Raw genomic sequence first — 54,192 nt, 5'->3', positions numbered from 1 at the left:
ACAATTGCTGCTTTTTTGGGTAATTTTCCATTCATCTCCAATCCGCCTCCTTCTGAAAAAACTCTTTCTATTTTATACATTCGCTTTATCTATATTACCTTAAAATATATTTTATAGCACTCTTTGGCACCCCCATAGCTAAAGCAAGGGGACTCTTGTTTCTGCCACCATTGCATTTGCTTTCGGCATTACAATGTCTTACACAGTGTCCACAAGCTAGATTACTTAAAAATCACATTCATTCGAATTCAACGAAACTGGTGGCTTTAGAAAATAATAAATAAATCATCCTGTTTTTCGTTTTACATGGTTTTGTGCACTCACTCATCTACAATGACAGAGCCAATTCAAAGATGCTATCACTTTTTTTTATCCTATCTTGTCAATTCTGTTGTAAAAAATATTTCATCGTAATTTCTTTTCTTATATTAAACAAATATAATACAAAACCACCTATTACAACTAAATTTACAATCCAAAATAATGTGTTTCTATACAAAAACTCAATAGGTAAACCATTAAATTGCACCTTTGAAAATAAAAAGTGAAAACTATTTATCATTGGACGTTGTAATCTGATTAGCACTACATAATACAATGTGGGAAACATTAGGAAATACACCAGTCTTCCAAATGCAACATTTCTTGACACGTTATTTTTTTTCCATATTCCTTTGATTTGAAAAAGAATTACCATCATGGTAAAGTAAATGCTACCAACGCACCAATTCATGGCTATTTCTGTATTTTTGTAAATAAAAATGACAACAAAATTTAACATAATGCAAATACCTATTAAAAACTTGTACTTTCTTATTATTTGTGTCAGAAACCAGAATATATTAAAATTCTTTTCACTTTTATCAGTAGTAACAGAAATAATATTCGAAAAGATATAAGTCAGGATAAGTCCTACAACATACAAAATGCACATCCAATTCAATTTATTATTAAAACAATCACTCAAAATTGCTGCAATAATTAAAATTCGTAAGTAAATTTTACTGCTCAGAATTTTTTTTAGGCTCATAATTTTCTCACCTCTCTATTTACTGCTAGTTCTTGCTACTGCCTTAACACGATCAAGACTATTTAATGTAATAGGGTTACATTCATACATATAATGTTCATCCGATTTATATATGCTAAAGTATGGACATCCACCAAAACATAACGGTAGTTTCTTAATTATATTCTTTCTCAAAACAATATGCGCAACGACAATTACATGCATTTGTCGGAAGAAGAGTTAAAGTAAAACAATTATTATTTTACAGGTGCATAATTTCGGAAAAATCAACTCAATACCATCATCCCCTTTTTAGTAATTGTTTTATCATTTTCAATCATATCATCACTTTAATTATTTATCAATATATCATTGAGTAAGTAGGCGACAGTTGCAGGTTATGGAAATATTGTGGAATTCCCCCGAATCTATGACAGCTTCTGCTATTGTACAGAAATCCGAAGATTTACAGATTAATACAGTGCAGGCATCACTTAGAAGCCTGATAAAAAAAGAGTATATCAAAGTAGAGCAGATTGTATATAGCGGCACTGTATTAACTAGAAGTTATACGCCAATTATAAGCTACAACGAGTATCTTGCTATGAGTTGCGAGAAATTGGCTCATTTTTCTTCTCCATTTGCTATCATGGCAAACCTTGTAGATGAAGAAACAGATGAACAAGTATTAAATGAATTAGAAGAACTAATCTTAAAAAGAAAGAAGCAACTGAGGATGGAATAAAGTGTCTGTATCATTGGGCCCTTTTTTAACATCTTTTTTTACAATTATCTTTTTAACAGGATACCTGTGCTATATACTACATTATAACAAAAATATTAAATTACTTCCAATTCACGCTTTCTTTAATTTAAAAATTGGAAATACTAATTTTTCTATTGCCAGTGCCTTCCTTATCATTTGGTTTGTTGGTTTTTATTATAAATTGTTCAAACTAATTTGGCATTATATACAATACCCACGATATTTAAAACATTTGATACATACACCAATAAATTAGAATGGCGGTACAAAATGATAAACGGAAAACTTTACAAACGACTATTTAATCATTCAACTATAAAATGGGAAACTGATTGAATAAAAAAATACGAATCTCTCACAGCAGATCAGGTACTAAAAGCGCTGATTTCTATTAGAGATTCGTATTTTAAGATTTAGAGTCTAAAAATTGGTAGTAACCGGCAGCCCTGTTTTATGATGTCTTATATCAAATACTTAAAACTGCCGATGCTCTTCGCCATTCTTATGCTTCTTTACGGCGTTTCTTCAGTTCTAATACATTTGCATCTACTTTCTTTTTGTTTAACGGATAAATGAATATCAAAGCCAATGCAACCGCTACTAATCCAACGATCGGTACGATACAGGAAATATTAAAGATTCCGTCTACTACATCCGGGTCAAATGCTGTTGCCGTTGTATATCCAACCAGTGAAAGCAGTGCGCCTACCATACCGGAAGACAACGCCTGTCCAATCTTACGTGCAAAGGAATATACGGAATAAATGGTTCCATCTTCACGAATCCCGTTCTTTACTTCCGCATCATCAATGACATCTGTGATCATCGCCCAGATAATCATGTTGAAGAATCCGATTCCAATCATTGCCAGTGTATAGAATACAACATATACATATGGATTTTCCGGTTTCATAACCAGACAGACCATATAGAAAGCTGCGCCTGCCAGGCAGGAAGTGATCGACAGTTCTTTCTTTCCAAATTTCGCAGATAACTTCGTTGCAAGCGGTGCACAGATAACCAGAGTCGCCAGGCTTCCTGCCATCGCTGCCATCGATTGCGCTGCCGGACTTCCATAATAGTTCGGGAATACATAAGCAGACATTCCCTGCATACCGAGCATGGCAAGAAGCAGCAAGATTGCCGCAGCAATAATACCGAGCAGCGCACGGTTTGTCACAAGACTGCGAAGTAACTTTACAACATCCAGTTTTGTATTGTTTGCCGGAACCGGAACACGTTCTCTTACAAGCGTAAAGCAGAGCATATAACAAATAATTGCAAGAACACTGAATACTCCCGCAATGATTGTCATACGGCTTCCGGACAAGACTGTATTACCATTTACTGTTACATATGCAACCATTGGTGTTCCCACACCGATTACAAGTCCTGCCAGTGTTGCTCCAATAGAACGCCACGTAGAAAGAGACGCACGGTCCGTTGCTTCTGCAGAAACTGCAGATGCCATAGATCCATACGGAATATTAATGGATGTGTAGAAGATGCTTCCCCATAACAAATAAGTCACGATCATCCATCCCAGCCTGAATCCATAAGACATATCTGCAAATCCTGACTGATAAATCAAGAAAGAAGCAATTGCGACCGGTCCGCACATTCTCCGGATCCAAGGTTTGAATTTCCCATCTTTCGTCGGCTTGGAACGGTCAACGATCTGTCCCATTGTCACATCCGTAACCGCATCCACAAAACGCGCAGCCATCATCAGCATACCCACAACGGCAGCCGACAGTCCCATCACGTCTGTATAGAACTTTAACATAAAACTGGAAGACAAAATAAATGTAAAATCGTTACCGAAATCTCCGAACATATAGCCGATTTTGTCCCGCATTCCAAATGCTGGGATCTTTTTCTGATTATCCATATCCTCATTCCTTTCTTCTTACTGATTCTTCTGTTTTAAGCTTTCAATTTTTCTTGATCTTGATCAGCTTCGCATTCAGGCTTTCAATAAATCCTTCCGGCATCAAGCTTCCTGCCATGTCTTTCATCTTCTCCATGCTCATGCCCTTCATCATATCCCACATGCCTTCGCCCGGAACCACATTCATGTTCATTGCCAGTTTCACGGCCTCCTGAATAATCTGTAATGCCTCTTCATTGGCTGCAATCTCTTCGATGGTATCCTTAATGCTGTACATTCCCTCTGGGAATTCCATCGGCGCCTTCAGATCCATATCTCCCACTGTCTTGAACCAGTTTGCCACGCCTTCTGCACGTTCATTCACTTCTGGAAGTACATAAATCTCAGGCTCTTTCTCCACTTTCTCAAGTGTAATACTGTCTTTTACATCTCCTGCTGCTGCCAGCACAGTGTTCTGTCCGTCTTTCAGCTCTACATTGAAGACAAATACCTTATCTGCACTTAACTCACCTGCTTTCTCTCCATTCAGATACAAAGTAACTGTCGGCTGATTGGAATAAACACGGATTTCTGTTGTCTCACCTGCACGCTGCGCATAACGCCTGCCGCATACATGTACCATTGGCTCTTTGTTCCAATATGCCTTGTAAATATAATAGCTGTCTTTCTTCGTCTTGCGATCCATTGTTACAAGACCCTTATTATTTCGGCCGGACACACCGCCCTCGTCACGGGCTGCACAGCCAAAGTCAAACATATTCCATACATGTGTAGACCAGATCCACGGACGCTCGTCAAACACCTTTGCCAAATGCTCATGATACAAAGCCTGATACTCCTCACTGTAATCCTTGCATGCCGGATTCGGTCCGTGATAGGTCACGATACCTTCACATCCGTACTCAGACATTCCCACACAAAGATCAGGATGCTTGTTATGGAACATATCCAGCCACGGTCCATTGTCTTCCATCTTGCCTCCATACCATCCAAAGTAATGGTTGTAACTGATCACATCCGTAATATGATGCATCGGACTCTCTACCGGCGTCATGCTTACATGAGCGATTGTGGTCAGTCTGGTCGGATCCAGTTCTTTTGCAAGAGCATTTAACTCTTTATGATTTTCCACCAGCTGTTCGGAAATTCCGCCGATCAGGATTTCGTTGGAAATTCCCCAGAAGCAGATAGAAGGATGATTGTAATTCTGAATGATCAGTTCTTTCAACTGGCTGATGCAGTTCTGATGGGCTGCCGGATCATTGTTCATCACACTGATAAACGGAATCTCTGCCCACACTACAAATCCCAGCTCATCGCATGCATCATAAAAGTCCTGACTGTGCTGATAATGCGCCAAACGGATGGTATTTGCGCCAAGCTCTTTGATGATTCTCGCATCTTCAAAGTGGTCCTTTCTTGTCAATGCATTTCCTTTGTATAGCTGATCCTGATGACGGCTCACACCACGCAGCGGTGTTTCCACACCATTGATGATGAATCCCTTATTTGGATCGCAGGAGAAACTTCTCACACCTGCCTGAACAGATATCTCGTCAAATACTTCATTGCGTCTCTGGAGTTCTGCCGTTACTGTATACAGATATGGAGAATCAATTTCCCATTTCTTCGCATCCGGCACATGGATCCTCACCCTTGTATCGTCTGCCGGACGGCAGGCAGATGCCACTTCATTTCCGTCTGCATCTTTGACAGAGTACAATACAGTAAAGTTCTCATCTGCATTTTTTACATAGGATACGATATCAAATTCTGCTCCGCCGCAGTCAAAAGGTACCGGTGTTACCTGCATCCCCGGACCGCCGTAATATTCCAGATCAAAATGTGTTTCCGGTACACTAATGATATTCACACCGCGGTACAGTCCTCCATAAAACGTAAAATCTGCCGCCTGCGGATAAACGCCGTCTTTATGCTCGTTGCTGCAAGCTACCACAAGAAGATTTTCCTCCCCATCCTTACACAGATCTGTAATATCTGCACGGAAGATGGAATACCCTCCCTCATGATATGTCACCTCTGTTCCATTTACATATACGGTTGCCTGCTGTCCTGCTGCCAAAACCTCCACGAACACTCTGCTGCCCCCGAATGCCTGCTTCGGCGTTGCAAATGTCTTTGCATACCAGTAGTTTCCTCTGTCATAACCTCCATTACCGTCATGTCCGTCAACAGCATTCCATGTGTGAGGCAGGTTTATACGCTCCCAATCTGTCGGAAGCGACGCAGGAAGTCCTGCATCCTTTTGAATAAACCGCCAGTTTTCATTCAAGTTCATTACTTTACGCATACTGTTTGTTCCTCCTTTTTGAGTTCATTCTATGTATCTGCCTGTAACTTATTGCTGTCATTATATTAATCACTTTTTTATATTTCAGTTAGGAGATTTTCTATCTATTTTCGTATTATTTTTATACCCTCTTGTTTTTTACCAAAAATTGTACGATAATAGAATATAATTTTACGATTCAAAAATAGATACATAAAATGATTTCTATTCTCACAAACTATATTTTATTCATAGAAAGGATTCTTATGCATTACGAAGCAGAATTGACATTTTTATGCCGGTTGTTCAAAAACCTTCACACTAAGACAATCTTACTTGACGCGAACAGCAATGACTTCCCAGTATTGGATCTGGGGCTGCGTGAAATGATTTATGGCAAAACAGACTACAAGAAATTATTTTTTTCGATTCCGAATATTCACAAGCCAAACACAATTTTTCTGATGCAGGACGCATTTTTATGCCGCTATGCCTGTTTTCCGCTGCCAGATACGGAAAACTCCCCGTCCTATTTACTAATCGGACCTTATACTAACCATTATATAACCAAATCGATTCTGCTGAACATTGCAGAGCGCCATGCGCTCTCTCCCCAGCAGTATAACCAGTTGAACAAATATTATTCTAATCTTCCCGTCATCCCAGAAGAAGACAGCCTGCGTATCCTGTTCTCGACATTGGGTGAAACACTATGGGATAGTATGGAAAACTTTTCCATTGAATATATGGATAATCTGATGCCCGAAAACATTGAGCCTGTAGCATCCAGACCGGATTTCCGGGAACCGGAAGAAGCATTCCTAACCATGCAGGTTCTGGAAAAACGATATGCCTCGGAAAATCTTTTGATACATGCCGTTTCTCAGGGTCTGACACACAAAGCAGAAGCCGCTATCGCACGAAACAGCTTTCGTCTGATGGAACAACGGCTTGCTGATCCGGTACGGGATATTAAGAATTATTGCATCATCCTGAATACCATCTTACGGAAAGGCGCAGAATATGGAGACGTCCATCCCCTGCATATCGACAGCCTTTCTTCCCGTTTTGCCCGCAAGATCGAACAGATTGTGTCTCCGGAATCGGGACTGACGCTGCAAAAAGAGATGGTACACAAATACTGTCTGCTTGTCAAAAACCACTCCACAAAAGGCTACTCGCTTCCTATACAAAAAGTACTTGCAAGAATTGATTCTGACTTAACGGCAGACTTAAGTCTCAAAACACAGGCGCAGCTCTTAAATGTAAACGCCAGTTATCTTTCTACCTTATTTAAAAAGGAGACCGGTGTAACACTGACAGATTATGTCAACAAGAAACGGGTAGAAAACGCAGTTTTTTTGCTTAATTCCACCAATATGCAGATTCAGGGCATCGCACAGTTCTGTGGCATACAAGATGTCAATTATTTTACGAAAATATTTAAAAAGTATATTGGGAAAACCCCCAAGGAATATCGGGGAGAGATATCATAAAGAGAGGGGGCAAATTACCTTTTGCCCCCAGCATCATGGCATTATGCAAAGAAGGATATTATAAGCGCTACAGCAAATCCTGTTACACCAACCAGTGTCTCCATAACTGTCCATGTCTTCAATGTTGTCTTTTCATCCATTCCAACCAATGATTTGACTAACCAGAAACCAGAATCATTAAAGTGGGAACATACTGTCGATCCGCCTGCAATTGCTGCTGTTACACAGGCAAGATACAATGGTGAAAGCTCTGCGATTCCCGGCATTGCCGCGATAATACCGGCAGCCATTGTCATGGCTACAGTTGCAGAACCTACGGAAATACGAACCAGCGCCGCTACGATAAAGGCTACGATCACCATCGGAAGTGCCGCCGAAGAAACTGCATTTCCGATCACTTCACCAAGTCCCGAATACTGCAGCATATAGCGGAGAACACCGCCGCTTGCCGTTACCAGCAGAATCATACCTGTCGGTTCTAAGGATTTTGTCATGATCTGTTCTAGCTCTTTCTTATTATAACCATAACGATATCCGAGAATGCACATTGCTACAATCGTTGCTATCAAAAGCGCTACAAATGGTTCTCCTAAGAAACCGAGTATCGGACGTGCCGATTCAAGCGCAGGCACCACGCCTGCCACAGAATCCATAATGATCAGTACAAGCGGAATCATTATAATTCCTACAATCACACTAAATTTCGGCAGTTTAGATTCATCGAAGTCTTCCTGATTTGCTACATGCTCTGGAATCGCCACATTATATTTCTTTCCGCAAATAGCTCCCCATATCGGCCCCGCTACGATCATCGCGGCAGTTCCACAGAAAATGCCTACCAGAATTACCCATCCGAGTTCAACCTCCAGCATAGTTGCCACAAGTACCGGCCCCGGTGTGGGCGGGATAAATGCATGCCCGACCGCCAGACCTGCCAGCAGCGGAATCACATAAAATAGCGAAGACTTCTTTGTTCTTTTTGCAAGTGAAAACGCCAGAGGAATCAAGATAATCAGTCCTGCGTCAAAAAATACCGGCATTGCAATAACTAGCCCTGTAATTCCAAGCGCCCATGCCGCTTTTTGGTCACCGAATTTCTTGACCATGGTAACAGCAATCGTCTGCGCACCACCCGACGCTTCAAGTATGGCGCCGAACATAGACCCCAGGCCCACCAGCAGGGCAATTCCTTTTAATGTGTTTCCAATACCGTCATTGACTGCAAGTACTATATCTTCTACCGGCATGCCCGCCATCAGGCCAATTGCCAGTGCTCCGATTAAAATGGCGATCATTGCCTGAATGTTAAATTTAATGATCAATACTAATAATATAACTAATCCTACCAATGCCGCTATTACAAGCCGGGTTGGATTCAAAGATGTTACAGCATCCATTTCCTATACCTCCTGAAAATAATCTCAATCCTTTTACGTTTTCTACTTACTCCATATATCCGCCCTTCATCGGGGAAACAGCATGTTCAGAATAGATTTTCAAAACACCCTTTGTATACTTCTGCGGCTTCGGCTTCCATGCCTTTTTACGTTCTTCCAAAATCTTGTCTACTTCTTTTTTCGGCAGCTCCTGTCCTTTGATCCCAATAATTTCCAGAATCCGGTTCGGAATATCAATATGAATCAGATCATCATCTTCTACCAGCGCGATCGGACCGCCGTCTGCCGCCTCTGGTGATACATGACCGATTGCGGGTCCTTTAGATGCCCCTGAGAATCTTCCGTCTGTAATCAAAGCAATAGATTTTCCCAGTTCAGGGTCAGAGGAAATTGCTTCTGTTGTGTAGAACATCTCCGGCATACCAGAGCCCTTCGGTCCCTCGTAGCGGATAAACACCGCATCTCCCGGCTGGATTTTATGCGTAAGCACTGCCTCAATGGCATCTTCCTCACAGTCAAACGGTTTTGCTTTCAGCACCGCCTTGAACATTTCCTTTGGAACTGCGGAATGTTTAACAACAGAACCTTCCGGTGCAAGATTGCCTCTCAGGATACCGACTGTCCCGTCATTTCCAATGGGATTCCCAAAGGGACGGATAACATCTGTTCTCTTAATCCCCCACGGTTCCAGATATTTCTCACATTTTTGGTAGAAACCATTCTGCTTCAATTCTTCCAGATTCTCTCCCAACGTCTTACCTGTCACAGTCATCACATCCAGATGAAGCCGGGATTTAATTTCTTCCATAACTGCCGGAACGCCTCCTGCATAATAAAAGAACTGTGCCGGCCACTTACCTGCCGGACGGATATCCAGAAGATAATGTGCGCCTCTGTGCATTTTGTCAAATGTATCCGCATCCAGCTCCAATCCCAGTTCGTGAGCCATTGCCGGAATGTGAAGCAGTGAGTTTGTAGAACCGGAAATTGCAGCGTGTACCATGATCGCATTTTCAAATGCCTTCATTGTTACAATATCGCTGGCTTTGATTCCTTTCTTCGCCAGTTCTGTAACCTGTTTTCCCGCCTGATAAGCTATTTCTTTCAAATCTTCACAGGTTGCCGGCATCAATGCAGACCCCGGAAGCATCAACCCCAGCGCTTCTGCCATAATCTGCATGGTAGATGCAGTACCCATAAAGGAACATGCGCCACAGGACGGGCAGGCATGCTGCTTGTAATAGTTCAGCTTCTCGTCTGTGATTTCTCCTCTTTTACACATTGCAGAGTACATTCCAATCTGTTCAAGTGTAAGCAGATCCGGTCCTGCGTCCATCACGCCTCCGGTGATCACGATGGACGGCATATCCAGCCTTGCCAGTCCCATCAGACATGCCGGAACGGATTTATCACAGCTTGCAATGAAAACACCTCCGTCAAATCCTGTGGAATTTCCATGAATCTCAATCATGTTGGCAATCATATCACGATGTACAAGAGAATAGTTAATCCCGTCATGTCCCTGTGCGATTCCATCACAAATATCTGTTGTAAAATAACGTGCTCCCTTGGCTCCTGCATCGGTAATACCTCTGATTGCTTCATCCACAAACTGATTCAAATGCGCGCTTCCCGGATGGCTGTCACCAAATGTACTCTCCACAAGGATCTGTGGTTTGTCCAAATCTTCCACACTCCAGCCCATACCAATCTTCAGCGGATCATTTTCCGGCGCCAGTCCTCTTACTCTTTGACTGTTCAGTTCCATAGATTATTCCTCCTTTTCTTTCCTTTATTATCCAACTTTCCGATTCGTCATATGAATTTATCCCGGTTAAATTAGAATGTTCTTTTTTCTTTATATACATATGACGTCTTACATGTTTTATATTACCATTCTCTATATATCGATTCAAGTCATCTCACTATCTTTCTACTTTTTGCCAAATAATTTGTACTGGTTTTGTATATTTTACACAAAGAAAGTGTGTTTTTTAGGATTTAGTTTTTTAATATTAAGCTTTTACCTAATTTTATGCAAAAATACATCTGATGTCTTAGCCATTCCCAACCCAAGATCATCTGACGTTTCAAGAAAATAGTAAGAAAACTCCTAACAGCCGCACGGTTTATTGTATCGCATACATTGTAACAAAAAAGACAGTTTTCACTGCCGCTCTCCTTCAATCTCTCAATCTTCAGGCAAAGCAGTTATGCAAACTGTCATTCTTACGGAGTTTGCAGCAAGTGCAAAACTCCTATGCTGAACTGTTACTCTTATTTCTTCTGCTGCGACTCTTTTTGCAGCTTTCGTATCATATTACGATTATAAGTCATATGCATCATCATCGCAGTCTTAGCTCCAATTGGGTCATGCTCTGCAATTGCGTCCGTCACCGCCCGATGAGTATCAATACTCTCTTCCCGCAGCATCTTATGCGTTACATTTACAAACATCAGAACTGCCGTATCAATTACAGGTATCAATTGCTCTACAACCTTATTCTTTGAGCATTCTGCAACACATGTATGAAATGCGATATCATCTCTGATATAATCCTCGCCTTCCCTGATTTTACGTTCCACTGTATCACACAACCCCGTCAGTTTCTCAATATCTTCTTCTGTTGCATTGAGAGCTGCCATCTCTGCCATTCCCGGCTCAAGCAGAAGACGCACTTCCACCAGGTCAAGCGCCAGTGTCATCTTATCTGCCAGTCCCTGAAGTCCCAGCGGATCCAGATCCGCCGGCATGGTATTGACAACGTATGTTCCAGAACCACGGCGCACCTCCAGAACCCCTTTGGAAATCAGCTGTTTCACCGCCTCGCGTATGGTACTCCGTCCAACGCCAAAACGTTCTCCCAGTTCAAATTCGTTGGGCAGTTTATCTCCAACTCCAAACGGCGTATCTATAATATACTGAAAAATTTCTTCTTCAATCTGCTCCGCAAGTAATTTGCTTTTAATATTTGACAAAGACTTCATATATTATTCTCCATCACGCATTCTTACAGACTTTGCAGCAAGTGCAAAGTCCTATGCTAAAATCCAAAATAGCGCACGGCATTATTATAAGATATTCCCTTTATTATTTTCTCTAGCGTATTATAATCTGCCGGATACTCTCCGTTTTCCACCCAGCCGCCGATCAGTTCACAGAGAATTCTTCTGAAATACTCATGTCTGGTATATGACAGAAAACTTCTGGAATCGGTCAGCATTCCGATAAAATTGCCCAACAGCCCCAGATTTGCCAATGAAATCATTTGTTCTGTCATTCCCGTCTTATGGTCATTGAACCACCATGCACTTCCCTGCTGGATCTTGCCCGCCGTTTCTGGTCCCTGAAAGCAGCCGATAATCGTCCCGATTGCTGCATTGTCTATTGGATTTAAAGAATAAATGATAGTCTTCGGCAATTCATCTGTAACAGCTAATGTATTCAAATAATCTGCCATCTCAGAAGATGGTGTAAAATTGTTGATACAATCAACCCCTGTGTCCGGTCCCAGATTTCGGAAAATCATTTGATTGTTGTCACGTTTACATCCATAATGAAGCTGCATCACCCAGTTTTTCTTATGATACTCTTTTCCAAGAGCTGTCATATATGCAGTCTTAAACTGTAATTCTTCCTGACGGCTCACAGTTTCTCCCTGTAATCTCTTTGCAAAGATTGCCTCAATTTCTTTTTCGTCAGCTGGTTTATACATTACATACTCCAGACCATGATCAGAGATACTACAACCATTCTCTGCAAAGAAATCCATGCGGACCTTCAAAGCCTCGATCAAAGTGTGGAAACTGTCTATCTTTACTCCGCTCACTTCGCTCAGCTTTGCAAGATAATCCAGATAATCTGGTTTCTCCAGATTCATCGCCTTGTCCGGTCTCCATGCCGGAAGTACCTGCACATCAAAACTGTCATCCTCTTTCAGCTTTTTGTGCCATTCCAGAGAATCTGCCGGATCATCTGTTGTACAGACCAGTGTGACGCCTGACTTTCTGATCAGATTTCGCGCGCTCATATCGGCTTCTGCCAGCCTGGCATTGCACAAATTCCACACTTCTTCCGCTGTTTCACCGTTTAAATATCCCTCGTATCCGAAATATCTTTTCAGTTCCAGATGGCTCCAGTGATACAACGGATTACCGATTGCCATCTCCAATGTTTCCGCCCATTTCTGGAACTTTTCCCGGTCGGAAGCATCACCTGTAATATACTTCTCTTCTACTCCGTTAGAACGCATCTGGCGCCATTTATAATGGTCGCCTCCTAACCACACCTGCGTAATGTTATCAAACCTTCTGTCTTCATAAATCTCTTGCGGATTCAAATGACAGTGGTAGTCCAGTATCGGCATTACCTCTGCATACTCATGATATAACTTCTGTGCGGTTTCTGTTGACAGAAGAAAATTCTCATCCATAAATTGTTTCATTACCTGACATCCTCCTAACTTTTTATGCGCATTTACGTCCCAATACAGTAACCATTTATAGAAATATAGCTGCCACTCTCGTGACAGCTGTATTTCAGCATAGCAAATAGGGATTATTTATTATCTCTGGACACGTCCGGAAGCATCGCCGCCGGCAAGTTTTGCAACCTCGTCCATAGAGACCATATTGAAGTCACCCTCGATGGAGTGTTTCAGACAAGATGCTGCAACTGCAAATTCAATTGTTGCCTGTGCATCAAATCCGTTCAATGTTGCCGCAATCAGTCCGCCTCCGAAGCTGTCTCCGCCTCCGACACGGTCTACGATATGCATCTTATATTTCTTACTAAAGTAATAGTCTGTTCCATCATACAACATTGCAGACCAGAGATTGTCATTTGCAGAAAGAGACTCGCGCAGTGTAATCGCTACTTTCTCAAATCCGAAACGGTCAGCAAGCTGTTTTGCCACGTCTTTATATCCTTCATGGTTTACTTCACCTGCATACACATCTGTATTGGCAGCCTTGATTCCAAATACATCGGAAGCATCCTCTTCATTTGCGATACATACATCGACATATTTGCAAAGCTCACCCATAACCTGCCCTGCTTTTTCCTTGCTCCACAGTTTGTTTCTGTAGTTCAAATCACAGGAAACCTTAACGCCTGCTTCTTTTGCAGCCTTACATGCCTCAAGGCAGATTGCAGCTACACCATCATTCAGCGCCGGCGTAATTCCTGTAAAATGGAACCACTCTGCACCGTCAAAGATTGCTTTCCAGTCAAAATCTTCCGGCACTGCTGTATAAATAGATGAACCTGCCCTGTCATAGATTACTTTAGACGGTCTCTGAGACGCGCCCTTTTCCAAAAAGTAAATACCAACTCTGTCGCCGCCGCGTGCGATAAAGGATGTGTCTACACCGTATTTTCTAAGGGAATTCACTGCTGCCTGTCCAATCTCATGCTTCGGAAGCTTGGTAACAAACTTTGCATCGAATCCGTAGTTTGCAAGTGAAACCGCCACATTAGCTTCTCCGCCTCCGTATGTTGCGCCAAGTGTCTCAGCCTGTACAAAACGGTAATATCCCTCCGGCGCCAGTCTTAACATAATCTCTCCAAATGTAATTACTTTCTTGCTCATAATCTTCCTCTTTCTTTTTCATACGCTTTTTATATTTTACATATCAGTCTTCAAGATTGCTATGTCAGATGTTCTTATTTATTTCTAATCTCGGCTACAAGCTCTACAGCCTCTTTTACTAGATCTTTAATTTCGTCAAATTTACCTTCTGCCACAAGGCTTCCTTTTACCATCCAGCTTCCGCCGCATGCCACGATCTTGTCACATGACAGATAGCTTTCCAGATTCTTTGCGCTTACCCCGCCTGTCGGCATAAACTTCACACCTACATATGGAGCTGCAAGAGCCTTGATCGTTGCAACACCGCCAAACTGCTCTGCCGGGAAGAACTTCACTACCTTAAGTCCTCTCTTGACAGCCTGTGCAACCTCTGATGGTGTAATACATCCCGGATATACCGGAATTTCTTTACTCAGACAGTAGTCAACGATCTCCGGATCAAATCCCGGACTTACAATGAACTTCGCGCCTGCTGCAACTGCACGGTCAACCTGATCAATTGTCAGAACAGTACCTGCTCCTACGAACATCTCTGGGTATTCTGTTGTCATAATACGGATAGATTCTTCTGCCGCTTCTGTACGGAATGTTACCTCTGCACACGGAAGACCTCCTTCACATAATGCTTTCGCCAATGGAGCCGCATCCTTTGCGTCATTCAAAACAACAACCGGTACTACACCCATTTTCTGAATTGTCTCTGATACATTACACATTTTTCATTCTCCTTATCTGCTTACGCATGATCACACATCAATATGAACCTATTCATATATTTCTTGTATTCTTCACATTTTCTAGTTTCATATTGTGAAATCATATTTCATATAGTGAACTTCTTGATTTTATTATACTCCATATTATAACCTTGTCAACACATTTCAAACCTTTTTCTTGTTTTTATCAATAATATACAAAGTACATGATTCTTCCCATAAATGTATCTACTTTCTTCTGGGGATTTTGCACAAAAACAGAGGTTATTGTTCATTCCGCTCACAGTAACAAGCAATATCCTGAGTCAAACTATAAAGCGCATTCTGACTTTATTTCTGCACAAGATGCACGGCGAAACCGCCCAGCTCTTCTTTCATATAAATAGCAATCATTTTTTCATTTTTGTACTTTGCAGTTTCCAGATCAAACTCTGCGCCAATAGACTCCAGATACTTCACAGCGCCCTCAATATCCGTTGTTCCGATCGCAATATGTCCATTTTTTCCAAGATATGGCGTTTTCATCACTTCTACACCTGTTCCGGCAAATACAGAACTGTTGCCTGCCTTCTTCGGAAATCCGAAAAGAGTCTCAAATCTCTCAGCCACCTTAACTGCCTCTTCCTCATTCTCGCAATTGATTCCAACATGGCGCAGTTCAAAACCAAATTTTGTTTTCATTTCTTCACTCATGTCCATTCTCCTTCTATTTTTATTCGTAGTTTTATAATATGAAATTCCATTTCATATTATGGATTATATTTTTATTATACACTGTTCTGTTTATATGTCAATTGTTTGTAACAGTTCACACGGCACCTTGTAACAGTTCAGCCTTCGGCTTCCTGTTACAGGCATCAAGCCATGCAAAACCACTTCGTGGTGGCTTGATGCATCTCTACCTGTACGTTATTTCACAGACTTTGCAGCCAGTGCAAAGTCCTGGGCTGAACTGTTACGGCACCTTGCACTACGCTGCAAGGTGTCCGACTAATAAAGTGATGACAGTAACATAGTTACAATTGTTTACTGCGCTTATCAAAACATACAATTGCGATTTTTCTTAAAGCATGCTACAATGCTTTTAGTATTTCATATCATGAAACTTGGTTTTATAATTCGATACATCCTAAAAGATGATGCTCTTACAGGCAGGACTTGATGAATGGAGGATTTCCACATGGAAAATGAACAGAATGAAGTACAGAAAAACCCGATACAAGTATCGGAACGCATTTTCAGCACAATTGAATGTCTGGCGCAGAACGGCGCCATGGGTCTTCAAGAATTAAGTACAACGTTAGGACTAAATAAAAGCACAGTTCATAGAATTTTAAACTCTCTGATCTGTATGGATTATGTACGTCAGGACACAGAATCTTCCAAATATAGTCTCAGCTTTAAGATCTGTAGTCTTTCCAATCAGATTTTGGAGAAAAACAGCATGATCGACATTGCCCGTCCCTATATCAAGGCTCTTTCCGCTCATTCCGGTGAGACAGTTCATCTGGTACAGATAGACGGCACCAACGCTACTTATATTGATAAGGTAGAGGCATCCCTGAATTCCGTCCGTATGATCTCCATGGTCGGAAAAAGTATTCCGCTGTATTGCTCCGGCGTGGGCAAAGCAATGCTTGCAGATATGCCGGATGAGAAAATTGAATCTATCTGGAAACGAAGTTCCATTCGCCAACTTACGGAATACACGGTCACCAGATATGTAGATTTTATGATTCTCATTAACGAAGTACGCCAAAATGGTTATGCTATGGACAATGAGGAAAATGAACTGGGAGTCCGATGTATTGCAGTTTCTTTGAAAGGTTACAACGGCAAGTCCACTTATGCCATCAGCATCTCTGCTCCCAAGGACCGCATGAGTGATGAACGGATTTTAGTGTTAAAAGAGATGATCTTAAAAACCAAACAACAGATTGAACGTGAAATTGGCATTTAATTAATATTTATAAGAAGGTTTCACCACTGAATAGATTGACACCTCTTTCATACTGTGCTAAGATAAAGCAGGATTCGTTGAAACCTCTTGAATCTTATATATGAGAGACTGGAGGCGGAGAATACTCTGGAAAAACTCATGTATGAGTACCGAAGGTGTAAGGTCTGTCAGGACTGAATCTCTCAGGTAAAGGAGACAGAGTGACAATTTCCCCGCTTTGGGGGTTGTTTTATCGTCTTTTCTCATGATTTATATGCGTTTTTTCAGAGCAGCTGCTTCAATGGCTGCTCTTTTTGATATTACAGAATGATAAAAATACAAAGTATATAACAAACTGCAGTAATATCAAGATTACATATTGTTTTTAAAGGAGAGAGAAAAATGTCTGAAACTTTATTACCGATTGTTCAAACAATCAACAGTTACCTGTCTGACTACATTCTGTTTATCATGCTGATCGCTGTCGGACTATTTTATTCCATTAAAACCCGTTTTGTACAGATTCGTTGTTTCAAAGAAGGTATGTCCCGTGTCTTCGGATCACTGACATTAAATGGTAAAAAGCACGATGCCGGCATGAGTTCCTTTCAGGCTCTGGCAACCGCAATTGCCGCACAGGTCGGAACCGGAAACATTGTCGGCGCATCCGGAGCAATCCTGACAGGAGGGCCGGGAGCTATTTTCTGGATGTGGATCATTGCTTTCTTCGGAATGGCCACCATCTATGCAGAAGCAACACTTGCACAGGAAACACGCATCGTGCAGAAAGACGGCATCATCAAAGGCGGTCCGGTATATTACATCACCACTGCCTTCAAGGGTTCTTTTGGTAAATTCCTTGCCGGATTCTTTGCAATTGCCATCACACTGGCTCTGGGATTCTTCGGATGTATGGTGCAGTCCAATTCCATCGGCTCTACCTGTGAAACTGCTTTTGGAATCCCCTCATGGGTAATTGGAATTATTCTGGTTATCATCTGTGGCTTTATTTTCCTGGGCGGTATTAAGAGACTTGCTTCCGTAACTGAAAAAATCGTCCCAATCATGGCTGCTGTTTTCCTGCTCGGCGGACTGGTTGTACTGATCGCACGTATTCAATATCTTCCAGCAACCATAGGCATGATATTCACATACGCATTTCAGCCTCAGGCGATCATAGGTGGTTCTTTGGGTGCGGCGATCAAAACAGCTATGACACAGGGCGCAAAACGTGGACTTTTCTCTAATGAGGCAGGTATGGGTTCCACTCCGCACGCCCACGCACTGGCACAAGTAAAAAACCCGCATGAACAAGGCTGTGTTGCCATGGTAGGTGTATTTATTGATACATTTGTCGTTCTGACACTGAACGCACTGGTTGTCATTTCTACTTTATATACAAAGGACGGAATCCTTGCTAACGGATATACCGGCGAAGCCCTGGAAATGGTTGGAAAGGCAAATCTTGCACAGACTGCTTTTGGTACTGTTTTTGGTGAACAGTTCGGCGCACAGTTTGTTGCAATTGCACTGTTCTTCTTTGCATTTTCTACGATTTTGGGATGGAATCTGTTCGGAAAGATCAATGTTGCATACTTATTCGGTGAGAAATCAACCAAGATTTATACAGTGATCGCACTTGTATTTATCTTCCTTGGAACGCTGGCTTCTAATGATTTAGTATGGGAATTATCTGATATGTTTAACAATCTGATGGTTATCCCGAATGCGCTGGCATTGTTTGCATTAGGAGGTATGGTCGTATCTGCAATGAAGCGGGCAAATAAACTGTAAGAAATACACAATCTTTTTTCTAAAGCATTAAAACGGCAGGAGTATTGTACCCACACTCCTGCCGCTTTTTTCTTTCTATTAAAATTATTGTGGCTGCTTACCGATGTAAGCCAGAATTCCGCCGTCTACATACAGAACATGTCCGTTAACAAAATCAGATGCCTCAGAAGCCAGGAATACTGCCGGACCCGCAAGATCAGAAGCCTCTCCCCATCTTGCTGCCGGTGTCTTAGCGATAATAAACTGGTCAAACGGATGTCTGCTTCCGTCTTCCTGTCTCTCACGTAGCGGAGCTGTCTGTGGTGTTGCAATATATCCAGGTCCGATACCGTTACACTGAATATTAAATTCACCGTACTCTGACGCAATGTTCTTTGTCAGCATCTTAAGTCCACCCTTAGCTGCTGCATAAGCAGAAACAGTTTCACGTCCAAGTTCACTCATCATAGAACAGATGTTGATAATCTTTCCGTGACCCTTTTTAATCATGGCCGGAATAACTGCCTTAGATACGATGAACGGAGCGTTCAGATCTACATCGATCACCTGTCTGAATTCTGCTGCACTCATCTCGCACATTGGGATTCTCTTGATAATACCCGCATTGTTTACAAGAATGTCGATCACTCCGACTTCCTTTTCAATCTGTGCAACCATAGTATTTACCTGCTCTTCATTTGTTACGTCACATACATATCCATGAGCATCGATGCCTAATTCTTTGTATGAAGCGATTCCCTTCTCTACTAATTCTTCTTTGATATCATTAAATACAATTGTTGCGCCTGCTTCTGCATATGCAGTTGCAATTGCAAATCCAATTCCGTAAGAAGCACCTGTTACCAGAGCCACTTTACCTTCCAATGAAAATTTCTTTGTAAAATCCATTGCATTTTCTCCTCTCTTATCTTGAAATGGTTATTTATTTGCATTAACGGGTTCCCCCGTAAATACCACAATTCAAATGTGAAGCAAAGCTTCAGCAAGCGCCAGGATAGTCAATGACTGTCCATACGCCATCGGCGCAATAAGAATGTTCTTATAATGCTCTGCATTCATTCCCATTCCTGTACCGCCTGATACATTTAATACAGTACCATTTTTATCAATATTTTTCAGGATACCATCGAGTCCTTTTTTTGCACATGGCAGATATGAATCATCCAGAATTCCCAATCGGATCCCTTTCAAAATACCACAAGTAATAGCTGCTGATCCAGATACTTCCTCATAACTGTCTGTATCGGTCAATACAGTATGCCAGAGGCCGCTCGGCGCCTGTAATTCTTTCAATGCCTTCACCTGCGCCTTATATATATCGATAATAAATGTCTTTACAGCCTGATTCAAAGTCCCCTTAAACATCTCAATATAATCCAGGATCCCCAATGTAAACCAACTGTTTCCGCGGCACCAGAAGATCCCGCCAAAATTATTGTTCGCATTGAACGACCAGCCATGATAAAACAATCCCGTCTGTTTGTCATACAAATATTTGATATGCATCAGCACCTGATGAATCCCTTCATTGATCCATTCTTCGTTCTGATATTTCTGTCCCATCTTATTTAAAAATAAAACAGTCATAAACAATGTGTCGATCCACATTTCACTTTCGTTTAAACGCACACCCTGACGGTCTCCGTTGGCGCTTGTTACATGCTGGAATCCTCCCTCTTTTGTTCTTGGGATACAGTTCATCAGCCATTTCGCCCAATCTACACACAATTCTTCAAACTGAGGATCATGATAATACTCATTCAACTCAGCCAAAGTCAGAAGGGGGGTGGTTGTATTGATATTTCTGGATGGAAGCCCCTGTGCAATGTTCTCTTTAAACCAGTCGTAAAGAAATTTTTTATATTCCTCATTCGCATCATACTGCATCATCTTCAGCAATCCATATAGTCCGACCCCCTGCGGCCAGTCCCACTCACGGATCCCAAAATCTCTTGCAAAAAAACCGATTGCTTCTCCGCCGGATTCCTCTAATTCCTTCACATTGTCCGGTCCGCCTAAGCTAAGCAGTTTATCGATCACTAAATTCAGTTTTTTTCTCAATTCTGTCTCATACACTTTCGTATTGTCCTCCTATCGATATTTTCCGTTACTGCTCACAGCTTGCTGCTGTGCACATTAACGGAATGAATCCATACAAAATATTTCACAAAATATTTCCACTCTATCCCCTATAGCATTTTTCTGTTTTTTATTATATACTCCTAATAAAGAAATAACTGAAAGCAGGTGAACAGTTGGAAAAGGTAACTTATTATGCATCAATTGACGGCATCTCCCTTGAACATATGGTACGGTACGGAAAGTTTGATATGCGTGTCAAACATTTTCACAATGAATATGAAATTTTCTATATCTTGGAAGGGGAACGCCTGTTTTTCTTTAATAACCGTAATTTCATCGCCCAAAAGGGGGATTTGATCCTTGTGGATACCAACCTGATCCACATGACCAAATCTGTGTCTGAAAACGATACCGGACACAATCGGATCATTTTGTATGTGACTGGTCAAAAAATGCAGGATATAGATGCAAAATATCCGACTTTACAACTGGTCCGCTTTTTTCACGAACACTACGGTATCTACCATCTGACACCTGACCAGCAGGAACAGTTTATGAATTTATATTATCTGTTCAAGCAGGAACACAAAGAGAAAAAGAGAAATTACAAACAGGCAATCGAGCTTGCCGTCACCTCTTATTTTCTCCATCTCGGCCGGGAGCTTGATTTTCAATCCCAACAGATCGCCTTCCTGAACAATGACGGTAAATACAGCCATGTTTATGAAATTGCCGATTATCTTTCCCAAAACAACTCTCAGAATGTTACGCTGGATACCTTGTCTTCTCAATTTTTTCTGAGCAAATATTATATCTGCCGGGTGTTTAAAGAAGTCACAGGATATACCGTCAGTGAGTATATCAACATCCACCGCATTCAGCGGGCAAAGCGTTATCTGGAAGAAACCGACTATTCTGTCAGCGCTATTGCAGAGCTGGTGGGATACGGAAGTCTTACACATTTTGAAAAAACATTTAAAACATATATGACTATTTCTCCGTTAAAATACCGTAAAACACTTAATATCGTCACACACACCAATATTCCCACCAATCCTTGATACCGCCTTATCCTATAACAGTTCAGCAATATTGCTGAACTGTTATTTGTGATACAGAGAACTCCGCTCCCTGTATCATATCTTACATCAATCCCAGTGCAGTTGGAAGCCATGTACTGAATGCTGGAACAAATGTAACAAACAGAAGTCCGATCACAATTGCCGCAAAGTATGGAATTAACCGCTTAACTACATCTTCTACTCTCAGTTTCGCAACACTACATCCGACAAACAGAACACTTCCTACCGGCGGAGTTACAGTACCTATGGAAAGGTTCATAACCATCATAACACCAAACTGAATCGGATCCATTCCAATATTTCTGATAACAGGAAGGAAAATCGGCGTAAAAATCAGCAGTGCAGGAGCCATGTCCATAAAAGTTCCGACAATCAGCAGGATCACATTGATCAACAGAAGAATAACAACCTTATTACTGGAGATTCCGAGCATCAGATTACTGATTGCCTGCGGCAGTCCTGTAAAGGACAATACAAAGGACAATACGGAAGATGCTCCGATGATCAGCATTACAATCGTAGTCATCACACCTGCTTCTACTAATATCTGCTTCATCTCAGATAATTTAATACTCTTGTAAACAAACAACGACAAAATAAATGCATAAATAACTGCCACGCCTGACGCCTCTGTCGGTGTAAATTTACCGGACAGGATTCCGCCGATAATGATCACGATCAATAGAAGGCTCGGGATCGCATCCCAGATAGTTTTCATTACAATTTTAAATGTCATTTTGTCACTTTTAACAACATATCCTTGTTTTCTGGCATAAATAAATGCCACGATCATACAAAGCCCTGCCCAAAGCAACCCCGGAATCCAGCCTGCCATAAACAACGTTGCTACTGAAGCGCCGCCGCTTGCCGCAGAATATACGATAAACGCATTCGTTGGTGGAATCAACTGACCCACCGGCGCTGTCGCAATATTTGTTGCCGCAGAGAAGCCTTCGTCATAACCCATTTCTTTTTCAAGAGGATTCATAACTCCCCCAATTGCGGTTGCCGCAGCAATACCAGAACCGGACACAGAGAACCAAACATTGCATTTCCCGCAATATTAGTCAGTGCGAGAGAACCCGGTACTTTCCCCAAGAACAGCATTGCCAGATTAATCAGACGTTTCGCTATACCGCCGCTGCTCATCAACTGTCCGGCAAGAATGAAGAACGGAACAGCAAGCAGTGTAAAACTATCAATACCGCTTACAAGCTTTTGTGCAGAGATAAACATTCCAAACTGCGGAGTCAGGAACATAATAATCGTAATCATTGCAGATGCAATGATACTAAATGATACAGGAACGCTCATTGCAAGCAGGAAAAAGAATAAAATAACGAGAACAATAGCCGCTTGTAATTCCATTTATTTCTCCTCCTTTTTCAGTTCTTTGTATTCTTTGATAAATCCGACCAGCCGCGGAATGCAATATACTACCATCAAAATACCGCAGATCGGAACTCCTATATAATAAAACTGCATCGGAATATGAAGTGCCGGCGAGGTCTGGCCCGCTGCATTCACAGACACCATGATACCGCCCGCGATCATAACGAATGTGCTCAGGAACAACACAAGAATTTCAATAAAAATCTTATCCTTTACAGTTCCTCTTTTTGTAAATGTGTTGGTTATAAAACCAATGGAAATATGCTGTTCTTTTCCATACGCATACGGAACTCCGAGCATTGTCAGCCAGATCAGCGCATAACGAAGAAATTCTTCTGTCCACTGACTTGGATTATTTAACACAAATCTGGTAAAAATCTGCCAGAAACACCCTGCCACCATGACAGCCATAAGCAGGGCAAGTATATATTCCAAAATCTGATTCAATCGTTTCATATCATTCCCCCCTATTTTGCGTACTTCTGAATATCTTCGTAAAGAGCCTTGTAATCCTCTCCCTTTGCACAGAAGTCGTCATGAATCGGAGATACCGCTTCGATAAATACCGACTTATCAATATCTCTATATACAGTAACGCCTTTGGATTCCGCCTCTTTAATTGCATCCTCCATCATGCCATTATACAGACTCTTAAAGTTCTCATTTGTCTTTTCCAGACATTCTGTCAGATATACCTTCTGCTCGTCTGTAAGGCTGTTCCACTTCTTTGTACTGATAATGTAGATATCCGGTGAATACTGATGCTCTGTATATGTATAAGACTTCACCAGATCCTGATGTCCGTCAACAGTTAATGCAAGCTCTGTATTCTCTGCACCGTCTACAATTCCCTGCTGAAGAGATGTATACGTTTCACTTGCTGCCATCGGTACCGGAGAACCTCCCATACGGGAAATCATATCCATAGAAGTAGAACTCGGCATGGAACGAATCTTCTTTCCTTTCAGTACAGATGGATCTGAACACTCTACATCTTCCTTCAGATAGAAGTTTCTGGAACCATTGGCATAATATCCGACTGCTATATAGCCGTCATCGGCGGTCGATTGGAATAATTTCTGAACTTCCTCACTTTGTTCCATTGCTTCATAATAATGTTCCTGACCTACAAACAGATATGGAACTGCAAAAATAGCATATTTATCCTCAAACTGTCCGAGTGTGTTTGAGCTTACTTTTGCCATATCCAGAATCCCTGCCTGAATCATCTCAATCTCTTCTTTTTCACTTCCAAGTACTCCGCTGGCATAAATATCAACCTGTAGGTTCTTGGATTCATCTTCTGCTGCAAATTCGGAAAACTTTGCAATAGAATCTGCAATCTCCGATCCTGCCGACTGGTTGTGTGCCAGTCTGATCTCCACCTTGTCTGTACTGTTCGCATTTACTACGGAAACAAATGTAACTACAACAGTCGCCAGTCCTACAACAGAAGCCGCAACACCGATTTTCTTTTTTAAACTGCTCATTTCTCTCCTTCTTTCGACTTTATTTACATCTGCGCTGATGTTCTTTACATTGATTATCATAGCATATGAAACATGTAATTTTTTTTGCAATATTGCTATAATTCCTGTTTTTTCAAACTATATTGCACTCTTTTGATATAAAAAAGACAAAAATATCTCCTGTATACGAATATTTCTACCCATATACAGGAGATATTTTGTTACAGTTCACGGCCTAACCGGCCGCGAACTGTAACGATATTTTCTTCTGATTATAAATTCCGCAAAAAAGTAATGTCCGCCTGTGCAGTTTCCGGATTCATCTCCTCGCGCAGAAGATACATATCCGGTCTGTTTACATGAAGCCATTCAGAAATCGCACGATAATCAATTGCACCCTTTCCAAGAGGTGTCGGACAATACTTCCGATCTTGATCAAAATAAAAATCTTTGATATGCATTGCTTCGATATATTTACCGGCTGCCGAAAGCCACTCCGTCCAATATTCCCTCTGATCTGTTGTATCTGGATATTCTAACAGATTAGAAGCATCAAAAATCATCCGAAGATGTGCTTCATCCTTCACCTGTCCCATCACATCCAGCACCGCCTCCACACTCTCGAGCGGGTGCCAGAATACCGGTTCGACCGCCAGCTTTACATCTAAGCGGACAGCTTCGTCTACCACACGCTTAATGCTGTCCACCATATATGGATACCACTGTTTCTTTTCTTCCTTCGTCAGGTGTGGGTATGCAGTTTCTGTTCCCAGAACCTTTGCCCCCACCTCTTTGCTGTATGCCAGACACCTTTTCATGGTATCAACTGCATACCTTCTCACATCCTCATCCGGATTGCCAAGATCCATATAGCAGCCAAACACCGGAATTTCAATGCTATGTTTTTCAAATGCTGCCCGGATCCTCTCCAGATGCCCCGGCGTGATATCCGCATAGCTTTCAATTCCCGTAAATGCTTTTGGAAGCGCCAGTTGTGCAGCTTCGTATCCGACATCATGCAGCGTCTCAGCTAACTGCTCAATTTCCATCTTCCCGTAATCATGGGCACGCACACCTATTTTCATATTATTCTCCTACTATGCCAGAATCTCTTTTACAACTGCCGCAATTTCTTCGTCCTGACAGTTTGCAAAGAAATACTCTTGGAAATGCTCTCCACTCAGCGCGCCCTTTACAAGTTCACGATCCAGCCCCTTCAGGATATCTGTCAGCTTGCGGTATGTCACTGTCTTCACATCATCCAGAATACGCTTGTTTCTCTGCTCCGGAACTGCACGTTCTCTCGGATATCCCTGTCCGCTCTCTTCCACATACAATTTTTCAAAGATATACTCCAGATTTAAGTCTCCGCCCCATCCGAAGCCTTTTGCAAACGGAATCGCAATTGCATTTCCATCGTTGATCTGTGCAAATGTATACGCATCCAGAGCATCTTCAACATGTCCGCAGATAACTCCCGGGAAAGAGTTACACGCCAGCATTGCTCCCTCTCCTGTGCCACAGCCTGTGATCACATAATCTACTGCCTTGGAATTCAAAAGAACTGCTGCAAGAATACCAACCTGTACATATGTAAGCTGACACTCATCCTCCGCAGTATACATACCATAATTAAACACCTCGTGTCCCATTGGCTCTACTACCTTTTTCAGGGAATTACAGATTATTGCGTTCTTTGCTCCCTGGCTGTTTTCATTGATTAATGCGATTTTCATAATATCTCCTCCATACTCTACCAATCTATCGTTGTCTTACGCTTTCTAATTACATCAGATCCTGCATTGCGATCCCGTCCATATCGTCAAAATCCTGATTCTCTCCAACCATTCCCCAGATAAAGGTATAATTTCTGGATCCGCTTCCTGAGTGTATAGACCAGCTCGGTGAAATAACTGCCTGTTCATTTCTCATTACGATATGTCTTGTCTCTGTCGGCTCACCCATATAATGCATTACAAATGCATCTTCCGGCAGCTCAAAGTACATATATACTTCCATTCTTCTGTCATGGGTGTGACTCGGCATTGTATTCCATACACTTCCCGGTTCAAGACTTGTCATACCCATCTCCAACTGGCAGCTCTCTACCTGTCCCGGCAAAATGTATTTGCAGATTGTACGGTGGTTAGAATCCTCCAGACATCCAAGCTCAACCTTGTTCTCATCCTTGATGATAACAACACCGTCCTTTGGTGTTCCATCTCTTTTGATCAGAACGGTCGGATATGTCATATGTGCCGGCGCACTGTTCAGATAAAACTTCGCCGGAGCCGCTGCGTCTGCACTTGCAAAGGAAATATCCTTAGAGCCCATTCCAATATACATTCCCTGTTTATGCTCCACAGTATATTCCTTGCCGTCCACTGTGATCACTCCTGTTCCCCCGATATTGATCACGCCAAGCTCTCTTCTCTCAAGGAAATACTCTGCACGAAGTTCGTCACCCGCTGTCAGTACCAGCGTCTCCTTCACCGGCATAGCGCCTCCGGTGATAATTCTATCAATATGACTGTATACCAGCTTAATATCATCCTCAAAAAAAAGCTTCGGAATCAAAAATTCCTCTCTCAGCCTTTCTGTTGTATAGTGTTTCACATCTCTTGGTGATGCTGCCGTTCTCAGTTCCATCATTTCTTCCGCCTTTCTTTTTACATTCTCCGTTCCATACGGACAATATTTATAAACAAAGTACATACTGTCTTCATTCAAACCTATTATACCAAATTATTAATTTATTTCAATTGAAATTATCAGCGTACAAACCCCATTTTTTTTGATTAATTGTAAAAATTCAATATTTCTGTTCCGATAAAATGCACAGACGGCAGAAGTAGAAACATTTCTGCTGCTCCTTCTGCCGCCTGATATTGCAAAAATAATCTTGTCACTTATTTACCTTTATACATACTTCTTCAATGTCTCACGTACTGCACCGACCCCTGCCGTCAGTTCTTTGAAGTACTCACAGACTTTCTCTGCCATACCGATTTCGTACAGATTGACACCAAAAATCTTTGTATTTTCAAGAACCGGTTTCAATACTGTCTCAATCTCGGCAACATCTCCCACTTCACCCAGCTTGAAGCCTGCAACATACGGACAGACTGTATCCAGCAGCGGATCCGGACTCAGTTCAAATGCGCTGCCCGCATCATCTACTGCCATCAGATAACGCAGCCATCCTGCAAACACAAGCGGGATCAGCTTTAAAGAAGCCACATCCAGTTCATCAGACTCCGCATAAGCCTTAATCGTCTCGCCAAAACGAATTGCCAGCTTCTGAGAAGTGTCCGTTGCGATTCTCTGCGGGGTATCCGGCATAAACGGATTCGGTACACGCACATTCAGCACTGTATCGATAAACTCCTTCGGATCCAGAATGCCTGGATTCACAACTACCGGAAGACCTTCTACATAGCCCACTGTCTCAACCAGTTTTTTCAGCTCTGTATCCTTCATTTCATCAGAAATCTTCTGATATCCGAGAATGCATCCATAGATTGCCAGACAGGTATGAAGCGGATTCAGACAAGTACATACTTTCATCTTCTCTACCTTGTCTACTGTCTCTCTGTCTGTGAACATCAGCCCTCCCTTTGTCAGATCCGGGCGTCCGTTCGGAAAATCATCCTCAATGACCAGGTACTCGGTCTCCTCTGCATTGACAAATGGAGCCACATAAGTATTTTTAGAAGTAATCACAGGCTCCAGCTCTTCCACACCATCTTCCAGAAGGATCGCTTCTACGGAAGCGTCCGGTCTTGGCGTAATCTTATCGATCATGCTCCATGTAAAAGATACTTTATCAGAATCAATATATTCCACAAATCCTTGCTCTGCCTTGTCATTCTCTGCCCAAGCTTTTGCAAACGCTGCCACTGCCGCATACAACTTATCTCCATTGTGAGAACAGTTATCTGTACTTACCATAGCGATCGGGAACTCTCCAGCTTTATATCTTGCATACAATAAAGATGTCACTTTTCCCATGTAGCTTGCCGGTTTCTCCGGGCCTGCCGCAAAATCTGCCGTTACATCCGGAAGCTGTTCTCCGCGTCCGTTCACCAGACTGTATCCCTTCTCTGTAATGGTAAATGTTGCTATCTGCAAAGACTCTTTTGCAAAAATTTCTTTCAGTCTTCCGTAAGCTGCTTCATTTTCCGAATCCAGCGGGAGTGATTCTGCAACGCTTCCTACTACCGTTTTCTCGATCGTGCCGTCAGCTTTTAACGTTGCGGCAATTCCCAGATTATCGTGAGGCGCGTACATTTTTTCTACGATTTCGTAATCAAAGCCTTCTGCAACGATCAGACCTCTGTCCAGATCGCCGTTGTTCAGCATATTCTGCACCACATTGGCATGAAATGCACGGAACAAGTTGCCCGCCCCAAAGTGAATCCAAAACGGATTTTCCTTTGTTGCCGCAATCATCTTGTCCATATCAAACCGGGGCAGCTTGTAGCCTTTTGCTTCCCACTGTGCTTTGTCCGCAATTCCCTGTAAATTCAATTTCATGTTATTGACATTCCTTTCTAATCTTTCTGGTTTGCTTAGATTCCACGTGTTGTTGCTTTGTCGATTGCTTCCCAGAGTCCGTTTAGATACGTTGCTCCCAGCGCTCTGTCATACAGACCATATCCCGGCATTGCTACTTCATCCCAGATCATTCGTCCGTGGTCCGGGCGGATCGGTCCGTCAAATCCGATATCATACAGTGCCTTCATAATCTCATACATATCGAATGTTCCATCGCTTGACAGATGTGCGGCTTCCTCGAAATTGGTCGGTGTGATGAATTTCAGGTTACGCACATGTGCAAAATGTATTCTGCCCTTCAGGGAACGGATCATATCCGGCAGATCATTTGCAAGGTTGGTTCCATAAGAACCAGAGCAGAAGGTCACGCCATTATGCGGGTTGTCCACCATTTCCATCATACGGTGAATGTTTTCTTTGTTGATGATGATTCTCGGAAGTCCGAAAACGCTCCATGCCGGATCGTCCGGATGGATTGCCATATTGATGTCATATTTATCGCAAACCGGCATAATTTTCTCAAGGAAATATTTCAGATTTTCAAATAATTTATCATCATCGATGTCCTTATACATCTCAAAAAGTTCTTTTACCTTTGCCATACGCTCCGGCTCCCAGCCCGGCATGATCGTACCGTTCATGTCTCCTGCGATAGACTCAAACATTCTCTCTGGATCAATTGCATCTACGGCTTCCTGTGTATAAGCAAGAACGGTAGAACCATCTGGTCTTACCCGCGCAAGCTCTGTACGAGTCCAGTCAAATACCGGCATGAAGTTGTAGCATACAAGATGAATATCTTCTTTTCCGAGATTTTCAAGTGTCTCAATGTAATTTTCAATATACTGCTCTCTCTCCGGCGCTCCTGTTTTTATTGCGTCGTGAATATTCACACTCTCGATACCGGAAAGGTTCAATCCTGCCGCCTCTACCTCTTCTTTCATAGCACGGATACGCTCACGGCTCCATACCTCCCCCGGCTCTGTATCATACAGTGTTGTGATAACGCCTGTCACTCCCGGAATCTGGCGGATTTGTTTCAGTGTTACCGTATCAAACTTAGCTCCATACCATCTCAATGTCATTTCCATAATGATTTGTCCTCTCTTTCTCAAGACTTAATTGATTTGTTATGCTCATTATAATTTATGAGAAAAATTTTTCCAATTGATGAAGTTGTTGTATATATTGTAAAATTTGCGGTTTCTGTGTATCATAGTACATATAATGTGATAAAAGGAGCTACAGCGCTATGAAGAAAAGTCTTCAATCCACTTTCAGTACACGGCAGAATATGCTGTCCAAAGATTTTGAAATCTACTATTACAATGACACTTATCAGAACAGTCATTATTATAATGTGGACAGTCACACCCATAATTATTACGAATTTTACTTTTTTCTTGAGGGAAATGTTTTAATGAATATTGAAGGAGATGTTCATCTGCTGAAACCGGGCGATGTCATTGTTATTCCGCCGAATGTATACCACTATGCCATACTGCAGGGCACTGCTGCCCCGTACAGACGATTTGTTTTCTGGATCAGCCGGGATTACTGCAATGATCTACTGCAGATTTCACCGGACTATGTCTATCTGATGCAGCATGCCCTGATCCAGAAGCGTTATCTGTTCCATTATGATATGATTGCCTTTAATTCACTTCAATCCAAAGTATTCCGGCTGATTGAAGAAATGCACTCCAACCGTTTCGGCCGGGATGCCAAAGTTTCTCTTTGTGTCAATGATCTGATCCTGCATCTGAACCGCTCGGTATATGAAGCCGAGCATCCGGCATCTCCCCGGGAAGAAGCACATTTATATCAAAATCTGATGCACTATATCGAGGATCATCTGGATGAGGAGCTTTCTCTGGAACATCTGGCACAACAGTTTTTTGTAAGTAAATATCATATTGCTCATGTATTCAAAGACAATATGGGATTGTCTGTCCATCAGTTCATTACAAAAAAACGCCTTTCTCTGTGCCGTGACGCAATTCTTACACAAGGAAATATCAGCGATGTATATTTGATGTACGGATTCAAAGATTACTCCAGCTTCTTCCGCGCGTTTAAAAAAGAATTTGGGATGTCCCCGAAAGAGTACCGGGAATTATTTTCACAGCAGGCGGCGGGCAAGTATACTGTTTACCAGCCTTGAAAAAAGAATATCAATGCCCCCACGCCACGCCCCACTGCCATACTAATGACAAATGCGGAAATATATCGTACAATCTTCACTCTTCGGATAAAAATCGGGAACACATTCAAAATCTCTGCCAGAGCCATCGACCAGCAGCCCACGAAAATTCCCGCCAGAAGTCCGAAAATCGGCACGATCCAATTTCCAAATGGAAGCTGGATGTGAAACAGCATCATGAGCGTTCCCGCAATTCCGCCAAGCGCCGCACTATCCTCATAAAGCAAAATATGGTCTGCCGTATGGGTCCGGTCCGCAAAATCCGCGATCACTCCGAGCTCCACAATAAATGCAAACAGTCCTCCTGCAACTGCCACGCCTGCACTAAGACCGATAAGTGCCAATAGTATTTGATTTACCCACATCCAATTCCTCCTTTCTTCTGGAGGCGTCCTCTACCAGAGTGGTCTGAATATCATTTTCATAAAGACGCATCTGTACTTCCAACGGTGTTGGATCCACAGTAAACCGTTTCTTTCCGAAATGATTAAAAAACATAAGAATTCCAACTGCGATGCCGACAGAATAGCTGATCTCCAAAATTGTGAATCCACTGCTCTTTGCTCCGGTCATAGCCTCATATATCTGTGAAAACAACTTTGTCACAGATATATCGTTGTTAAATGCCATAATCGAAAATGCAGCCCCGCAAAAAGTCAAAACTACCACAAAAGCAGTCTTTAAGATGTGGAACAGCTTTCCCGGCGTTTTCTGATTCTCATATGTGATAATGATATCTGTCTCCCCAAGATTCTGAATATCCAGATTTGGATACTGTTCATGGATACAGGCAATGATTTTCAAAATAGAAATCACAAACCGCTGCTCCTTTTTTCCATTGTCTGGTATTTTCAGGATTTTCATTGTCTTGACCTTTGGAATCACTGTTTTGTTACTGCATTCAAAAGTCAAAATATCTCCAAGAGTCACATCCGTTTTCGTTATCTCAACATCTCGTTCACCTTTGATGTAGAGCGTATCCTGACTAGACGGCATAATGCATTTCCTCCTGCCGGATTAATGTGCCCTCACTGTCTGGAAAGTGCTCGTCACTGCTATACCAATAATACGCACTTCCGATAACTACCGCCGCCAGTACAAGTGTCACCAGACAAATGCGGACTTTTCTTCTTCCTTCATCCATATCCTCACCTAACCCTTTCAAAAATGTGTAACAGTTCAACCTACCGGCTGCACTGTTACAAAAATGTAATCACCTAGGAATTATCCTTTGACGGAACAAATCCTATTTGTGTTAGTATCTGGATTTCCAGACAGATTATACTTATATTTTCTTTATTTACATCCCCAGTTTCCTTAGATTTTCTATGATCCGTTTCTCCAGTCTGGATACCTGCACCTGTGAAATCCCAAGTATTTTTCCAACTGCCGACTGGGTCTGATTCTGAAAGTATCTCAGATATATCAATTGGCGTTCATCTTTATCCAACGTTTCCAGGAGCTGTTTTAACATCATATGGTTCAGGATTTTCTCCTCTTGATGTTCTTCTTCCTCCAGCTTGTCCATCAGACGGATTTCCTGCCCCTCGCTCTGATGAATGGGCTTGTAAATGGATTCTACCTCACTGCCTGCTTCCATCGCCTGCACGATTTCTTCCTTTTCCACCTGTAATTTTTCAGAAAGCTCTTCTAACGTAGGTTCTCTGCCATGTTGATTGATCAACTCTTCTCTCGCAAGAAATGCTTTATAAGACAGTTCTTTTAGAGAGCGGCTTACTTTGATCATACCGTCATCTCTCAGAAAGCGTTTAATCTCTCCACTAATCATAGGGACTGCATAAGTGGAAAATTTCACATCATATGTCAGGTCGAACTTATCAATTGCTTTCAGTAGTCCGATACTTCCTATCTGGAATAAATCTTCCGTATCCGTTCCCCGCCCGGCAAATCTTTTCACTACACACCAGATCAGTCCTACATTTTCCTCTACTAACCGTTCTCTCGCCTCTTTATCTCCATCGTGTGCCTGTCTGATCAAAGCGATTGTGTGGTCCATAAATTCCTTCCTTTTCCAATTGTTTTCTGCATTTTTACTGTTGTTCCTATCCCCGGCGAAGATTCTACCTCTACCTTATCCATGAAAGCTTCCATAAATGCAAATCCCATTCCTGAGCGGTCCATTTCCGGTTTTGTTGTGTACATGGGCTGCATTGCCTGCTCTACATCTTCAATGCCCCGCCCGGTATCCTTGATATGTACTGTAAGCAGATTATCCTCAATCCTGCAAAATACAGCCACTTTATGCAGCTCATTTTCATACCCATGGATGATCGCATTGGTCACAGCTTCCGAAACCGCTGTTTTTACATCCGCCACCTCTTCAATTGTCGGATTTAGCTGTGTCATAAAAGCTGCCACTGCCACTCGTGCAAACCGCTCATTTTCCGAACGGCTGTCAAAAATCACTTCCATTTCATTGGCGTTTTTCATTCCTGTTCCTCCTCATATATCTGCATTATTTTTGTCACACCCGACAGTGTCAGGACTTTCTTGATCCGGGGGTTTGTATGAACTGCCCAGACTTCTCCTCCAATGAGCCGTATAATCCGGTAGCGCCCCATGATCGCCCCGATTCCTGAGCTGTCCATAAACTCTGTCTTATCAAAATCAAAAATCACATACTTAATATGATTTCGTTCTATCACCATATCTGCATTCTTTCGGATTTCCTCTGCATGGTGATGGTCCACCTCTTTGGGCAGAAAAATTGTGAGACAATTCTCCTGTACCTGATATTTCATGATACTCCTCCTCGTTATTTATATTTTCAAATTTCGGCACACAGGCACGACAGTTATATACATGGTTTATCACATGCATCGCAACAAAAAAAGAGAAAGACTAGCCCTTTATCGGATCCATCTTTCTCTTTCGTAACCATAGCCGTTAACTTTTGACTGTCATTGCAGCAACGTGCAATATGTATAAAATATTCTTTTATATTTCACTGCGCCGCATTTTCACCTTCTGCTACATTTGCCTGTGCAATCTCATCCAAACTGGCTTTCGCCTGATTTGCAAAATCTGTATTCGGAAACAGCTCATTACATCTTGTCAAATACGTTGTTGCTGACTGATCATCTCCGCTTCTCAAATAAGAAAGCCCCAGATTCAAAAGCGCTTCTCCCGAATTATAAGATTCTTCCATACGGACTAACTGTAGTAGATTGTTGATCGCATATTCGTAATTTGCCACATTAAATGATTCCATTCCTGCGTCATACCGAATCTGGCATGCCGTTGGATATACTGCTGCAGTCATTTCATCAAAGCGTGCCTGCCCGGTATCCCCCAGAGAATTACGGTTGATATTCAGCAGGATGTCCGCCAGCAGTTCTTCTGAATAGTCTCCCAGCCTATATTGATCATACGCAGAAATCAGATTCTCATAGCTGTCTGCTGTACTCGCTGCATTTTGTACTGCCGTCTCCGTATCTGAATTAGCAGCCCGATACTGATCCAGTGTTCTTGTCTGCGCGCTGATCTGCGCCTCCAAAGCATTGATTCGTTCACTGGATTCTATAATCTGTTTGTTTATCTTACCATTCCGTGTTTCTTCCACTGCGGGAGCTATTAAAAACCAAACTACAGATGCTCCGATCAGCACACCAATTACAATATTTAATATGGTGATTTTACCGGTCAAAAATTTCAGTGCATTCTGTGCCGGCTGAATAATCGTCTCGTTTCCACGCTTATACTCGACTGCGTTTTTCCCCCGCTTCCTGCTTCTTTGTGTCCTGCTCCCCCGGCGGACCTTTTTCCCCCGCCCCGTTATCAGCTCATGTACATATCGAAGTGTTATTTCATTGGTCGTATCCAGATTCCGCGCAATCTTTAATATCTGCCGTGCTTTTGCGTACTGTTCCGTCTGCAAATATAATAATGCCAGAAGCTGATATGCCTTTAGAAATGACGGGTGCATCTCAATTACCTTTTTCAACTGGATGATTGCCATATCTTCCCCATTATGTCCGCAATATGAAAGGCACTGATTATACCGTTTCACTGCCTGATTGAGCACTTCCAGTTCTCCAGACGAATCCTGTACTTTCTTAATATACTCACTTGCTGCATTCTTATGAGGCTGCAGATTTTTACTAATGATCCATTCCACCAGAGCCTCTGCAATTTCTCCCTGCCCATAATATACAAGTCCGAGAAGATTCCTTGCCGCAATATTGCCTCTATTATATTGCAAACTCCGGCGAAGTGAAGCAATAGCCCCTGACATATCCCGGATTTTTGCTTTCCGCAAGCCATCATTATACCAGAAATTAGACTGGCTGATGATTTTTTTCATATAATCCATCTATTTTCACCGCATGCCTTTGCTACTTATTGCTTTGCTCCATCACCTGTTTCAGCAAATCTGTCATATCAGACAAATCTTCCTGATAAACAGCATCTTCTATATTTTCTACTTCCAGACTCGGCTTGAACTTTTTTAATTCTTCTTCATAATCCAGCATCTCAAATCCTCCTTCTGCCGCTGTTCCACAATATTATCATCGTTTCCCTATCAGTTCCTTGATCATTCCTGCCAGATACAAAGACCCCAGACAGTACACACTTCTGCCATTCTGATTTTCAAGTAAATATTTCCATGCATCGCCAGGTACCGCCTTCTCAACGACTGGTTTATCTGTATATCTCCGGAAAATATCCGCCAGCTTTGTAATATCCTCTGCACGCTTGTCCATAATCTGCGTGACTACATATAGCTCTGCATTCACATGTTGACACAAAAATTCAATCATATGATGATAATCCTTATCCTGTACCGCCGAAAACAAAATAACTTTTCCCCGTTGATTTTTTTTATCTATGACAGACACACTCTCTGCAAAGCGCTTTACAGCACTTAAGTTATGTGCGCCGTCTATGTAAATCTCTGGAAGTACCTCTTCCATCCGCCCTTGCCATACTACCCGTTCAAGCGCTGCCTTCCAATCAGACAGATTTCCATGTTCTCCAAACAGATATCTCATCACTTCCAATGCCAGGCAGGCATTCTCCGGTTGATAAATTCCTGTGTTGTGAAGCTTCCAGATAATATCTTCATAATACGCATTTATACAGGAAAATGCAATATGTTTATTTTGAATTCCGAAAATTTTGTACGCATTTTTCCCGATTTTTTTACACGGAATTCCAAGTTTCTCCACAGTGTTTTCAATGACACGGTTGCTTTCTTCTTCACCTTCCACGTAAAAAACAGGGGTACCAGTTTTTAAGATTCCCGCCTTTTCCCCAGCTATTTTTTCAAGGGTATCCCCCAGAAGTTCCATGTGGTCAAATCCAATGGATGTAATCACAGAGCATATAGGATGCTCCACAGAATTTGTCGCATCCAGCCGCCCTCCAAGCCCCGTTTCCAGCACCGCATACTCAACGCCTGCCCGGGCAAATGCAGTAACCGCCATACAAAACAAGAACTCAAAAAAGGTAGGATGGGGAAGGTGATTCTCCTCCATCCTTTTTACTGCTCCCCTGACTATCCCAAAAACTTCCAGGAAAGTCTTATCCGAAATCATATCTCCATTGATAACAATCCGCTCATTCATTTTTACTAGGTGAGGGGATGTGAAAAGTCCCACGCTCTTCCCCTGTGCCCGAAGCATAGCGTCCATGTAAGCACAGACAGAGCCCTTCCCATTTGTTCCCGCCACATGAATCACTTTCAGCTTTTTCTCGGGATTACCAAGATATCGGAGAAATTCTTTTGTATGCCCAGGGTTATTTTTTGTTGTAAACTTTGGAATGCTTAAAATATAAGCTGCTGCCTCTTGATATGTCACTTACTATTCTTCTTCCTTTTCTGCTTTAATAACAGTTCAGCCATCCGGCTGTACCATTACACGTTTTTTTTCGGACTTTGCAGTAAATGCAAAGTCCTATGCCGCACCGTCATCTTTAATAAATGCATTTCGTCCGATTTCTGCCTCATCGGCTTCTTCCTCCAGAGGTGTAAGTTTTCCGTCTTTAAATTCATATTTCACAGAAGTACGAAAAATCGTATTGCTGGAACCTACCTGAGCCGCAATTATAATATCTCCGTCTTTTAATCCAGACTTTTTAAGATCCACCCTTGTATTATTCAAAAATGTAGTCGTCTGCTTCTCTTCATTAATATAAATCTTTGTCTGCTTCGTAAAGTTCTCACCGTAAATACTATAGGTTCCGTCTACCTGCTCAATCAGATTTGTAATGGAAGTATCTTTTACCCCCATCTGCATATGCCCTTCTGTAATCGGCGCGCCGTTATCTTCGTACACATACTGTTTTCCATAAAGAATATCATATTGCAAAAGCTCCAGATCCGCCAGATAATCCTTTGTCTGGTGACGCTGCTGATGATAATTAAACACAGTTCCTGTATGGATGTCCAGCCGTTCCAGCACCTCAGACATAATCTGATAAGCGGCATAGTTTCCGTCCTTCTTCTCCAGACCAATATTGTCCCAGATCACATAATTTGTATTATAAAGATATTTACTCTTCATATCCTTTGCCTGCAGATCCATAGTCGGCAAATGATCTCCATAGAATACAACAACTGTCGGCTCCCCGCGCTTTTCCATTGCCGCAACCAGGTCTCCTGCAAATTTATCCATCTCATACACCTGATTAACATAGTATTCCCATGCATTGCGTGTTCCTTCATCCTCCACACCACTGATGGTAATTGCCGGATTTTCTATAATCTGCTCCGTTGGATACTCTCCATGTCCCTGTACGCTTATGGTAAATACAAAGTCCTGTTCCTCCGTTGTATCCATTGATTCCAGAATATTCGGAATGAGGATATCATCAGTTGCCCAGCCGTTCGGCGTGGTCCGAAGAATATTCATAAATTCTTTGCTTGTAAAATGGTCAAATCCCATGTTGTTAAACACTTGTGCACGGCTATAGAAATTGCCGCCATTGTTATGCAGTGCCTCCGCTCCGTAGCCAAGCTGCCGCAGCGCAGATGCCGCACTTTCTATCACTTTTGTCTTTCCGTACGTTTTGTACGGATATTCCCCCGGTCCAAAAAAACGCATACTCATACCAGTCAGTACCTCGAACTCTGTATTAGCAGTTCCCGCGCCGACAGACGGAACCTTGAAATATCCGGAAGAATATTCCTGATACATTTTTCTCAAATTCGGGATCGGATCTTCGGAAAACTGCAGCCATTCCACCTCTGTAGGGTCAAAATAGGACTCTAGCTGTACAACAATAATATTCGGCAGCTCTTCCTCACTTCTTCCTGTCATGCTTACATTCAGACTTCCGTCCTTATCAATCTCCTCCATGGTTCCTTTGCTGTAGCCTGAAGGTTCGGAAATTCCGGTATTGAACAGACTGGCAGTGAAGCAATAAGGAAATCCATAATCTTCATAAGCAAAAGCAATGTTTCCAAAATAATTAGACACTACACGCTTGTCAATAGCAACATCGGTCAGCACAACATAAGCGCCTGCCCATAAGAAAACACCGATAAATGCCAGAATGCGATGGACTTTCCCTGTATACTGACCGCCTCGTCTCCACATAGAAATGATCCAAATCACTACAGCTGCAATTCCAACGATTAACAGAGCCAGCTCCAGCGGACTAAAATAATTCCCCGTCAGGGAAAGTGCATCTGACAGTACTTTCAAGTCTTGTGCATTAAAAGGCGTAACACGCTTCAATAGCAGATAACCATTACAGGTTCCCAAAAACAGCCATAATACACTCAGCAGAATTCTCGTAAATACCCGCCGCCGTACCATATACACAATTGAAAATGTAACCGTGATCAAAAACGAATTGAACAAAAATACTAATGGTGTTCCAATCATATACTCCCAGGCTTCAAACAAGGAATGACGGGACACAATTTCTATTCCAAAGTTAAGCACACAGGCAAGCAAGAAGTGAAGCAGCGGGGAAATCAGGTTCATCACCTTATACACCGGCTGCATCTTCTTCGCAAACCGGCTGTTCCTGCGCTCTTCCAGAATCCTCTCACGTCTGGCTTTCCGCATTGCCCAATAAGCTTTCACATCCTCTTTTTTCAAATGTTTGATTTTCTCAAAAAACCCTTTCATGTCCGGTTTTTTTATAGAAAAATGTTTCATGCAAAACCTCGTTTCTTTATTTTTTCAAACCACCGATCCGCTCTTTAACCTGAATAAGCATCTGTGTATACTTCTCCAGTTTATCCTTTTCTTCCTGCACCTTTGCAGCCGGAGCCTTGCTTGTAAACCGCTCATTGGAAAGCATTCCCTTTGCCCTGGCAATTTCCTTTGTCAGTTTCTCTTCTTCTTTTTTCAGACGCTCCAGTTCCTGCTCAAAATCTACAAGATCCTCCAGCGGAAGATAAACCGCTGCCTCCGGAACTACTATAGATACTGCATCCTCAGCGACATCTTTCTTCTCAGTATTCACAATAATTTCATTTGCCAGCATCAGCGGCATCGCAGAATTCTTAAGCAATTCTATACCATCCAGCAGTTCCTTGCTTTCACTGATAACAAATACCTTTGTACGGCGATTGTTAGGCACGTTCATCTCGGCACGCATATTACGGATACCTCTTGTAATCGCCTTTACATGCTCAAGCAGTGCCTCGTCTGCCGCAAAGCTCCACTCTTCTTTGTATACCGGCCAGGAAGACATCATCAGAGATTCTTCTTCCGGTACCAGTGCGCCGTAAATCTCTTCTGTGATAAACGGCATGAACGGGTGAAGCAGTTTCAATGCATTTCCGAGAACTGTTTTCAATATCCAAAGTGCACAGTCTGCCTCTTCCGGCTTCTCCTCTGCATGATAAATACGATATTTTGCCAACTCTACATACCAGTCACAGAACTCATCCCATACAAAATCGTAAACCTTCTGTACGGCGATTCCGAGTTCAAATTTATCCATATTCTCTGTTACATCTTTAGCCAGTGTATTTATCTTAGATAGAATCCACTTGTCTGCCGAGGTAAATAACTTGTGATCCGGCTCTGCGATGACATTTTCTTCCATGTTCATCATAATGAAGCGTGATGCATTCCATACTTTATTTGCAAAGTTGCGGCTTGCTTCTACACGCTCATTATAAAAACGCATATCGTTACCCGGGGCATTTCCGGTTACCAGTGTCAGACGAAGCGCGTCTGCGCCATACTGGTCGATAATTTCCAGGGGATCAATACCATTTCCAAGAGACTTACTCATCTTACGCCCCTGTGAGTCACGTACCAGACCGTGAATCAGCACAGTATGGAACGGTGATTTTCCTGTGTGCTCCAGACCTGAGAATACCATACGGATTACCCAGAAGAAGATGATATCGTATCCGGTTACAAGTACATCTGTCGGATAGAAATAATCCAGATCTTCTGTCGTATCCGGCCATCCAAGTGTAGAAAACGGCCACAAAGCGGAACTAAACCACGTATCCAGTGTATCCTCATCCTGTGTAAAACGCGTACATCCGCAATGCGGGCACTTCTTTGGCATTTCTCTCGCTACAACAAATTCACCGCACTCCTCACAGTAATAAGCCGGAATCCGGTGTCCCCACCAAATCTGCCGCGAGATACACCAGTCTTTGATGTTCTCCAGCCAGTGCAGGTAAATTTTGTCAAAACGCTCCGGCACAAATTTCAATTCTCCTGTTTTTAATGCTTCGATTGCCGGCTTTGCCAATTCCTCCATCTTAACAAACCATTGCTGCTTAATCAATGGCTCAACAGTTGTACCGCAACGGTCATGAGTCCCTACATTATGGGAGTGAGGTTCAATTTTTACGAGGAATCCCTGCTCTTCCAAATCTTTTACGATAGCCTTTCTTGCTTCGTATCGATCCATACCTGCATATTTGCCGCCCTTTTCATTGATAGCGGCATTGTCACTCATAATGTTGATTTCCGGCAAGTTATGACGTTTTCCAACTTCAAAGTCGTTCGGATCATGCGCCGGTGTAATCTTTACTGCCCCGGTTCCGAACTCCTTATCTACATAATAATCTGCGACAACTGGGATTTCTTTATTCACCAGTGGAAGCAGAACATTTTTTCCAACAATATCTTTATATCTCTCATCATCCGGGTGTACGGCAATTGCTGTATCTCCTAGCATCGTCTCCGGACGTGTAGTTGCAATTTCAAGGAAACGGTCTGTACCTATGATCGGATACTTAATGTGCCAGAAATGCCCCCCCTGTTCCTCGTGTTCAACCTCTGCGTCAGACAGAGAAGTCTTACATACCGGACACCAGTTGATGATTCTGGATCCTTTGTAAATATATCCTTTTTCATATAATTTGATAAATACTTCTTCAACAGCTTTTGAACATCCCTCGTCCATTGTAAAACGCTCTCTGTCCCAGTCACAGGAAACACCCAGCTTTTTCAGCTGTCCCTCAATAGTTCCCGCATATTCCTCTTTCCACTGCCATGTACGTTCCAGAAATCCTTCCCTTCCCAGCTCTTTTTTATCAATTCCTTCTTCTTTTAGCTGATTGGTTACTTTGACCTCTGTGGAAATTGCAGCATGATCGGTTCCCGGAATCCAGAGGGCATTGTAACCTTCCATTCTTTTATAACGAATCAAAATATCCTGTAATGTATTATCCAGTGCGTGACCCATGTGCAGCTTTCCTGTAATATTCGGAGGCGGCATTACCGTTGTAAACGGCTTTTTGCTTCTGTCCGCCTCTGCATGGAAATATTTTTTCTCACACCACTTGTCATATAATTTTTCCTCAATTTCCTTCGGATTGTAAGTCTTTGCCAATTCCTTGCCCATAGTTTCCTCCTTGTTTCCTGTTCTCTTTACTCTCTTCCTTTGCATAGTAAGTCTTACGACTGCGTTTCACGAATTATTCACATTTAAAGCATCAAAAAAGCCCTTTACAAAAATGTAAAGGGCGAAATCAATCCGCGGTACCACCTTTTTTCTGTAACCGAGCCACATACAAATCCTAACATTCTACAGTCTCTGTCAATCTTAACTGCTTTACAATGCGGCTTATAAGTCTGCTGCTCAGCCTACAGCTCTTGGTTCTGTAACGTAAACCACTACGGGATACCCTCATATACATGTCTACTGCATATAATGTATCTTCTTCGGATATCCGGTTCAGAAGCTACCTTCCATAACTCTTACTCTGAAGCAGCCTTCCAGCCAATGAACTGCTCTCTCTGACAGAAGTCATTATGTACTCCTCTTCCTCGTCACCTGTTTTTTTTAATTAAATGTTAACTATATATTAACTATTGACTATCATATCTTTCTGGCGGCGATTTGTCAAGGAGTTTAGGGAAAGTTAAGAAATATAACGTAACAGTTCAGCCTTTCGGCTGCACTGTTACTGAATCCGCCCTATTTTAAGTTCACCTGCGGTGAAAGGGCGGATTCTATTTTCCCATCACGCATTTTTACGGAGTTTGCAGCAAGTGCAAACTCCTATACTGAACTGTTACAATATAACAACTCAGTCTTCATCCGGACCATATCCCGGCTTCCGATACAGCACTTCCGGCTGCGCCATAAACTTTGCATATACCTTCTCATCCCACTCTGCTTTCGGAATGTCTTGAATACTCACAGATACGTGTTCAGGTGACACGTCCAGAGTTTGTATCACAATCTGAGCAACACGAACTGCCAATTCCTGTTTTTTGTTTTCTGTCCGTCCTTCAAACATTTGAATTGTAATATGAGGCATCGCATTCTCTCCTCGTCTGCTATAATTTTAATTCCACTCCGCATCCATTTTCCAATGCTTTTTGGTATGCCCTCCATGCACAGGCTACGTCATACGTCCCAGATCCCATATGAGTACAGATAATAATCTCATCATCTGATTCTCTTCCCGGAATCATGCCCGCCATGACCTCTGCCACCTCTCCTTTAATATCGGCAGAATCCAATTCTACATTATGAGACATCTCGTGACTCTCAACAATCTCAGCGATATCAGTAATTCTATTTCCAACATACCATTTGTCAGCCTTATGCGCCAGTGCAGGATCCACATCCACAAATCCATCAATTGCAATGATGGTTGTTCCTTTTTCTACATCATCATACCAGAGCAGAATATCCGGACTGTTGGTAGCAGCTAAAATGATATCTGCGCCTTCCCCTATCTTTCGTCCGGCCTCTACATAAACAAATTCCGCCCTGCCATCGAAACGTTTTTTAATTTCCTCAAACCGCTTCTTCTTGCGGCAGTTTATCTGTACTCTCTGAATCTCGGGAAATTCCGTCAAAAATCCTTCAATTCCACACACTGCCTGCGTTCCACTGCCGATAACCGCCAATGTACGCACTTGTTTTTTTGCAAGAACTCTGGCAGCTACTACCCCATGCCCTCCTGCCGTCCGCATGGGCGTAATATCATCTGCACTGACGATTGCTTTCAGGCTTCCTGTCTCAATATCATTGACAATTACAATATTTCCATGGCTAAAAGGAAATCCCGGTGCAGGATTCCGATATATTCCGATCCATTTAAATCCAAGAATCCCTTTTACCGGCAGACATGCCGGAATATGCAGAAAAGAATTTTCCGAATCTGCAGATATGGGAAGAAAACTATGCTCTCCCTCTCTGACGCTTCCGTCCTTCCAATGTGTCCATAATTCTTTTATTACTGCAATCACATCTTCAGGTTTTAAATACTGTTTTACAGTCTCTCTGTCCAGATAGAGAAATGTTTCTTCCATACTGCCTTCCTCCCTGTTTCTGTGTAATCTCTGTTCAAATATTCCCCATCATTTTTTTCAGAGAATTTTTGATTTTCTTTTCTTTCAATTCTTGATCATCAATAAAAGTTAAAGCTCCTGTCGGACAGTTTCTCACACATGCCGGTTCCATTCCCTGCTTCACTCTTTCCACGCAGCCATCGCATTTGATCATCTTACCATCTGTACCATAGGACGGCGCCCCGAACGGGCACGCCATTGCGCAGCTATGACAGCCGATACAATTTGTACTGTCATATACCGTAAATCCTGTTTCTTTGTCTTTGCTCAGGCAGCTGCATGGACATGCTTTGATGCATGGCGCGTCATCACAGTGAAAACAGGCAACCGAATAATATTCATATCCGCCATCTTCATCTTCTAAATCACAGACCAGCCGAAACGGTGATACACCTTCTGACACATTCAGATCATTCTGATCCATGCATGTTACTGCACAAGCTCCGCAGGCAGAGCATTTTTGAATATCAAGGTCAATTACTTTCCCCATTGTCAGTTCTCCTTTTCTTTCATCAAAAGATTAATCAATTTCTCCGGAATCCCCTCTGCTTTCAGTCTCACACGTGCAACCGGACTCAGACTATCCCGGCTTCCAGTCATTTTCTTAAGCATATAAGATTTGAGAACGCCGCTTGCTCCGTAAGAATCCAGAAAATTCATGCACACCGGAACACCATCTTTTACACGGACAGCAAAGTACTGTCCCTTTTCTTTATTTTCATATTCAAACTCTTCGCCTTCGCTTCTTACATCTCCGTATCCGATAAAATCCATCCCCATAAAATGTGTAATATTGTGAAGCATATTTCCGTGATAAACAGTTTCCGCACCCGCCATATTAGCGCCGGCTGCAGCCCCCTGACGTGCGGCGTTGTCCCAAATACCGATAATCTGTGTATGCCCGCTTTGCAGATTCATTCCTTCACTGCAGTCTCCGGCACAATAAATATCCGGCATATTGGTCCTCATAAAATTGTCTGCGACAATCCCCTTGTTTATATAAATCTTTTCGTCCGCCACCTGTGTATTTGCACGTGTTCCGATACACATCATCACCATATCGCAGGAGATCGTCTGTCCATCTGCAAACACCACTTTTTTCTTGCCATTTTCATCTTCCACTGCCTGCATCGCTTTAGAAAATGCCAGTTCTACTCCCATATTTTTCAAACGTCTTTCTATTTCACAGGCAATCTGTGGTACTGCTGCAACCGGAAAAATGTAAGGAGCCATATCAACTAATGTGCAGTGAATCCCTCTGGCATGAAAAAGTTCTACCAGTTTAATACCTACCATAGATGCTCCTACGACAACCGCACTCCTAATTTCTTCTGTCTCCAACACCTGCTTCACCATTTCCGCGTCATCCATTGTACGCATAGAAAAGACATTTTTCCCATGCGTTCCCGGAATCGGCGGTATAAATGCACTGGCTCCTGTGGAAATCAGAATCTGGTCATAGTTTTGAAGTGTACCGTCTTTCAAACGAACTCTTTTTTCTTCTGAAAGAACCTTATCCACCGCTTTAGAAATCACCCGGAAATCAAACTGTTTTTGAATCTCTTCCATTGTCCCAAAAGGACAAGTTCCCGCTTTGCTGATCTTTCCATGTATATAATATGTAGTCAGCATCGGATTCCCCGGAGACCATGCAGTATCTGTATATACATCAATCTCACCTTGATAACCGTGTTCCCGCATCGCCTTTACCGCATGATATCCAGCGCATCCAAAGCCCACGACTGCTGTTTTACATTTCATATTCCGCCCCCTGCTTCTTTACCGGTGTCAGTCTGCACCTGCTGGACTTGAAACCTGGATACCCACTATAAGGATCTGTGTGCGTACTTCCAATCAAATCGTTTGCATTTGCTTCTCCGTAACCATGGTACATCTGCACATCACCTTTTCTGATTTTTACAGATGGATTTACCTTCACCCGAATCTCACCTGTAATCGTTGCAATTTCCACCCAGTCTCCCTTTTCAACCCCTAGTTCCTTTGCGTCCTCTATATTAATGTCAACCATTGGCTCCGGTCTTAAGCTTCTCGTCCATGGCACATTATGCAGTCTGGAATGAATGGCATTAGGTATACGAGATCCAGTGACTAAAATATAGGGATATTCCCGTTCATCCATGCCCTCATCATCCAGCGTCGGACAATAGGTCGGAATCGGATTTAAACCACGGTCTTTAAACTCTGCAATATAATTAGAATAAAATTCAAATTTTCCGCTTGCAGTATTCATTCCGTTCTTTGTGAACTCTCCTGGCACGACATCTCTTGCCTCCGGCACTTTAATCGGCAGATCGCTTGCCTTCATATCTTCTATCGTAATGCTTAAGTCACGAATCATATAATTAATTTCAGCTTCGTAGCCTTCTCGCAGCAGCTTATCATCCAGATCCATCACATCAGCCAGCTCTTTCAGAATCTGTACATCACTCTTAGACTCATAGAGAGGTTCAATGACCGGCTTTGTAAATGTTGCATACCCGCCAATATATGCTTTGAATTCCCCTCGTTCGTAGGAGGTACATGCCGGAAGTACGATATTCGCATATTTGGCAGTGTCCGTCATAAACAAATCTACATCTACGAAGAAATCCAAACTCTTCAATGCTTCATACATTTTCTGCGTATCCGGGAACATCTTTGCATTCATACCTGCACCATATAAAGCTTTAATTGGATATGGAGTTCCCTCCAGAATCTGGCGTGACATATCCATTGCCTGGAATTCATCCATAAACTTGCTCCACAATGGATACTTGGTACATCCGATTGCTTTTGACTTTCTATCCGGCTGAACGTCCAGATAGTACTCATGCTCATACATATTGTATCCTGCCGGCATGTCATAGAACGTTGACTTTTCTGGAATCTGACCGCCGGGTCTGTCAAAGTTTCCAGTCAGACCATTCAGACAGATCATTGCACGATAATTCTGAAAACCATTAATATGGTGTGTCAGAGAACAGGAAGTCTCTGTAATAGACGCCGGTCCGTTTGTCGCATACATTTTGGCTGCTTCATAGATATCCTCTTTTCTTAAGCCCGTGATTTCCGCAGTACGCTCTAATGTAAATTGCCTGACATATTCTGCATATTCTTCAAACCCATATGTATACTTCTCAATATATTCTTTGTCATGCCAGTCATTCTCTATGATAAGATTCGCCATCCCCAGTGCAAGAGCTCCGTCTGTTCCCGGCTTGATCTGCAGGTGAATATCCGCAAGTTTTTGTGTTGCCGGAGTTTTCCTTGGGTCTATAATAATAAATTTCTTCCCCTGCTCTTTTAGACGAAGTAATCTGGGCGCTACAAGATACCTTGAATGAAATCCATTCAATGCAAACCCCAGAATTACATTTGAATTTTCCATATCCGGATCCGAATTCAACCCAACTGTTGCTTCCCATGCCATCTCACTGGCTTTAAAGCAAGTGCTGCATTCGGTTCCGTAATTGATGCTTCCAAAAGAATATGCAAACCTGTGCAGATACTGACGATACCATTTTGTATATCCTGAGAAAAAAGCCACACTGTCTGCTCCGTACTCTTTCTTTACCTTCAAAAGCTCATCGGCTACGATCCGGTATGCTTCATCCCATGTAATCGGTTCAAACTTTCCTTCCCCCCGCTCACCGACACGGCGAAGCGGGGTTTTAATTCTGTCTTCTCTGTATACATACTGGCGGCCGGCTGCTCCTTTTGTACAGAGCAGACCATGACTTCTCGGATGTTCCTTCGTACCTTCCAGTTTAATAATCTTGCCGTCCTTTACATATGCGTCAACTCCACAATGCATTCCCGGGCAGCAGATATCACATAATGTTCGTTTTATCTCTATCCCATTTCCCTCACACGGGATTTTTGCCTTTGTCAACTTATTTATATCTGGCATATCTATCCTCCAACACTAAATTGTAAACAATTTGCCAAGATACGGAATCTTATCTCCTACTCTTGCTTTTCTCAAGGCGCCCCACAACGTTACCTGATTGCTTGTAAGTACCGGAAGTCCGAAATCTGTTTCGATCGTAGAAATAATATCCAGTGCATTCATTCCCGTGCAACTAATAAAAATACTCTCCGCTCCTGTCAAATCCAATGTTTTTACATGCTGATAAATATCATAAGGTCTGTCACTTAATTCATCCAGTGTGCAGCGTTCTGAAGTCATTCCCCGAATTACCGTTACATGAATTCCATTATCCTCCAGAAACTTTTTCTCCAGCACATTTGTTTCATCTGGATATGGTGTCACAACAGCAGTACTGGATACCCCCAGAGCCCGGAATGCATCTAAAAGAGAAGTACTTGTTGTCAATCCCGGATAACCGCATGTCTGCTCAATTCTTTCAATACATTTCTGGTCAAATCCTGTTCCGCCGACAAGACTTCCCGAAGTACATCCGAAAGTGATAACATCAAACGGAAGATTATCAGCAAAAATACGTGCCGAATCTTCCAGACAATCTACCATATCCATTAGTTCCTCTGGTGTGGGATTGCCGGAAAATGGGATTCTGTTTGTTACTACAGCCACTCCTTCCGGTACAAATCTGTGAAAATCCGTCTCTATTGCCACACCTGTTGTCGGCGCGATCACACCGATCATTGCTCTCCAATTATATAACATTCCAATCCCTCCTAACTAATCTTAGAAACAATCTCTTCCATAGAAAGTTCTGATGCAAATCCAGAGTTCTTTAAAGTACGTCCTTCTGCATAATAATCTCTTTTATTTACTGCTGACGCCAGTGTAATTACAGATCTTAATACCGGCATCTCAATTCCCAAACGCTCTGCGCAGGACAGTGCCATAGAAGCACATGCCACTGCATCCTCCTCTATATAACGGTGCTGAAGACTGTCCGGTCCCTTCAATGTTCTGAATACGGAATATTCCGGATGATTTTTCCAATCTCTAAGTTCTTCAAAAAACTCTGTTGCAGAATCCCTCTCTTCCAGACCAAATGCTGTCAACAAACGAATTCTCTCCTGTCTGATCGCTTCAGTACAATGTACTGCATAATCTGTCAAACCATGCTGAAACAAAATAAAGTCCTCACCCATAGAATCTACCGTGCTGGATGCAAGAAGTGTGGTTCCAATGTGCAGCACATAGTTATCAGACAAAAGTGCACCCTCTAATACATGTTTATTTGCAACAAAATCCAGAACACCTTTATTTCTCTCCATGAATTCTGTTGTTTTACTTCCCGGAAGTGCAGCAATTTTCTTTGCGCGGATAGGAAGTCCTATTGTCACTTCTGCCGGCGCTGTCAGTCTGCACGGACACAAATTCCCTTCCATTTCCGCTATGATCACACTTTCTGGTACATGATTTTTCTGAAATACATCTCTGAAAATAAAGGAAGCAAGATTCCCCGGCAGGATCAGAACACTCTGCTCTTCTCTCATATAAGGCGCAATTCGTTCTGCAATTTCCTGATGTCTGGCTGCCGGTACACAAATGAATAATAATTCAGCGCTCTCTACCGCTTCCTTAAAATCATGTGTCACACAAGCAACAGGAAAAATTCCTCTTCCTGCGCGGCCCCGTAACATTACTCCGCCTTCCTCCTTCACTGCATCCAGTTCTTCTTTAAAATTTTCATTATCGCACAATGTAACAGAAAAACCTTTGCCTGTCAGATGTGCGGCAGCGGCATGCCCTGTAGAGCCGCCGCCAATTACTGTAATATTCTTAACCATAGTTCCCACCTCTGAATTATAATGTGATATATTTGCTTATTTCTGTCATATCCTTTACATCTTCCAGTTTATTCAAAATGAAATCACACAGAGCGTCCTGTTTTTCTTCGCTCATTAATCCCTTTGTTGCAAGTTTAAAACAATCAATGCATTCTTCTCTTGTGTATGGATTCTGCGGATGTCCTTTCGGGAATTGAACAGCCTCATCATATACAGTTCCATCTTCCATTGTCACCTTCATGGTATAAGACGGATAGGAACCCTGCTGGAATATATCAAAGTTATGGCTGATAAGGGATGTCTCACCCACACCTTTTACCTTTGCAGCCATTTTCAGAATTTCTGGATCTCTTAAATATTTCTCATCCAGCCATTCTGTTCCTACTTCCGGTCCCTTTAAGTACATTGCCATGCAAAATGGAATACTGAACTGTGCCGCAACCAATGAGTCATATCCATCTGCCGGGCTGTCCTCACTTCGTTCTGGAATATACGGAGATACCTCAATCAGCTGAATCTTATCTACATCAATATTGTTCTTTGTCATAATGGAATGAATCATATCCATCGGTGTCTGAATCCACATATTTACCGGCCAGTTCTTAAGCATAAGTTCCATGATCATGTATCTCTTGCCAAGATCCTTATCATACCAGTCCCAATCGCATTGATCAGATACTCCGAAATAGTAGCCTGTATCTTCTTCCAACACTCCCATCAGAGTAGAAATACCCTTTTCAGTAATCATTGCACACTCTACTGCGGATTGTGCAGTCAGACCATGTGTATAGTGATAAAAATCACTGAAACTGGAATGGATCAGATTGATCGCAACTGGTGTCATATGCCCTGCGGCGCCAAGAAGCTGGTTCATTTTATCACCCTTGATGCCTAACAGCTTGCCTGTTACAGAAGCCGGAGCAAAAATCTGCCAGCAGTGAAGTCCCCATCCCTCTTCAAAACGCTGTGGAGACGGCTGCACCGCCATTGCGATTCTCTGATATACATCGTATCCTCCAACCAATGCTGTCAAATAATCTTTACCGCTTTTATGATAAGCCTCTGCCACTGCCAGACCTGTCGGAACTGCACCCGCCGACGGATGTCCTGTCCAACTGCAGTCCTCCCAGTCAAGAAGGTCTGCCAGTGTTCCGCTTGCCAGAACTGCATTTCCAACGCTTACCTTGCTTCCATCCCCGATAATAGTCGCTTCCTTGCCGCCTTCTCCAAGTGTTTTGGCAACGTCAATGATATTTTTTCCCGCTTCCGTCTTAACCGCAGATATAGCCGCCCCGACAGTATGTAAAGTCACCAGTTTTGCTCGTTCAATGACTTCCGCCGGAATATCTTCATACTTGAGGTTTGATAAATAGTCTGCTATAATTTTTGTATATTGTTTCATTTTTCTTCTCCTTTTCATTACTTATTATTTTACTTTTTAATAACCCAACTAATTATGAGGTACTGCTATGCGTATAGAACATTTAAATTATCTGGTTGAAGTTGCAAAACATAAATCTATTTCCACTGCTGCCAAAAAGCTGTATATCAGTCAGACCGGACTTAGCGCAATCATTAATTCCATTGAAGCAGAACTTAATATCAAGCTATTTTACCGTACCAACAAAGGGGTTTCTCTGACTGTCGAAGGTGAGCAGGCAATCCTGATCATGAAAGATATCCTCACCAAAAATGATGAACTTCATTTCCTCAGTTCTGATGAAGGACAGCAGCGCCGGATAATCAACCTTGGTGTCTTTCCTGCCGCTACAAATGCACTTTCCCGCTATCTCACCGGCATCTGGTCCAAACAACACAGTCAGACACATCTCCATGTCTATGAAGTGGGCTATGAAGATTTACAGAACTGTATTGCCTCCCACCTTGCCAGCATCATTATCGCCGCAGAATCTTCCAGCAATCTCAGCGCTGCTGCTCTGCAGAATGGTAAGGTATATGCAGAACCTCTTTGCAACGATCACTTTTGTGTTCTTGTCTCTTCACAGTCAGAACTTGCCGCAAAAAATGCCGTGGATATCAGCGAAATCATGAATATGCATCTTCTTCTGACCCATAACTACCCCAGTCCGCAGGATAAACCCATCGGACATATTCTTCACAGTTTTAGTACTTTTACAGTGCTCAACAATCTGGAAGTAACCAAACAAATTCTTGCCGACAGCCCCGACAAGGTAATCATCACCCCCACCCTTACTTTAGAACAGGACCCTCTGATACGAAACGGAAAACTGAAAATGCTCGACGTTACCGGATTTGATAATACGCTGACAATCTTTATGATGTGTGACGTCACTTCCAGACTGAGTATTCAGGAAACCTTGCTTATGCAGGAAATCCGCAACTTCTTTTCTTCTCTTAAACAATAAAGCTGGCAATCAGATACACAGGAAACGCACTGAGGAAGAACAGCAGGCAGTAGACCAGACCGTATTTATAAATCTCCTTTACTTCTATCCACTTGTTGCTGTACAAATACGGAGCCATTCCTGATGAACCCGGAAGAATAAATCCCATTGTTGCAACAAAGATAATAATCATTCCAACCAGGGAAGGCGAGAAATAATAATTTCCCACAAAAGGAATGATAACTGTCATCAGTACAATTCCTGTTGCCATGTTACTTCCCACATTAGTCAAGAACATTTGTAAAATTAAAATTGCAGCAAGAAATACAACGGGGTGCATTCCCGAAAACAGCGGCGACAAAATATTACTCAACAGCTCTGTTACCCCTGTGCCTTCCGATGTAAGAGCACGGGCAGCCGGAATGATTGCCGCACACATCATCAAAATGCTCCAGCTCAATCCAGTTGAAGCAGCTTTTGTAAAGTCCAGCACTGGTTTATCCTCATGTCTTACAACCATTGCCAGTACAAGTACAAGCGCAAACCATCCTGCCTGCGTGATTCTATTCAGCAACGCAACTAACGGCCACTCCGGTGGAAGTACGATTGTCACAAGTACATATGCCACGATCAGTCCAAAACACAAGAATAACATTTTGTGCCGGAAATTTAATCTCAGATCGCCTTCACCTTCCAGCTTTTCAACATCGATTCCATTCAATTTATCAAAATCGCATTTGAATACAAATTTCATTGCCAGAAGCCACAGAAGATTCACGAGACTCTCAATAATAAATCCAAGAATAAAATATGTCACATAATTGATGCCATATCCAGTCATATCTTCAAAAGTCTGTGCAAGCACCAGCCACCAGCTCTGGAATGCAAATAATCCTTCATAAATAATACAAGACAGGAAACATCCTATGATCATCATGGTGCTATAGCGTTCTCCCTTCTTATAACCTGCCATGTCAGCAATGTTATAAAAGATAGCCCATGCAAGAATGACTGAAGCATTGGAGGAAATCAGCAGGGAGCATACTCCGAATACCACCATATATACGAAAGTGAATAACATCGGGCGATTCCGCAATACCTTTCTCGTTATAAACCACCGTGCCAGAATCTCACCTAGTCCGCTCTGACTGATTCCTTCTGCAAGTATCAGTATAATCAGCATCATCCAGACTAACTCACTTCCAAATCCCGCCGCGATTGCTTCTGTTACAGTACAATAATCCGACATTCCCAATGCAATCAGACCAACCATACTGGGCCAGATAATATCAACCACACAGCATAGATAAATCAATCCTATAAAAATTCCGGTCACCTGCATTCCAAGGGGCGTCAGAGGTCCGATTGGCGGCAGATACCGAAACCCGAACATAATTACCAGACCAATCAGTGATTTTACATAATAGCTTATACTTTTACTCTTCATGAAATGTTTTCCTTTCACACCTTTCTGGATTTACACGAGCGCTCTTTGTATGCCTTAAATTATATATCTTCCCCATTCCTTTGTATAATATTGATACCTGATATCCCGTCAGCATTTTTTTTGCTAGCAGATTGCACAAATGTAACAGTTCAGCCTTCGGCTTCCTGTTACAGGCATCAAGCCATGCAAAACCACTTCGTGGTGGCTTGATGCATCC

The 54,192-nt window shown here is 42.4% G+C and carries 46 protein-coding genes, 1 pseudogene, 1 riboswitch and 1 other annotated feature; of the genes and pseudogenes, 7 read left to right on the top strand and 40 right to left on the bottom strand.

The window, feature by feature from the left end; all coding sequences use genetic code 11:
* Window positions 1–382 precede the first annotated feature (382 nt).
* Window positions 383–1,030, bottom strand: coding sequence for a hypothetical protein (locus NFS18_RS12305; protein WP_251390526.1), 648 nt, complete (start codon window positions 1,028–1,030; stop codon window positions 383–385).
* Window positions 1,031–1,400: 370 nt separating this feature from the next.
* Between NFS18_RS12305 and NFS18_RS12300 the strand changes: the two genes are divergently transcribed.
* Window positions 1,401–1,754, top strand: coding sequence for a BlaI/MecI/CopY family transcriptional regulator (locus NFS18_RS12300; protein WP_277613621.1), 354 nt, complete (start codon window positions 1,401–1,403; stop codon window positions 1,752–1,754).
* A 523-nt stretch (window positions 1,755–2,277) separates the two neighbouring features.
* On the opposite strand, the gene NFS18_RS12295 is transcribed toward NFS18_RS12300, so the two are convergent.
* Together NFS18_RS12295 and NFS18_RS12290 are read right to left on the bottom strand one after the other, a co-directional pair.
* On the bottom strand, window positions 2,278–3,666 hold the full coding sequence (locus NFS18_RS12295; protein WP_251390522.1) for an MFS transporter: 1,389 nt from the start codon (window positions 3,664–3,666) through the stop codon (window positions 2,278–2,280).
* 43 nt (window positions 3,667–3,709) lie between these two features.
* The gene (locus NFS18_RS12290) at window positions 3,710–5,977 is read right to left on the bottom strand and encodes a glycoside hydrolase family 2 protein (protein ID WP_251390520.1); all 2,268 of its coding nucleotides are present in this window, start codon (window positions 5,975–5,977) and stop codon (window positions 3,710–3,712) included.
* 245 nt (window positions 5,978–6,222) lie between these two features.
* On the opposite strand from NFS18_RS12290, the gene NFS18_RS12285 reads away from it, so the two are divergent.
* Entirely contained in the window at window positions 6,223–7,452 is a 1,230-nt protein-coding gene (locus tag NFS18_RS12285) for an AraC family transcriptional regulator (protein ID WP_251390518.1), read from the top strand.
* A gap of 41 nt (window positions 7,453–7,493) precedes the next feature.
* Here NFS18_RS12285 and NFS18_RS12280 read toward each other — a convergent pair whose 3' ends face one another.
* The 7 genes from NFS18_RS12280 to NFS18_RS12250 form a co-directional block, all read right to left on the bottom strand.
* Window positions 7,494–8,849 (bottom strand): GntP family permease, encoded by a 1,356-nt coding sequence (locus NFS18_RS12280; RefSeq protein WP_251390515.1) that lies wholly within the window; start codon window positions 8,847–8,849, stop codon window positions 7,494–7,496.
* Between the two features lie 46 nt (window positions 8,850–8,895).
* Complete coding sequence (gene ilvD / locus NFS18_RS12275; RefSeq protein WP_251390514.1) at window positions 8,896–10,617, bottom strand: dihydroxy-acid dehydratase; 1,722 nt, start codon at window positions 10,615–10,617, stop codon at window positions 8,896–8,898.
* Window positions 10,618–11,126: 509 nt separating this feature from the next.
* Window positions 11,127–11,837, bottom strand: coding sequence for a FadR/GntR family transcriptional regulator (locus NFS18_RS12270; protein WP_251390512.1), 711 nt, complete (start codon window positions 11,835–11,837; stop codon window positions 11,127–11,129).
* A 56-nt stretch (window positions 11,838–11,893) separates the two neighbouring features.
* Complete coding sequence (gene uxaC / locus NFS18_RS12265; RefSeq protein WP_251390510.1) at window positions 11,894–13,294, bottom strand: glucuronate isomerase; 1,401 nt, start codon at window positions 13,292–13,294, stop codon at window positions 11,894–11,896.
* Between the two features lie 120 nt (window positions 13,295–13,414).
* Window positions 13,415–14,440, bottom strand: a complete 1,026-nt coding sequence (locus NFS18_RS12260) for a sugar kinase (protein ID WP_251390508.1) — start codon at window positions 14,438–14,440, stop codon at window positions 13,415–13,417.
* 74 nt (window positions 14,441–14,514) lie between these two features.
* The gene (locus tag NFS18_RS12255) at window positions 14,515–15,156 is read right to left on the bottom strand and encodes a bifunctional 4-hydroxy-2-oxoglutarate aldolase/2-dehydro-3-deoxy-phosphogluconate aldolase (RefSeq protein ID WP_251390506.1); all 642 of its coding nucleotides are present in this window, start codon (window positions 15,154–15,156) and stop codon (window positions 14,515–14,517) included.
* A gap of 330 nt (window positions 15,157–15,486) precedes the next feature.
* Window positions 15,487–15,849, bottom strand: coding sequence for a VOC family protein (locus tag NFS18_RS12250; RefSeq protein ID WP_251390503.1), 363 nt, complete (start codon window positions 15,847–15,849; stop codon window positions 15,487–15,489).
* Between the two features lie 487 nt (window positions 15,850–16,336).
* On the opposite strand from NFS18_RS12250, the gene NFS18_RS12245 reads away from it, so the two are divergent.
* Window positions 16,337–17,116 (top strand): IclR family transcriptional regulator, encoded by a 780-nt coding sequence (locus tag NFS18_RS12245; RefSeq protein ID WP_251390501.1) that lies wholly within the window; start codon window positions 16,337–16,339, stop codon window positions 17,114–17,116.
* A 116-nt stretch (window positions 17,117–17,232) separates the two neighbouring features.
* Window positions 17,233–17,325: riboswitch (glycine riboswitch) on the top strand.
* Window positions 17,326–17,497: 172 nt separating this feature from the next.
* A complete protein-coding gene (locus tag NFS18_RS12240) occupies window positions 17,498–18,889 on the top strand; it encodes an alanine/glycine:cation symporter family protein (protein WP_251390499.1) in 1,392 nt (463 codons plus the stop codon).
* A gap of 84 nt (window positions 18,890–18,973) precedes the next feature.
* Here the strand turns inward: NFS18_RS12240 and NFS18_RS12235 are convergent, their stop codons facing one another.
* Window positions 18,974–19,777, bottom strand: coding sequence for a gluconate 5-dehydrogenase (locus NFS18_RS12235; protein ID WP_251390497.1), 804 nt, complete (start codon window positions 19,775–19,777; stop codon window positions 18,974–18,976).
* Window positions 19,778–19,849: 72 nt separating this feature from the next.
* Window positions 19,850–20,965, bottom strand: a complete 1,116-nt coding sequence (locus tag NFS18_RS12230; RefSeq protein WP_251390495.1) for a glycoside hydrolase family 88/105 protein — start codon at window positions 20,963–20,965, stop codon at window positions 19,850–19,852.
* 179 nt (window positions 20,966–21,144) lie between these two features.
* On the opposite strand from NFS18_RS12230, the gene NFS18_RS12225 reads away from it, so the two are divergent.
* Window positions 21,145–22,032, top strand: coding sequence for a helix-turn-helix transcriptional regulator (locus NFS18_RS12225; RefSeq protein WP_251390493.1), 888 nt, complete (start codon window positions 21,145–21,147; stop codon window positions 22,030–22,032).
* Window positions 22,033–22,114: 82 nt separating this feature from the next.
* Here NFS18_RS12225 and NFS18_RS12220 read toward each other — a convergent pair.
* The 8 genes and pseudogenes from NFS18_RS12220 to uxuA form a co-directional block, all read right to left on the bottom strand.
* Window positions 22,115–23,421, bottom strand: a pseudogene (locus NFS18_RS12220) (TRAP transporter large permease).
* Window positions 23,422–23,901: a TRAP transporter small permease gene (locus NFS18_RS12215; protein ID WP_251390492.1), complete on the bottom strand. Its 480-nt coding sequence runs from the start codon at window positions 23,899–23,901 to the stop codon at window positions 23,422–23,424.
* 11 nt (window positions 23,902–23,912) lie between these two features.
* Window positions 23,913–24,935 (bottom strand): TRAP transporter substrate-binding protein DctP, encoded by a 1,023-nt coding sequence (gene dctP, locus NFS18_RS12210; RefSeq protein WP_251390490.1) that lies wholly within the window; start codon window positions 24,933–24,935, stop codon window positions 23,913–23,915.
* A 251-nt stretch (window positions 24,936–25,186) separates the two neighbouring features.
* Window positions 25,187–25,999: a sugar phosphate isomerase/epimerase family protein gene (locus NFS18_RS12205; RefSeq protein WP_251390489.1), complete on the bottom strand. Its 813-nt coding sequence runs from the start codon at window positions 25,997–25,999 to the stop codon at window positions 25,187–25,189.
* Between the two features lie 12 nt (window positions 26,000–26,011).
* A complete protein-coding gene (locus NFS18_RS12200; RefSeq protein ID WP_251390487.1) occupies window positions 26,012–26,650 on the bottom strand; it encodes an RpiB/LacA/LacB family sugar-phosphate isomerase in 639 nt (212 codons plus the stop codon).
* A 49-nt stretch (window positions 26,651–26,699) separates the two neighbouring features.
* The gene (gene kduI, locus NFS18_RS12195) at window positions 26,700–27,563 is read right to left on the bottom strand and encodes a 5-dehydro-4-deoxy-D-glucuronate isomerase (RefSeq protein ID WP_251390528.1); all 864 of its coding nucleotides are present in this window, start codon (window positions 27,561–27,563) and stop codon (window positions 26,700–26,702) included.
* A 270-nt stretch (window positions 27,564–27,833) separates the two neighbouring features.
* The gene (locus NFS18_RS12190) at window positions 27,834–29,450 is read right to left on the bottom strand and encodes a mannitol dehydrogenase family protein (protein WP_251390485.1); all 1,617 of its coding nucleotides are present in this window, start codon (window positions 29,448–29,450) and stop codon (window positions 27,834–27,836) included.
* Window positions 29,451–29,485: 35 nt separating this feature from the next.
* Window positions 29,486–30,562: a mannonate dehydratase gene (gene uxuA / locus NFS18_RS12185; RefSeq protein WP_251390484.1), complete on the bottom strand. Its 1,077-nt coding sequence runs from the start codon at window positions 30,560–30,562 to the stop codon at window positions 29,486–29,488.
* A 161-nt stretch (window positions 30,563–30,723) separates the two neighbouring features.
* Here uxuA and NFS18_RS12180 point away from each other — a divergent pair, with 161 nt between their 5' ends.
* Window positions 30,724–31,635 (top strand): AraC family transcriptional regulator, encoded by a 912-nt coding sequence (locus NFS18_RS12180; RefSeq protein WP_251390482.1) that lies wholly within the window; start codon window positions 30,724–30,726, stop codon window positions 31,633–31,635.
* Here the strand turns inward: NFS18_RS12180 and NFS18_RS12175 are convergent.
* The 19 genes from NFS18_RS12175 to NFS18_RS12085 form a co-directional block, all read right to left on the bottom strand.
* Window positions 31,623–32,039 (bottom strand): stage V sporulation protein AB, encoded by a 417-nt coding sequence (locus tag NFS18_RS12175; RefSeq protein WP_251390480.1) that lies wholly within the window; start codon window positions 32,037–32,039, stop codon window positions 31,623–31,625. The two genes, NFS18_RS12180 and NFS18_RS12175, sit on opposite strands and share 13 nt — an antisense overlap.
* Complete coding sequence (locus NFS18_RS12170; protein ID WP_251390478.1) at window positions 31,999–32,670, bottom strand: stage V sporulation protein AA; 672 nt, start codon at window positions 32,668–32,670, stop codon at window positions 31,999–32,001. The genes NFS18_RS12175 and NFS18_RS12170 overlap by 41 nt, the downstream gene beginning before the upstream one ends.
* Window positions 32,660–32,818, bottom strand: a complete 159-nt coding sequence (locus NFS18_RS12165; protein ID WP_251390476.1) for a hypothetical protein — start codon at window positions 32,816–32,818, stop codon at window positions 32,660–32,662. Before NFS18_RS12165 ends, NFS18_RS12170 begins: the two co-directional genes overlap by 11 nt.
* 156 nt (window positions 32,819–32,974) lie before the next feature.
* Window positions 32,975–33,691, bottom strand: a complete 717-nt coding sequence (gene sigF, locus NFS18_RS12160) for an RNA polymerase sporulation sigma factor SigF (protein ID WP_251390474.1) — start codon at window positions 33,689–33,691, stop codon at window positions 32,975–32,977.
* Complete coding sequence (spoIIAB, locus tag NFS18_RS12155; RefSeq protein WP_251390472.1) at window positions 33,670–34,125, bottom strand: anti-sigma F factor; 456 nt, start codon at window positions 34,123–34,125, stop codon at window positions 33,670–33,672. Before spoIIAB ends, sigF begins: the two co-directional genes overlap by 22 nt.
* A complete protein-coding gene (locus NFS18_RS12150) occupies window positions 34,122–34,436 on the bottom strand; it encodes an STAS domain-containing protein (protein ID WP_251390471.1) in 315 nt (104 codons plus the stop codon). Before NFS18_RS12150 ends, spoIIAB begins: the two co-directional genes overlap by 4 nt.
* 203 nt (window positions 34,437–34,639) lie before the next feature.
* On the bottom strand, window positions 34,640–36,007 hold the full coding sequence (locus tag NFS18_RS12145; protein ID WP_251390468.1) for a tetratricopeptide repeat protein: 1,368 nt from the start codon (window positions 36,005–36,007) through the stop codon (window positions 34,640–34,642).
* Between the two features lie 22 nt (window positions 36,008–36,029).
* Window positions 36,030–36,167: a hypothetical protein gene (locus NFS18_RS12140; RefSeq protein WP_251390466.1), complete on the bottom strand. Its 138-nt coding sequence runs from the start codon at window positions 36,165–36,167 to the stop codon at window positions 36,030–36,032.
* A 36-nt stretch (window positions 36,168–36,203) separates the two neighbouring features.
* The gene (locus NFS18_RS12135) at window positions 36,204–37,496 is read right to left on the bottom strand and encodes a bifunctional folylpolyglutamate synthase/dihydrofolate synthase (protein WP_251390464.1); all 1,293 of its coding nucleotides are present in this window, start codon (window positions 37,494–37,496) and stop codon (window positions 36,204–36,206) included.
* Between the two features lie 96 nt (window positions 37,497–37,592).
* Entirely contained in the window at window positions 37,593–39,806 is a 2,214-nt protein-coding gene (locus NFS18_RS12130; RefSeq protein WP_251390462.1) for an LTA synthase family protein, read from the bottom strand.
* 16 nt (window positions 39,807–39,822) lie between these two features.
* Complete coding sequence (locus NFS18_RS12125) at window positions 39,823–42,471, bottom strand: valine--tRNA ligase (protein ID WP_251390459.1); 2,649 nt, start codon at window positions 42,469–42,471, stop codon at window positions 39,823–39,825.
* A 114-nt stretch (window positions 42,472–42,585) separates the two neighbouring features.
* Window positions 42,586–42,909: a binding site (T-box leader), on the bottom strand.
* A gap of 250 nt (window positions 42,910–43,159) precedes the next feature.
* A complete protein-coding gene (locus NFS18_RS12120) occupies window positions 43,160–43,393 on the bottom strand; it encodes a tautomerase family protein (protein ID WP_251390457.1) in 234 nt (77 codons plus the stop codon).
* A gap of 19 nt (window positions 43,394–43,412) precedes the next feature.
* Window positions 43,413–44,396, bottom strand: coding sequence for an ornithine cyclodeaminase family protein (locus tag NFS18_RS12115; protein WP_251390455.1), 984 nt, complete (start codon window positions 44,394–44,396; stop codon window positions 43,413–43,415).
* 34 nt (window positions 44,397–44,430) lie between these two features.
* Complete coding sequence (locus tag NFS18_RS12110) at window positions 44,431–44,925, bottom strand: 4Fe-4S dicluster domain-containing protein (protein WP_251390453.1); 495 nt, start codon at window positions 44,923–44,925, stop codon at window positions 44,431–44,433.
* Window positions 44,926–44,927: 2 nt separating this feature from the next.
* Window positions 44,928–46,196: an NAD(P)/FAD-dependent oxidoreductase gene (locus NFS18_RS12105; protein WP_251390451.1), complete on the bottom strand. Its 1,269-nt coding sequence runs from the start codon at window positions 46,194–46,196 to the stop codon at window positions 44,928–44,930.
* The gene (locus tag NFS18_RS12100) at window positions 46,186–48,345 is read right to left on the bottom strand and encodes a molybdopterin-containing oxidoreductase family protein (RefSeq protein ID WP_251390449.1); all 2,160 of its coding nucleotides are present in this window, start codon (window positions 48,343–48,345) and stop codon (window positions 46,186–46,188) included. Before NFS18_RS12100 ends, NFS18_RS12105 begins: the two co-directional genes overlap by 11 nt.
* A 15-nt stretch (window positions 48,346–48,360) precedes the next feature.
* Entirely contained in the window at window positions 48,361–49,083 is a 723-nt protein-coding gene (locus tag NFS18_RS12095) for a maleate cis-trans isomerase family protein (protein WP_251390447.1), read from the bottom strand.
* Window positions 49,084–49,094: 11 nt separating this feature from the next.
* On the bottom strand, window positions 49,095–50,162 hold the full coding sequence (locus NFS18_RS12090) for an NAD/NADP-dependent octopine/nopaline dehydrogenase family protein (protein ID WP_251390444.1): 1,068 nt from the start codon (window positions 50,160–50,162) through the stop codon (window positions 49,095–49,097).
* Between the two features lie 16 nt (window positions 50,163–50,178).
* Window positions 50,179–51,564 carry an MmgE/PrpD family protein gene (locus NFS18_RS12085; protein WP_251390443.1) on the bottom strand — a complete coding sequence of 462 codons (1,386 nt, stop codon included), beginning with the start codon at window positions 51,562–51,564 and terminating at the stop codon, window positions 50,179–50,181.
* 67 nt (window positions 51,565–51,631) lie between these two features.
* On the opposite strand from NFS18_RS12085, the gene NFS18_RS12080 reads away from it, so the two are divergent.
* Complete coding sequence (locus NFS18_RS12080; RefSeq protein WP_251390441.1) at window positions 51,632–52,549, top strand: LysR family transcriptional regulator; 918 nt, start codon at window positions 51,632–51,634, stop codon at window positions 52,547–52,549.
* On the opposite strand, the gene NFS18_RS12075 is transcribed toward NFS18_RS12080, so the two are convergent.
* Window positions 52,539–53,975: an SLC13 family permease gene (locus NFS18_RS12075; protein WP_251390439.1), complete on the bottom strand. Its 1,437-nt coding sequence runs from the start codon at window positions 53,973–53,975 to the stop codon at window positions 52,539–52,541. The two genes, NFS18_RS12080 and NFS18_RS12075, sit on opposite strands and share 11 nt — an antisense overlap.
* Window positions 53,976–54,192: the final 217 nt, after the last annotated feature.

It is taken from the genome of Mediterraneibacter agrestimuris, assembly GCF_943193195.1.
Classification (GTDB): domain Bacteria; phylum Bacillota; class Clostridia; order Lachnospirales; family Lachnospiraceae; genus Schaedlerella; species Schaedlerella agrestimuris.
This window is presented reverse-complemented; position numbering and strand designations above follow the sequence as displayed.

Coding starts and splice junctions, on each gene's coding strand:
- NFS18_RS12305 (WP_251390526.1), bottom strand. CDS start 1,030: ATGAGCCTAAAAAAAATTCTGAGCAGTAAAATTTACTTACGAATTTTA.
- NFS18_RS12295 (WP_251390522.1), bottom strand. CDS start 3,666: ATGGATAATCAGAAAAAGATCCCAGCATTTGGAATGCGGGACAAAATC.
- NFS18_RS12290 (WP_251390520.1), bottom strand. CDS start 5,977: ATGCGTAAAGTAATGAACTTGAATGAAAACTGGCGGTTTATTCAAAAG.
- NFS18_RS12285 (WP_251390518.1), top strand. CDS start 6,223: ATGCATTACGAAGCAGAATTGACATTTTTATGCCGGTTGTTCAAAAAC.
- NFS18_RS12280 (WP_251390515.1), bottom strand. CDS start 8,849: ATGGATGCTGTAACATCTTTGAATCCAACCCGGCTTGTAATAGCGGCA.
- ilvD (WP_251390514.1), bottom strand. CDS start 10,617: ATGGAACTGAACAGTCAAAGAGTAAGAGGACTGGCGCCGGAAAATGAT.
- NFS18_RS12270 (WP_251390512.1), bottom strand. CDS start 11,837: ATGAAGTCTTTGTCAAATATTAAAAGCAAATTACTTGCGGAGCAGATT.
- uxaC (WP_251390510.1), bottom strand. CDS start 13,294: ATGAAACAATTTATGGATGAGAATTTTCTTCTGTCAACAGAAACCGCA.
- NFS18_RS12260 (WP_251390508.1), bottom strand. CDS start 14,440: ATGAGCAAGAAAGTAATTACATTTGGAGAGATTATGTTAAGACTGGCG.
- NFS18_RS12255 (WP_251390506.1), bottom strand. CDS start 15,156: ATGTGTAATGTATCAGAGACAATTCAGAAAATGGGTGTAGTACCGGTT.
- NFS18_RS12250 (WP_251390503.1), bottom strand. CDS start 15,849: ATGAGTGAAGAAATGAAAACAAAATTTGGTTTTGAACTGCGCCATGTT.
- NFS18_RS12245 (WP_251390501.1), top strand. CDS start 16,337: ATGGAAAATGAACAGAATGAAGTACAGAAAAACCCGATACAAGTATCG.
- NFS18_RS12240 (WP_251390499.1), top strand. CDS start 17,498: ATGTCTGAAACTTTATTACCGATTGTTCAAACAATCAACAGTTACCTG.
- NFS18_RS12235 (WP_251390497.1), bottom strand. CDS start 19,777: ATGGATTTTACAAAGAAATTTTCATTGGAAGGTAAAGTGGCTCTGGTA.
- NFS18_RS12215 (WP_251390492.1), bottom strand. CDS start 23,901: ATGAAACGATTGAATCAGATTTTGGAATATATACTTGCCCTGCTTATG.
- dctP (WP_251390490.1), bottom strand. CDS start 24,935: ATGAGCAGTTTAAAAAAGAAAATCGGTGTTGCGGCTTCTGTTGTAGGA.
- NFS18_RS12205 (WP_251390489.1), bottom strand. CDS start 25,999: ATGAAAATAGGTGTGCGTGCCCATGATTACGGGAAGATGGAAATTGAG.
- NFS18_RS12200 (WP_251390487.1), bottom strand. CDS start 26,650: ATGAAAATCGCATTAATCAATGAAAACAGCCAGGGAGCAAAGAACGCA.
- kduI (WP_251390528.1), bottom strand. CDS start 27,563: ATGGAACTGAGAACGGCAGCATCACCAAGAGATGTGAAACACTATACA.
- NFS18_RS12190 (WP_251390485.1), bottom strand. CDS start 29,450: ATGAAATTGAATTTACAGGGAATTGCGGACAAAGCACAGTGGGAAGCA.
- uxuA (WP_251390484.1), bottom strand. CDS start 30,562: ATGGAAATGACATTGAGATGGTATGGAGCTAAGTTTGATACGGTAACA.
- NFS18_RS12180 (WP_251390482.1), top strand. CDS start 30,724: ATGAAGAAAAGTCTTCAATCCACTTTCAGTACACGGCAGAATATGCTG.
- NFS18_RS12175 (WP_251390480.1), bottom strand. CDS start 32,039: ATGTGGGTAAATCAAATACTATTGGCACTTATCGGTCTTAGTGCAGGC.
- NFS18_RS12170 (WP_251390478.1), bottom strand. CDS start 32,670: ATGCCGTCTAGTCAGGATACGCTCTACATCAAAGGTGAACGAGATGTT.
- NFS18_RS12165 (WP_251390476.1), bottom strand. CDS start 32,818: ATGGATGAAGGAAGAAGAAAAGTCCGCATTTGTCTGGTGACACTTGTA.
- sigF (WP_251390474.1), bottom strand. CDS start 33,691: ATGGACCACACAATCGCTTTGATCAGACAGGCACACGATGGAGATAAA.
- spoIIAB (WP_251390472.1), bottom strand. CDS start 34,125: ATGAAAAACGCCAATGAAATGGAAGTGATTTTTGACAGCCGTTCGGAA.
- NFS18_RS12150 (WP_251390471.1), bottom strand. CDS start 34,436: ATGAAATATCAGGTACAGGAGAATTGTCTCACAATTTTTCTGCCCAAA.
- NFS18_RS12145 (WP_251390468.1), bottom strand. CDS start 36,007: ATGGATTATATGAAAAAAATCATCAGCCAGTCTAATTTCTGGTATAAT.
- NFS18_RS12140 (WP_251390466.1), bottom strand. CDS start 36,167: ATGCTGGATTATGAAGAAGAATTAAAAAAGTTCAAGCCGAGTCTGGAA.
- NFS18_RS12130 (WP_251390462.1), bottom strand. CDS start 39,806: ATGAAACATTTTTCTATAAAAAAACCGGACATGAAAGGGTTTTTTGAG.
- NFS18_RS12125 (WP_251390459.1), bottom strand. CDS start 42,471: ATGGGCAAGGAATTGGCAAAGACTTACAATCCGAAGGAAATTGAGGAA.
- NFS18_RS12120 (WP_251390457.1), bottom strand. CDS start 43,393: ATGCCTCATATTACAATTCAAATGTTTGAAGGACGGACAGAAAACAAA.
- NFS18_RS12115 (WP_251390455.1), bottom strand. CDS start 44,396: ATGGAAGAAACATTTCTCTATCTGGACAGAGAGACTGTAAAACAGTAT.
- NFS18_RS12110 (WP_251390453.1), bottom strand. CDS start 44,925: ATGGGGAAAGTAATTGACCTTGATATTCAAAAATGCTCTGCCTGCGGA.
- NFS18_RS12105 (WP_251390451.1), bottom strand. CDS start 46,196: ATGAAATGTAAAACAGCAGTCGTGGGCTTTGGATGCGCTGGATATCAT.
- NFS18_RS12100 (WP_251390449.1), bottom strand. CDS start 48,345: ATGCCAGATATAAATAAGTTGACAAAGGCAAAAATCCCGTGTGAGGGA.
- NFS18_RS12095 (WP_251390447.1), bottom strand. CDS start 49,083: ATGTTATATAATTGGAGAGCAATGATCGGTGTGATCGCGCCGACAACA.
- NFS18_RS12090 (WP_251390444.1), bottom strand. CDS start 50,162: ATGGTTAAGAATATTACAGTAATTGGCGGCGGCTCTACAGGGCATGCC.
- NFS18_RS12085 (WP_251390443.1), bottom strand. CDS start 51,564: ATGAAACAATATACAAAAATTATAGCAGACTATTTATCAAACCTCAAG.
- NFS18_RS12080 (WP_251390441.1), top strand. CDS start 51,632: ATGCGTATAGAACATTTAAATTATCTGGTTGAAGTTGCAAAACATAAA.
- NFS18_RS12075 (WP_251390439.1), bottom strand. CDS start 53,975: ATGAAGAGTAAAAGTATAAGCTATTATGTAAAATCACTGATTGGTCTG.